This window comes from Bradyrhizobium genosp. A (assembly GCF_049949275.1).
Classification (GTDB): domain Bacteria; phylum Pseudomonadota; class Alphaproteobacteria; order Rhizobiales; family Xanthobacteraceae; genus Bradyrhizobium.
In genome coordinates this window covers 3,789,779-3,847,449 of the sequence record NZ_CP188196.1, presented here as the reverse complement: position 1 = coordinate 3,847,449, position 57,671 = coordinate 3,789,779, and the positions used below count along the sequence as shown (strand labels likewise).

The following is a 57,671-nucleotide window of genomic DNA, read 5'->3' as shown; positions in this document are numbered from 1 at the left end:
GGCGCCAGTCGCTGACGGTGAGCCATACGGCCGAAACCAGGAAGTAGATCGCACCGACCCCGGCATAGCCCGCGACATTCGCGATCGACGGCACCGCGGGCGTCAAGGCCTGCGCAATGAAGAAGCCGCCCGCGAGCGCCGACTGACCACCGCTGAGCACCATGGCCCATTGCGCGCCAAAACTTTTCCAGCGCCGGATGGCCGTTCCCAACTGCAGTAAGCCGGACAGAATCGCCCATGCGCCGAAGACGCCGAGCACCCAGTTCATGCTCGTTTGCAACGCGAGAAGGACCGCGATGGTCGTCGCCAGGCTGACCACAACGTTCAGCGCTTGCGTGCCGTTTTGAGTGAGCCCGCCGCTGCGCACGGCGTCGACGACATTGGCTGCGGCGTCCCATGCCGGATAGAGCAGGAGCAAGGCGCCGGCAATTGCCGGAGACGACGGCGCGACGGCAAATGCGGCAACAACCCAGGCAACGGAGAACGCCGCGCGGAGGAAGTAGTATTGTTTGAGCCATTGTTCGCGGTCGTCACGCACGAGATCCATTTGACTTCTCCTTTACCTACTAGTTGGTAGCCTGAACGCGCAACAACATGGCTTCACGGCGATGCCTGCGGGGTTGCCGTTGTCGTCTCGCCGGTGTCTCTCAGTGTTTCGTTGACAGCCGATCCAGCAGCGGAGCGGTGATCACACCGAACATCTTTGGATCGCCATAGGCGCGCGCCGACAGCATCGCACCGTGAATCGTCGCCATGAATCCTTCCGCCTCAACCCGGGCCGAACCGGAGAGCTTGAGCTGCCCCTTCCGCTTGCCGCGCTCCATCACCGAGGTCAGCCAGGACGCCAGCGAGCGGAAGTGTGAGCGGACTTCAAGCGCCACCTCCTCCGGCAAGATCGGAAGCTCGCTGGCAAGCAGCGCACAGACGCAGAAGGGAGCCGTCGCATCGGTGATGCACGCCTCCCAATACCCGACATAGTTTTTGAGCTGCTCGCGCGGGTCCGGAATGTTGCGCTCGAGCGCTGCCAGTCCCGCCTCGGCCTCTTCGCGATAGCGCGACACCAGGGTGCGGACCAGGTCGACCTTGCTGGCGAAATGGTGGTGAATGCTCGGCTTGCGGATGCCGACGACTTCGGCGACGTCCGCATAGCTGAAACCGTTGTAGCCGCCCGCGATGATCAGCGTGCGGGCGCACGCCAGAATGTCGTCGGCGGTCGAGGAAACGTTGGTCATGGACGTTAACTACCTTCCAGTTGGTAGGAAGTCAACAACCGGATGCTTCACTCCCCCGTGAGTGGTAGGAGCCTGCATGACCATACGTCCGATCGTCCGCTATCCCGACCGCCGGCTCGCCATGCCGGCCCGCCCCGTCACCGCCTTCGACGACGGCTTGCGCGAGCTGGCAGCCGACCTTCTGGAGACGATGCGCGCCGCGCCCGGCATCGGCATCACCGCGCCGCATATCGGCGTGCCCTTGCGGCTCGTCGTGCTCGAGCTCGACGCCAAGGCGGGTGCGCAGACCTATGTCAATCCGCAAGTTGAATGGGCCTCGCCCGAGATGATCCTGCACAAGGAAGGCAGCGTCTCGATGCCCGGCGTCAATGACGAGGTGCAGCGCCACGCGCGGGTGCGGATCAGCTATTGGGATCTCGATGGCATGATGCGAGCTGAGGAATCGGGCGGCTTGCGCGCCGTCTGCCATCAGCACGAGATCGACCAGCTCGACGGCCTGTTCTGGATCCAGCGGCTGTCGCGGCTCAAGCGCGAGCGGCTGATCAAGCGGTTCGAGAAGGTGGCGCGGAGGTGAAGCACCGACGAGAGAAGGGGTGGCGCCCGCGTCGCAAACCCTTCAATCACATCTCCGAACGATGATAGCGTGACGACACCTCCGCCATTTGCGCCAGGATGGCATCGCGCCCATCCAAGTGGCCGGTGACGTGCAGCGCCGTGGCCGTCCCGGCCAAGCGGCGCACGGCCGCAAGCAGCGCGCGTTCCGTGATAAGCGCCGCCGCGCCGCTTCCGCCCGGCATCTGGTGCAGTGTCTGCTCGGCCGTGGTGCTCGTGAGCCCAGCGCGTTGCCTGGCCGCGTCAACCGCCCTGCTGTCCGGGCCGGGCGAGATCACGGCTTCGGCGAAGTGGAGATTGGCTTCAACCGCTTCGGCCAGCTGTTCCGCAAAGCGGATGGAGCGGCGTTCCGGCCAGAGCACCATGCACCCGACAAGCGCCAGCACACTGCCAAGCACGTTGTCCATCGCTCGCGCCGTCGCGGCCACTTGCCCGAGGCCTGGCGTGACCAGCTCCGCGACCACGATGAACACCGGCGTCAGGAACAGCACAAACAACGTGTAGTTCACCGATCGCAGCGCCAACGCTGCAGCCCCGAGCGGCAGCACGACAGCAACCTGCTCCCATGACTGGACCAGAAGTGAACCAAGAGCCGCCGCAGCCAGTCCGCCCGCCAGGCTGCCCAGTACGCGTTCAATCATGCGCGGTGCAGAGATTTGCGCATCCGGATGCGTGACCACCACCGCCGCCATCGTCGCCCATTGCACCTCGGGCAACGCGATCGCATGGCTGAGGACATAGGTGATCAGGACCACGGTGGCGCGACGTAGCGCGTTTGCGGCGATCGCGCGACCGGGTGCCGCCGCCGGAACAGGAGGTTGCACGGGAGCGACCGAGGCTGATGCCTCGCACGCAAGCTTGGGCTTTGCGAGATCTTCGATCCCATCCGCAACCGCGGCGATTGCGCGCGCCGTCAGATCGTCTTCGATCTGCCCATTGGCTCGAATCCGCGCGGCTACGATCTGGAGCGCGACAGGATCGGCCGGGCCGCTGCTCACCTGTCGGGCCGCCAGGGCCAGTGCCGCCCCGATCTCGGCGACTGCGCTCAGCCACTCCCGAGGCCGGCTCCGCCAGCCCTGCTCGTCCTTGGCGAGCGCGATCAGGCCCGCAAAGATTCCGTCGCAACACGCCAGCAAACGTCTCAGCTCTCGCGCATGGCCGTCGTCCTCTCCGGCGGCCGCACGTTCGATCGCGACGCGTGAACGCTGGATCGCCTCGCGCACCGACCTGCGATGCTCGGCCTCAAGGCGCAGGCGGCCTTGCTCCGCATCGGATCCATCGTCTCCGGACGCCGCGATCTCGGCCGTCATCTCCCGTAATTCGCCAAGGACTCCCGCGATGCCCCGGCGCGCCGCATCATAGGGATCGGCGGGGCGGAATCCCAAGACGAGGATGATCACCAGCGCCCCACCGCCCAGGAACAGGAGCGAGACGAGCGGCGCTTCCGCAAGCCGCACCGGCTGCTCGATCGCGACCACCGCGACCACGCTGGCGAGCGTGCCGACCGTTGCCAGGCGCGGCGTGCGCACCCCGATCAGGGTGCAAAGCGCAACCATGCCGAACACCGTCGCATCGACCACCGGCGCGCCAAGCATCGGGACCGCTGAAAATACCCCTGCGGTCGCGCTGCCGCACAGCACGAAGACGCTCATCACCCAGAGCCGTGCACGCCGTGCGCCCCCGGGGTCCGCAAGGCACGTCCAGAAGGCCGCGAACGCGCTCCAAGCAAGCTCGGGTCGGTGAAATACAAGCGCGGCGCAAACCATCAACGCCACCGCCGATGCGCCCTTCAGTCCGTCGCTGAGGCCGATCTGTTCCGGATGGACGCTGAATGCGCGCGTGTGCAGCCAGCGCCTGGCGCGGCCGATCCGTGTCGGACGGCGGATCGGGACGGCTGGAGTCGTGGGGGTGGCCATAGGCGTCTCAGGCTTGTGATACGCCTAGGTACGCCCGCGGGGTCCATCGCGAAAACGACATTTCCGACTGGATTCTATTCTGCTATGGAATAGTCATGGATTTCCGTAACTTGCGAGCGTTCGTCGAAGTAGTGCGCCAGGGCGGTTTCTCGCAGGCGGGCAGGACGGTGTTCGCGACGCAATCGACCGTCAGCAAGGCGGTGAAGCAGCTGGAAGACGAGATCGGCGCGCGGCTGCTGGACCGGACCGGACACAAGGTGCGACTCACCGATGTGGGCGAGGCCCTCTATCCACGTGCGGTCCAGCTCCTGGCCGACCGCAGCGACCTGCTCGCTGCGCTCGACGAGATACGCGGGCTGAAGCGCGGCACCTTGCGGATCGGCTTGCCGCCGGTTGCGAGCAGCAGCATCTTCGCGCCCTTGCTGGCCCGTTTCCAGCAACGCTATCCCGGCGTCGACGTGCGCCTCACCGAGCACGGCGGCGACGAGCTCATCGAGATGGTCCACGCTGGCGATCTCGATCTCGCCGCAGCGCTGAAACCCGACACCGATACCCTGGAATGGCTGGATGTGGAACGCGAGCCGCTGATCGCCGTGATGGCCGCGGACCATCCGCTCGCGCGCGCCAGTTCGACCGACATCGCAGCGTTGCGGGATCTCCCCTTCCTCCTGTTTGCAGAAGGGTACGCGATCAACCGCCTGATCAGCACCGCCTGCCGGCGCCATGGCTTCGAGCCCGCCGTCGCGGTGCGGAGTAGCCAGGTCGACTTTCTTGTCGCGCTGGCTGCCTCGGGCCTCGGCGTCGCTTTCCTGCCCCGCATTCTTGCCGATCAGGCCAAAGGGCCGCGCGTCAAGGCCCTGCTCCTTACCGAGCCGGACACCGAGTGGCGACTGACCATGATCTGGCGCCGAGGCGCCTACCTCTCGCACGCCGCGCGTGCCTGGCTGGAGATGACGGGAAATAAGGGGAACTACCCGCCAAATCCGGATATATATTCCTAAATCGACTAGATTAAAGGAAAACGTTTCATTTTCAGAATGACGCTTTCTCCCTTATCGAAGCTGCCAACATCAGCCGCAACGATAGGAGAAACGACATGATCATCTCAGCACCCACGGACTATCGCGAGGCTGCGCTTCGCGCGCTGCCGCGCTTCCTGTTCGATTACATCGATGGTGGCGCCGTCACCGAGTCCACCATGCGGAGCAACACCGCAGCGCTGCAGCAGATCGCGCCGCGCCAGCGCGTGCTCCAGGGCGCAGGCGCCCCAAGGCTTGAAACCAAAATCCTTGGCACGACATGGGCGATGCCCATCGCGCTCGGGCCGGTCGGCGCTACCGGCATGTATGCGCGGCGCGGTGAGGTCCAGGCTGCTCGGGCCGCCGAGGCCGCGGGAATTCCCTATACCCTCTCGACCGTGTCCGTCTGCCCGATCGAGGAGGTCGCCGCAGGTGCCGACGGCGAACTCTGGTCGCAGCTCTATGTGCTGAAGGACCGCGGCTACATGCGCAACGCGCTGGAGCGATCCTGGGCGGCCGGCATGAAGACGCTGGTCTTCACCGTCGACATGCCGACCCCCGGCTCGCGCTACCGCGATCGCCATTCCGGAATGTCCGGACCGGGTGCGACGCTGCGCCAGTACATGCAGGCTGTCACCCACCCGCGCTGGGCCGTGGCGGTGGGCTTGCTCGGGCGGCCGCTCTCGTTCGGGAACATCGAGGCGTATACCCGGCGGCACATGAGCATGACCGACTACATGAGTTTCCTCGATGCCAATTTCGATCCGTCGATCGGCTGGCATGATCTCGAATGGCTGCGCGACAGCTGGAAGGGCAAGCTCATCATCAAGGGGGTGCTCGACCCGCAGGACGCACGCGATGCAGTCCGGCTCGGCGCGGACGGGATCGTGATTTCGAACCATGGCGGCCGGCAACTGGACGGGGCCATGCCGACCGCGCGCGCCCTGCCCGGCATGGTCGATGCCGTCGGCGACGAACTGACTGTGCTGGTCGATTCCGGAATCCGCTCCGGCCTCGATGTCGTGCGCATGCTCGCGCTAGGGGCCAAGGGCGTCCTGCTCGGCCGTGCCTACATCTACGCGCTCGCCGCCGGCGGCCAGCGCGGCGTGGCGCATCTGCTAAAACTGTTTGCCGCGGACATGAAGGTGACGATGACCCTGATCGGCGCGAAATCGCCGGGCGAGATCACCCGAGCCAGCCTCGAGGCAGCAGCGAAGGATATCGAAGCGCAGCAGCAGCCGAGAGCTGTGTTCGTGCCGAAATCGGCTGCGTAGCCAATATCGGGCATAAATCTCTTGAACATAGGCGACACAATGGATGCGACGGCCTTAGGCGGTGCTTCGATCGGCGGAGCGACCTCCTTTCTCGGCTCTTGGATCGTTCAGCGGCGCGGCGTTCGCGCCACATGGCTGGTGCAGGACAGACTGCGGCGCCAGGACCTCTATAAGGAATTCATTGAAATCGCCTCAAAGTGCTTCGCGGATGCGCTGCAGCACGATAAGCCCGATGTCGGCGCATTGGCCGTTCTCTATGAGAAGATAAGCCGCATGCGCGTCATGTCTTCGCCCAAAGTTCTTTCCGCTGCCGAACAAGTCTTCGCTCGGGTGGTCGATACGCTCTTCGAACCGGCGGTTGAGGTTACGAACATCAAGATTCGGGAGCTGTTTGAGACTGGGAAGGGCGATATTCTTCGGAACTTCAGCGAGTCCTGTCGCGCCGAATTCGAGGCGCTCCGGAATGAGCAGCTTTAATTTGGATTACGCCTGCCGACTGCTTCGCGCCACCGGAGGCTAATCCGCGCGACGCGCTACTTCAGCGGCAGGAAAACGTCCGCGACCGCCTCGTGCTCCGGCACTTCCGGGAACAGGCTCAGCCGCTGGCAATAGATCGGGAAGTCGCGTGCTTCCTCGCCGCTGGCCGGAAGCCAGTTGCGATAGAGATAGAGCGCGGCGGGCTCCAGATTGTCGGTGAAGCCGACGACGCGCAGCACCGCGCAGCGTCCGCCGGGGATCTCGCCGGCCTTGATCTCCTCGCCATTCGGCTCGATCGGTTGGTCGGTGCCAACACAGAGGTCGATGCTGTAGTCGGCGGGCGACGCAGGCCGCCGCTCGGAGCGCCAGACATTGAAGGTGGGATTTGTGCTGGGGTGCAGGTTAGCCGCCTTGCGCCAGGCGATGAACCGCTGGATGGTGGCGGAAAGCGTTGCAGGGTCGCCCCGATGCTCGATGATGGCTACCTTCGTGGGCATCACATCGCGGATCGTCACGTCGTCAGTGGTAAAGTTCTTCTGCATGAGCTTGCTCCTCGCATTGTCGAGAGGCCCGAAGGCCGCAAGCCACGGCTCCCAGTCCGGCGATTTCCGGAACGACGACGGTGATTGCCCGAACCGTTGCCGAAAGGCGCGGGCGAAGGCGTCGGGTGCGTCGTAACCAGCATCCATCGCGATGTCGGTGACGCCCAGGGCGTCATTGTAGGCCAGCTGATGCGACGCGCGCTTCAGACGGGCGAGCTGGACATAACGATGCACTGACAGCCCAAAGGTCGCCGTGAACTGCCGGTGGAAGTGAAATTTCGAGAAGGCCGCAACGGCGCTCAAGCTATCCAGGTCCAGATCCGCGTCGAGGTGCCGGTCGATATGGTCCAGCACCCGCCGCATCCGGGCCTGATAGTTTTGCAGTGCCGCCGTCATCGTCCCTCCTCCGTGGCGGCTTGAGTTAGGCCGGGATGGCCGTGATGCGCTCGACCGATCTTGCGGTTTGGTCGGGAGCGAGGTGAAATTTCCGACGAGCGCTTACAGTTCGAAGGATGGCGGAGCGGAAGCGATACCCATCAATCTCGTCTGCAACCGCGATGGATTTCGCTCGCTCTAGCCATCCTACGCGCTGGCCTTATGGCCGAGCCTGATGGTCCAATTGGGTGCACTGTCGCCGTAACCCGAAGATCACGACGGCGGCAAGTCCCTAAAGGGATCGAGCACAGATACTCCGAGGGGCGCAAAGTGCCTGGAGTTGCGCGACAGGATCGTCAACCCGTGCTGACGTGCAGTGGCGGCAATGATGATATCGGCAAGTCCCGGCGCATGCCCTTGACCGCGTGCCCTGTCTGATAGCTGGCCCGCAATCCGCGCGGTCGGTGTATCGACCCCTAAGACCTGATCTCCATAAAGGTGCAGCACAGCTTCCAGCCATTGAGAGAGGTCCCTGCTCCTGCGTGTGGCCTTCTCGCGTCGCAGCTTAGCTATTCCGTCCTCGACCTCCGCGATCGTCACGACCGACAGAAACAAGGAGGCCGATTGTGTATCCATCCACTCGGCGAGCGCCAGGAGCACCGGCCGGTTTGGCGAGGCGGCCGACAGCACGTTGGTATCGACAAGGTACATGACGTTAGAAATTTGTCGTGCGCAGCTTGCCGCGATTGCGCGCGGGCAGATCGCCCACTTTCGCTGGGGCCGCCATCAGCAGGCGTCCGAAGCTAGGCACCTGTGATAATCGCCGCCACTCATCGTAACTCAAGACTACCACCTGCTTCTTCCCGTGACGCGTGATCACGGCAGGCTTGCCGTCCACGGCTTCATCGACAACCGCAGAGAGATTGGCTTTTGCATCTCGAAGTTGGATTTCGCGCATGTTGCACCTATATATGACCATTGTAGTCATATAGATAAATGAACGATATTTCAAGGCCTCAACCGATCCTGCGCGCTATTGCTTGAAGCAATTATCGCGGTGCCATCTCAGGAAATGTGGATGTGGACGATCTGATGTCCGCCGTGGCTCAAGCGCGTGACCAGTTTTGTTGATAATCGATCTTACGCTTTCCAAATCGTTGGTCTGACGCGAGATCAATATCTCCAAATTGTCCGCTAGGCTAATGAGGCCGCGATCGAACATCCAATGCGCCGTGCCAGAAAGAGCGATGCCGTTGCTAATGATGTCAGGCCCATGCGCCTCGACAGGTCGTATGTGAGCGGCTGCGACTTCCGCACGCCCCATTCCATTGATGAGCTTCAGCCCTGTAATGGCGCACCGCTCATCATAGGCGCGGAGCACGACGCGGCGGAAGACTCGATCTCGCAAGATTCTCGACACGGTCAGGCTAACGCGATCGCGATGCTGTTCGAAGGTAAACGGCGCCTGCTCTTCGCTAAGATCGAGCGGTCGGACGTCATCATCGCGTCGAGGCAGTAGCGGCGTATTCTCCGCCAGACCAATTTCGCATATTCTATTGAAATCGTCAGGAGAGATTGGGCGGACTGCCGACTGAGCACGTCCCGAAATTCGTCCCTGCTCATTCAGGACGCCGCGTTCCACCGGACCGGCCGGTCCGTTGAAAGGGACCGGATTGGCAAAATCCAGATAACTTCCGGGCTCGATCAGCGCGAGATACATCCCCGAGATACTAGGGTCGGCAATAAGTTGCTGAACCCGAGCCATCGCAAAGTAGCCGCGCGTCTCAGCGACCTTACTTGGTTCGTAATAAATTATCCAATCGCCGATGCAGGCTTCAACGCGACGCAAATATTGGCTGGGAAACTGATATCGTTCAGCCGGGCTGTCATCGTAGATCGAGTCGGATCGATGGATGAATACCCCAAATCCCATGGTTTATGCGACGTCGCCTCTCCAGCAAGTGACCACCCAATCGAGCCGTAGTGAGCCGTGAATGAGGCCCCTACTCCCACTCAATCGTTGAGTGGCGACGTTTCGTCGTTGATTTGCAAGCACAAATCTTCAAGTCTGACGGACAAATCCCGACGGTATACCCGCCGTATTTTTTCGGTCTTGAATTCACAGATTAATTTGTGCCGCTCGGAATACTGGCGATTCCGCTACCTATCGGAGTCAATCGACTGAATAGCTCTATATGCGTACCGGAAATCGCCACTGCTCGTACTGGCATGGCGTAGCTTCATATACCGTCAGAGATCAGGAAAGCGCTGTTTGGTCGTCCGATGGTCCCCTACACCGTTCACACCACTACTGTGTGCTATCGAAGCAGCCCCGCTTTACGCCAAGACCTGCCGAGGCCGCTTCCGCGGATTGAAGCGCCGGTGCTTTGCAACCACGCGGTGAAGGTGTGACGCAGGTGGCGTTGCTCCTCGGAGGTACAAGATGCCAACCAGAGGCGCCCGCTCCGGATCATAACACCTGTTTCCCGCAGCTCTGATGGGATGTTTCTCTCGCTCTCCCCGGTGCACACGTCGCGTACACGCCCTTTCTAGCCAATTGAAACACTTGAGCTTTCGCTCCAATCCATCATGGGCAAATTTGAGAAACCTCGAGCCAAGCGGCGCAAATTAGAGCAAGCTTCAGAAACTGTCGGCGCGCGCTGCCGACCGACAGCCTCGCATCGACTCCCTGAACACTTATCGGAGGCAGGTCAGGGGCAAGGAAAATTTCGTCACTGACGCGGCTTGACTCACATGTATTGATATCACTACAACTGTACAACAAGACGACAGAGATGAAAACATGGGCTTGCAGGCGATTTCAAGCGGACCACCGCTCGTCGATGAGGCCAGCAGTGAGCCGCTGATTCGTTTCGAGCGTTTCGGCAAGAGTTTTGCCGTCAGCGGGCGGGTCGTGACGGCCACCCGCAACATCGATCTCGACATCGCCGCCGGTGAATTCGTGACAGTGGTCGGCCCGTCCGGGTGCGGCAAATCCACCCTGCTCAACGCCGTTGCCGGAATCTTTCCGGCAACGGATGGCTGTGTCCGCTATGGCGCGGCGCCGGTCGATCCCTACAACCAGCGCGTCGGCTACATGACACAGACCGACCATCTTCTGCCCTGGCGGAAGGTTGCCGCCAACGTCGCTTTGCCGCTCGAAATCCAGGGCAAGGCAAAAGCGGAGATCAACCGTCGGGTCGCGGAGTTGATCGAGTTAGTCGGCCTCACCGGCTTCGCGGGCTCCTATATTTCTCAGCTCTCCGGCGGCATGCGCAAACGCTGCGCGCTTGCCCGCGTGCTCGCTTACGACCCCGAGACTTTGCTGATGGATGAGCCCTTCAGCGCACTCGATGCTCAACTTCGTCTGAGCATGCAGGTCGAGGTCCGCAAGCTGTGCCTGGGGCTTGGCAAGACCGTCATGTTCGTCACCCACGACATCGACGAGGCGATCGCGCTCGGCGATAGGTGCGTTGTGCTCACAGGCCGGCCTGGCACGGTGCGCGACATCATCACTATCGACCTACCGCGGGACCGCGACCTTCAGCGCATCCGGTCGAACCCACGCTATATCGCGGCGACAGAACACCTCTGGCAGATACTCGCTCCAACGCAGCAGGAGAACAGGCGATGAAGATCTGGATGATTCGCCTCGCCATCATTGGCGGCCTGTTCGCGCTCTGGCAGCTCGGCTCGGGCACTCTGTTCGACAGCTATTTTGTAAGCCGGCCGAGCGCGATCGCCGAGGAGTTCTGGGGGCTACTCGTTTCCGGACGGCTGTTCTATCACGCCGTCATCACCATCACTGAAGCGCTCGCCGGCTTCGTCTGCGGTGGGTTCATCGGCGCCACAACGGGCATCCTGCTCGGCCGTAACGAAACCATCGGCAAGGCGTTCGATCCGATCATCCTCGTCTTCTACAGCCTGCCGAAGATCGCGCTCACGCCGCTGTTCGTGATCTGGTTCGGCATCGATATGAAAATGAAGATCATCCTGACCGCGACGATCGTTTTCTTCCTGGTCTTTCTCAACACATACACCGGCGTACGCGGCGTCAGTCGCGAACTGATCGCGATCATGAAGTTGATGGGGGCGCGGGAGAACCACATCCTTGGCAAGGTGGTGCTGCCTTCGGTCGTGACCTGGATTTTCGCCGGCTTGAAGCTGTCGGTACCCTACGCGCTGATCGGCGCGATCGTGGGCGAGCTTATCGCCGCCAACCGCGGCCTCGGATACCTGCTGTCAAACGCCGCCGGCCAATTCAACACCGCCGGCGTTTTTGCTGCGATTGCCGCCATCGTCCTTCTGACCGCTGCGTTGAATCTCGCCGTCAGGCTGTTTGAAAGATGGGTGATGCCGTGGCAGGCCGAGCAGCAGACGCGTGAGATTTCAATCTGATCTGGAGGGAGCAACGCAGATGTTGGTTAGATTTCTGCTGGCTGCAGCGTACGCGACTGCCCTGCTCGTCGGCCAGCCGGCCAAGGCCGAAGATAAAGCTCCAGACAAAGTCGTCTTCACCAGCTCGTCGGTGAGCATGCTCAATCTGCCCGTCTACACGGCTGATGTCATGGGTTACTTCGCGGCGCAAAGGATCGCACCCGAAATCATCGTCCTGAAAAACGGCGGTGCAACGGCGCTCGCGGCCGTGCTCAGCGGCAGCGCCAACGTCTATATCGGCGCGCCGTCGAGCGCGCTCGGCGCGGCCAACAAGGGCGCCGACGCGATCGTGTTCGGCGCCATCATGACCGAAGTCGCGCTCAACATCGTGGTGCAGAAGGCGATCGCCGACCAGCACAAGCTCACGACGGAGAGCTCGATCGCCGATCGCTTTGGCGCCCTCAAGGGCCTGAAGATCGGGGTTACCGGCGCCGGCAGCGCGACGCACCAGGTCGCGCAATACGCGCTAAGGGCCGCGGGCCTCGATCCTGAGCGCGACGCGACCATCGTGTTCGTCAACAGCAACGAGGATATGCTAGCCGCCTATTCGTCGAAGCGAGTCGACGCGGTGGTAACTGCAAATCCGGCCAGCGACCAGATGGTCAAGGACGGTTCTTTCCTCCTGGTCGATGGCGCGGCTGGCGCTTATCCGGCACTGAAAGGCATGGCGCATATCGTGCTGGTCGGCAAGAAATCGTCGATTTCCCCCGACGCCGGACGCACGACGCGGCTGCTTGCGGCGATCAACGAGGCCGAGATTGCGATTCACGATGAAACGACGACGACTAGGGCGCGCGATCTCGTTCGCGAAAAATACTTTCCGCAACTCGACAAAGCAGTGTTCGATCATGCCTGGCAAAGCGTGAGGCCGGCGATCGCGAAAAGTTCAGAAATCGCGCCCGACGCGATGCAACGCAACATCGATTTCCTGAAGGAATTCTCGGACCAGAAGTACACCATCGCGCCCGACGCGGTTTACACCAACGCATACCTGCCGAAACAGCAGACCACCGGAGTTAAAAGATGACGACGACCTCACCGGCCAGGTTCAGGCACATGTTGCGCACCAACCGGCTGCTGGCGCTGCCCGGCGTCTATGACGGCATCACCGCGCGCCTGTCGGAACAGCGCGGCTTCAACGCAATCTACATGACCGGCGCCGGCACGGCGATGTCGTTCGGCTTCCCGGATTTCGGTCTCCTGACGATGAACGAAATGGCGGGCCGCGCCAGCGTCATCGCCCAATCGGTCGCCATTCCGCTGATCGCAGACGCTGACACTGGCTACGGCAACGAGCTCAACGTCACCCGCACGGTCCGCGACTACGAGCGTGGCGGCGTCGCCGGCCTGCATATCGAAGACCAGGTATCGCCAAAACGCTGCGGCCATCTCGACGGCAAGGAGATCGTGCCGCGCGACGAATTTGTCTCCAAGATCCGCGCCGCCGTCGCCGCCCGCCGCGACAAAGACTTCTTCATCATCGCCCGGACCGACGCGCGCGCGGTGGCGGGTTTCGATGAAGCCATCGACCGCGCCAATGCCGCGCTTGCCGCAGGCGCCGACATGGCGTTCGTCGAAGCGACTGAAAGCCTGGACGAGATGGCAGCGGTGCCGCAACGCGTCAACGGACCGTGCCTTCTCAACATCGTACGCGGCGGCAAGACACCCGACGTCAACCTCCGGGATGTCGAGGATATGGGTTATCGCGTGGCGATCCTGCCGAGCCTGTTGCTGGGCGCCGCGATCGAAGCGTTTGATCGCGCTCTGGCGGCTCTCCTGGAGACCAACACACCGCCCGAATCGGTCAACGGCGCTTCGCTGGTGCGCGACCGTTTTCGCCGCTTTGGCGCAGACGAGTGGGACGCGTTGCGCACGCGCTTCCGCGAGCAGCAACGCCAGGACGCCGAGAGCTGACACGCCATGCCGCAAACCCTGTTCGACAAAATCTGGCAGGCCCACGTTGTCCGTGATCTCGGTGACGGGTGGGCGCTGCTCCACATCGACCGGCATCTTCTCCATGACCTTTCGGGCTCCGCAGCTTTGCGGGACGTCAAGCAACGAGGCCTCAAGGTTCGCAATCCGGAGCTGGTATTCGCGACCCCCGACCACGCGGTCTCGAGCGCGCCCGGCCGAACCGGACAGACCTATCCGGTCGGCGCCAGGCTATGGAGCGATCTGAGGACCCTGTCGGCGGAGGCGGGTATCCGCTTGTTCGATCTCGGCGAGGACGGCCAGGGCATCGTTCACGTGATGGGACCCGAGCTTGGGCTGGTGCTGCCGGGCATTACGCTCGTCTGTGGCGACAGCCACACCTGCACCAACGGCGGGCTGGGCGCGCTGGCCTTCGGGATCGGTTCGTCGGAAAGCAGCCATGTCCTCGCAACCCAGACATTGCGCCAGCGCAAGCCGAAGCGCATGCGCATCCATCTCGACGGCAAGCTTGGACAAGGCGTCGTCGCCAAGGATCTGATCCTGCATTTGATCGGGCGGCTCGGCGCCGCCGCCGGCGTCGAGCACGCGATCGAATATGCCGGAGCCACGATCCGCGGCCTGAGCATCGAGGAACGCCTCACCATCTGCAATCTCTCGGTCGAAATGGGCGCCAAGTCCGGCATGGTTGCTCCGGATGACGTTACGTTCGCTTACATCGCAGGCAAGCCGTTCGCGCCCAAGGATGAGACGTTCGACCGAGCTGTCGCGCGCTGGCGCACATTAACGACGGATGACGATGCGGTGTTCGAGCGCGACGAATCGTTTGACGTGTCGAGCGTTGCGCCGACGATCACCTGGGGCACCAGTCCGCAGCACGCGATCGCGATCGACCAGGCGATCCCGGATCCCGCGCGCGAACCCGACACCGCGGCCCGCGACAACATTCGAGCCGCGCTTGACTATATGGGACTGCAAGGCGGACGCCCCATTGCCGGTACCAAGATCGACCGCGTATTCATCGGCTCGTGCACCAACTCGCGTCTCTCCGACCTGCGCGCTGCCGCGACCATCGCGCGCAACCGCCGGGTCGCTGATGGCGTAACCGCGTGGGTCGTGCCCGGCTCGCTGCGCGTCAAGCGTGCTGCGGAGGCCGAAGGGCTCGATCGCATTTTCCGCGATGCCGGCTTTCAATGGCGCGAGCCGGGGTGCAGCATGTGTGTCGGCGCCAATGGCGAACTGGTGCCGCCTGGCTCGCGCTGCGTCTCGACCACCAACCGCAACTTCGTCGGCCGCCAGGGGCCCGGCGCGCGCACGCATCTGGCAAGCCCGGCGATGGCCGTCGCCGCTGCGCTCACCGGCGCGATCAGCGACGTGAGGCAGCTCCCATGACCCCGTTCACCACTGTGTCGGGGCGCGCTGCACCCCTGATGAAGACCAACATCGACACCGACGTCATTATCCGCATCGAGCGCCTGACATCGGGCGAGCGCGGTGAGCTCGGCACCTACGCGCTCGAAGCGCTGCGCTACAAGCCAGACGGCAGCGAAAACCCCGATTTCGTTCTCAACCAGCCCAAATACTGGCAGGCGCCGATCTTGATTGCCGGGAGCAATTTCGGTTGCGGCTCGTCGCGCGAAGGTGCGGTGTGGGCGTTGATGGCGATGGGTCTGCGCTGCATAATCGCCGAAAGCTTTGGCGATATCTTCCTTGGCAATTGCTTCCAGAACGGCCTGCTGCCGATCCGGTTTCCCGCCACCGCCGTGCAGAGCCTCGTCGACGAGTCGCTTGCGAGGGACGAGCCGTTCGCCGTCGATCTCACGCGTTGCCTGCTGACGACGCCGACGGGCCGGCAGTTCGTGTTCACCGTCGACGCATTGCGGCGGGAATCCCTGCTCACCGGTCTCGACGACGTCGGGCTCACGCTGAGATGCGATGATGAGATTGCACAATGGCAAACCGTCGATCGCGTCGCCCGGCCATGGATCTGGACGGTGAATGCAAATCCTCTGAGCTGAACCGAATGGAACTCAAACCAATGGCTGATCTCCGCTTCAAAGGCGCGCCGCAAGCGCCGACCGATCCAAAGGGGCCGACCGGGCAACTGGCCGAATGGCTGCAACAGCTCCGGCTCGACGCCATTCCCGTGGACGTGAAGACGCGCGCCAAACATCTGATTCTCGACGGCCTCGCCTGCGCGCTGGTCGGCGCGCGGCTGCCCTGGTCGGATACGGCGGTCGAGACGATCACACGCTTCGAAGGAAGCGGCGACAAGACCATCATCGGCTGGGGGCGGACGGCCAGTGGCCCGGTGGCCTGCCTGCTTAACGGCACCTTCATTCAGGGCTTTGAACTCGACGATTTCCATCCGCTTGGGCCGCTGCATAGCGCGGCGGTCGTTATCCCCGCTTTGCTCGCCTGTGCCGAAGAGCTCGGGCACGTCAGCGGACAACAATTCCTGCTCGGCGCGATCGCGGGCTTCGAGGTCGGCCCGCGGGTGGGTATGGCACTGCACGGGGCGCAGATGCTGTCGCGCGGCTGGCACTCGGGATCAGTGTTTGGCACCCACGCCGGTGCGGCGGCCGCCGGCGTATTGCTGGAACTCGATGCGGCCCGCTTCGAGGATGCGTTCGGGCTTGCGGGCACGCAGTCCGCTGGACTGATGGCGGCGCAGTTCGAGGCGATGTGCAAGCGCATGCATCACGGCTTCTCCGCCCGCAACGGCCTCTACTCCGCGCTGCTCGCGGCCGGTGGCTACACCGGAATCAAACGCGTGTTCGAACGCGAGTATGGCGGGTTCCTTTCGGTGTTTGGCGAGGGCCATTCGCCTGATGCCAGCCAGATCATCGCCAGATTGGGGGATCGCTGGGAGACGATGCGCATTGCAGTCAAGCCTTATGCCGCGATGGGCGCGCTGCATGCGCCGCTGGATGCGATCTTCGGCATCATGGCGCAGCGGGCGTTGCAGAGCAACGAGATCGAACGCATCGACATCGACATGTCGCACGCGGCCTATCACCACGGCTGGTGGCAGCTGGAGCGGCCGCTTACGCCGATCGCAGCGCAGATGAATGTGGCTTATGCCATCGCCGTAGCCATCCTGGACGGGGCGGCAATGGTGCAGCAGTTCACGCCGGAGCGCATTAACCGTGATGACGTGTGGGCGCTGATTCCGAGGATCACCGCGCATCACGATCCGGAATTCGACAAGAGCGGGAGCGCTGCGCGCACCACCCGCATGACGGTGCTGCTCAAAGATGGAACGAAGCTGCAGCATCTTGTCGAGGTCGCGCGCACGATCGGCAAGCCTTTGACAAACGGGGAGATCGTCGGAAAGTACCACACGCTAACCGACGGCATCGTCGCACCGCAGCGTCAGGCCGATATCGTCGATGCGGTGCTCAAGCTGGAAACGGCTGAGGATACCTCGCACCTGACGCGACTGCTGGCGCCCGCGGTTGGCGCCGCGTTCAAGCAATGACCGCCTCGGTTCTCGGCAGGCTGTTGCGCGGCATCCGCGCCGGCGACCGACACCTCGCGCGCAACCACCCTGCCCTCAAGGCGGCGCCCGACACCATCCGGCTGCGGAGTGAGACCTTTGTCGCGGATGGTCCAATCCCGGTGCGCTGTGCGGGCCATGGCGTCGGACAAAATATCTCGCCACAGCTGGCCTGGTCAGGTTTGCCTGATGCAACCGGGGAGCTCCTTCTTATCATGGAGGACGCGGACGCGCCTTTGCCACGGCCGGTGGTGCATCTGATCGCGTTGGGCATCAGCCCCTCGCAGACCGGCTTTGCCGAAGGCGCACTGTCACAGGGTGCCAGCGGGAGTGTCCGATTTGGCGTGGGGTCGTTTGGGCGGCAGGGTTATCAGGGTCCTCGTCCGGTGCCCGGCCATGGCCCGCACCGCTACCGCTTCCAGGTGACCGCCCTCAAAACACCCCTGCGCCTGGACAAGCCGCCGAAGCTTGAAGCGGTTCTTGCGCAGGCAAACGGAAATGTTCTGGCCTGGGGACAGCTTGTCGGATTATTTGAGCGATAGCGATTTGCGCATTCAAAATCTGGAAGCAGGTCTCAGACCATGAACTTGGGAACATCCCGCCATCGCAAGGTCTCGCTGGTGTTGAGCGATGGCATCGCCAGCGGCCGCTATCGGCTGGGCGATTCGTTGCCCGGCGAAGAAGCGCTCGCGAAAATGTTCCAGGTGTCGCGGGTCACGATCCGCCGCGCGCTGGCCGATCTCGACGCGGCCGGCCTGATCGAGCGCAAACATGGGCTCGGCACCTTCGTGAAGAAGAAGCCAGATCCGCGCGACGCCAGTCCGATGCATCGCCTGGTGAGCCAGATTGCGCAGGCCGGCAAGCTCGCCGTCGAAGTGACCGAGTTCGAGTATTGCGTGCCGCCCGACGGCGTACGCCAGCTGTTAAAGCTGAAGGTCGGCGATGAAGCACAGCGGGTCGTGCGCGTCCGGCGCAACAAGCACCGGCCGATCATGCATCTCACGACTTACGTTCCTGGCGCGATCGGCCGAACCTACTCGCGCAAGGACCTTGAGCGCATTCCGCTGTACCGGCTGTTGGCGCGCGCCGGAAAGGTCTACCGCAAGGCGCAAGAGGCGGTCGGCGCCTGTCTTGCCGATCCCATCATTGCGCCGCTGCTCGAAGTCGAGGTCGGGGCGGCCCTGCTGTTCGTGCAACGCATCCTGTCCACCGCAGACGATGAGCCTGTCGAGTATCTCGAAGTGCGCGCCTCGCCGGACGCCTATATGCTGACCCGGTCCTGGGATTCCGCCGCTGAGCCCGCGGGTTTGGACGACAGATTCAATCACTACACCAACGGTCTGTAGGCGAGACGCGCGATCATTACCGGCCACCGCCATGGTCACATCGAGGCGACATCGGCTGCGGCGTTCCCGGATCAAGACCAACGTCTTGACAGCCGCCGGCAGCAACAGGCGTTACGGCACCTTCGATATCCCCAACGTTCCAGCCGCCCCCCAGCGCCTTCATCAGGGCCACCGTAGCGACGAATCGGGCCTCCTGAACCTGCAACGCGCTCTCCTCGTTCAACAGCGCCGTCGCTTGGGCTGTAACCACTGCGGTAAAAGCTTGGCCTCCTGCCTGATACTCGTGCAGAGCGATCTCGACGGCTTTCCGGGATGACGCGACCGCCGCGGCCAGAGCCTTTGCCTGCTGTGCAAGGGTCCTGAGGGTAGACAAAGCGTCCTCGACGTCCCTGAACGCGCTCAAAACGGTTTGCCGGTAGTTTGCAACGCTCTGATCGTAAGTGGCCCGTGCCGCTCTGATGGCGGCTGAGCGACCGCCTCCATCAACCAGCAATTGGCTGCCGTTTGCGGCCAACGTCCAAACTTGGTTAGTGGTCGTGATCAAACTGCGCAATGGTGTGCCGGCATAGCCGAAAGCGGCCGAAAGGCTGACATCGGGGTAGTAGGCAGCGACTGCCACTCCGATCAGCGCGTTTTGCTGTTGCATGGTCCGCTCGGCCTGGGCCACGTCCGGACGGCGCTCCAGCAGCGTGGATGGCAAGGCGGCAGGGACAAGAGGAACGGTCGGCCTCAACGCTGCCGCTGGGATCGCGAATCCGGCGGGCGGCTGCCCTGTCAGCAAGGCAATCGCGTGCTCGAATTGCGCGCGGCTGACGCCGACGGCAACAAGCTGGGCTTGCGCGGTCTGCAGTTGGGTCTCGGCTGTCACCACGTCGGATCGCGCGGCCGTTCCGGCGTTGTACTGATTGGTGGCGATCTCCAGGCTCCGCTGATAGGCAGAGACGGTATCGCTCAGCAATCGCCGCAACGAGTCCTGGTAACGGAGCTCGAAATAGTCCTTGGCCAGCTCCGCGTGGGCAGACAATCGAATCGAGGCCAGGTCGGCAGCGCTCGCTTGCGCCGCCGCGCTGTCGCTCTCCACTTGCCTGCGTACCTTGCCCCAGACATCCAGATCCCAATTCGCGCTCGCCTCCAGCGAATAAGTGGTTTTGGTGACATTGCTGGCGCGGGACCTGCTTCCTGACGGTACCAGGAACAGCGCCGGAAACAGGCCTGACCGCGCCTCGTCGACGACGGCCCGCGCTCTTCGATAGGCGGCCTCATATGCCTTCAGATTCTGGTTACCGATATCGACCGCGGCCTCGAGTCGATCGAGCAGCGGATCGTGATAGACGGACCACCATTTTCCGCGGTCCGCATCGTCTTTCGGCGCTGCAACCTTCCATCCGGCAGGAGCGCGTGGCGCCTCCTTGAAGGCAGCAGGAATCACGGTATCCGGGCGATGATAGTCGGGGCCGACGGCGCATCCCCCCAGCAGCACGACCGCACCCAATGCGGCCGTGGCGCCAAGCCCGCGCGCCGGGTTCATATCGGCGCTCCTGATCTCTGGCCGGCGCCTCCGCGGCGCGTCCACGGGGACGCTGACCAGAGGCGAAGGCGATCGAGATACAAATACACAATGGGGGTCGTATAGAGCGTCAATATCTGACTGACGATCAACCCTCCCGCGATCGAAATACCGAGGGGTCTTCTGAGCTCCGACCCCGCGCCATGGTCGACGATCATCGGCACCGCGCTCAGGAGTGCGGCCAGCGTCGTCATCAGGATAGGACGAAACCTGATCAGACATGCTTGATGGATGGCCTCGGCGGACGACAACCCCCGGCTCCGCTCGGCATCGAGCGCGAAGTCGACCATCATGATCGCGTTCTTCTTGACGATACCGATCAGCAGGATGACGCCGATCAATGCGATGATCGTAAGCTCCATGCCGGACAGCATCAGCGCCGACACCGCGCCGACGCCGGCCGATGGCAGCGTTGAAAGGATTGTCAGTGGATGCAAATAGCTTTCGTAAAGCATGCCCAGCACCACGTAGATGGTGAGGAGCGCCGCTGCGATCAGCAGCAACGGGCTTGCGCCTCCTGAATCGGAGGCGGCGGCTGACCCCGTGAATTCGCCCCGAATGGAGGCCGGCATATCGAGCGACAAGATTGCCTGCCTGATCGCCGCGGAAGCTTCCGCGAGGGTGTGATTGGCCGCAAGATTGAACGAGATCACGGTCGCGACGCCAAGGCCCTGATGGTTGACCTGAATGGGCGACATGCTAACCATTGACGTCCCGAGCGCAGACAGAGGCGTCATCGTCTCGCGCATGGTGCTCACCGACACGGGCACGGATGATGGGGCGACGTAAAGCGTTGCGAGGCTGTCCGGGGCCTGCAGGTACCGCGGCGCCACCTCCATGACGACATGGTATTGGGTCTGCGGGCCGTAGATCGTCGATATCTGCCGCTGGCCCAACGAGTCATAGAGAACGGCGTCGACATTGGCCGGGGTCAGCCCGTAGCGCGCAAGGTCCAGCCGGTTGGCGACGAACGTCGCTTTCAGTCCGTCCTGCTGCTCCCTGGTTACATCGGCCAGATTGGGATCGCGCATCAGCGCTTGCGCGAGCTTCGCTGTTGATTCATAGAGCTCAGCCGTGTTGTCGCCCCGAAGCGCGAACTGGAACTGGCCCTGAGTCTGGCCTCCCTGGGCGAACAGGTCCTGAATGGAAAACATGCTGTATTGGGTTCCTGCCAAATGGCTCAGCGCCGCCTTCGTCCGCCCCATGAACGCCACGGACGACACCCGCTGGTTCAGCGGCTTCAGCCTGACGAATACGGTCGCGGTGGTGGTGCTCTGTCCTCCGGCGAAGGTCGCAACGCTTTCGACAGCGGGATCATTGCGAATGACGGTCTCCACCTCGGCCATCTTTCGCTTCAAGCCGTCGAAGGTAATGCTCTGGTCGGCGCGGATCTTGCCGAGAATCAACCCGCTATCCTGCTCTGGGAAAAAACCCTTACGGACAATTACCAACAGCCCGACATTGACAGCGATGACCAACGTGAGCGTCAGCATCACGATGACCGGATGGCGCAGTGCGACGCGCAGCGAGCTGGCATAAGCGCGCTGGGTCACTTCAAACGCCGCGCCTGCTGCTTGCGATAGCCGGCCATGCTGCGCGTCTGTCCCGACATCGAGGAACTGCCCGCACATCATCGGCGTCAGTGTCAGGGACAACACGAGAGAGACGCCGATCGAGAGCGACAGCGTCATCGCGAACTCACGAAATAGCCGCCCGGCCAATCCGTCCAACAGCAGCAGCGGCAGAAACGTGGCAACCAGCGAGGCGCTCATCGAGACGACGGTGAACGCGACTTCGCTCGCGCCCAGCAGCGCGGCCTGCAATTGCGGCCTGCCCGCCTCCATGTGGCGTGTCACGTTCTCCAGCACGACGATGGCGTCGTCGATGACGAAGCCGGCGGCGATGGTCAGCGCCATCAGCGTGAGGTTGTTCAAGCTGTAGCCGAGGATATACATCGCCGCCAACGTGCCGAGCATCGAGATCACCAACGCAGCTCCCGGGATCAGAACCGCATGCCAGCTGCGCAGGAACGCGAAGACGACCAGCACGACGAGAATGACGCCGAGCACCAGCGTGCGCTCGGTATCCGCCAGCGACGCACGTATCGTCGCGCTGCGGTCGCCGGCGAACGTCAGAGCGACGTCGCCGGGCAGCGCCGCCTGCAAGGCCGGAAGTGCTGCTTTCACACGGTCGATGGTATCGACGATATTGGCACCGGCCTGCTTGTAGACGAGGAGTACCAGCGCCGGCTGGCCGTTGGCGATAGCGTAGGCATGAACATCCTCGATCGAGTCGACGACATCGGCCACGTCGGCCAGGTGGACCGCCGCGCCGTTGCGATATGCGATGACGATGTCACGGTAGTCCGCCGCCCGACGTCCTTGATCGTTGGCAAGGATTTCGTAGCGCAACTCGTCGCCCTCGATCGCGCCCTTCGGCCGGTTGACATTCGCGTCCGAGATCGCCGCGCGAACGCTTTCGAGCCCGATGCCGGCGGCAGCCAGCAAATGCGGGTTGAGCTCGACCCGAACCGCGGGCAGCGTGCTGCCGCGCAGATTGACCAGCCCGACGCCAGAGATTTGCGAGATTCTCGGCAACAGGATGGAATTGACCGCGTCGTAGAGCTGCACCTGCGTGAGCGTCGTCGATGTCAGAGCGATGATGAGGATGGGTGCCTCGGTGGGATTGGCTTTGTTGTAAGTTGGCCGCGAGGTCAGGTGGACCGGAAGATCGCTCCGCGCGGCGCTGATCGCCGCCTGAACGTCCCGTGCCGCGCCGTCGATGTTACGGTCGAGCGCGAACTCGAGGTTCACCTCGCTCGATCCGCTTTGGTTGATGGAATGCATATCGGTCAACCCAGCGATCGCACCAAGCTGCCGTTCCAGCGGCGCGGCGACCGTTGCCGCCATCGTCTCGGCGCTGGCGCCCGCGATGCTCGCCTGCACCTCGATGACCGGAAAGTCGACCTGCGGCAGCGGCGAGACCTGCAGACGCAGGAAGGCAACAATGCCGGCCAGCGCGAGAGCCAGCGACAGCAGAGCCGTTGCCACCGGACGTCGGATCGCGAGTACGATCATGACCTGGATGCGCTCTCACGCGCATCAGGCCGCATGATCCATCGCAACCGACGCGACAACGCGTCGAAGGCGAGGTAAACGACCGGCGTCGTGAACAAGGTGAGGAGCTGGCTGGCCATCAGGCCGCCGACGATGGCGACGCCCAGCGGACGGCGCAGCTCCGAGCCCATACCGGTCCCGAGCATCAGCGGCAGCGCGGCGAGCAGAGCGGCCATCGTCGTCATCAGGATGGGCCGGAATCGAAGGACGCAGGCGCGTTGCACCGCCTGGCGCGGTGACAACCCTTCCTCGCGCTCAGCCGCCAGCGCAAAGTCGACCACCATGATCGCGTTCTTCTTGACCAGCCCAATCAGCAGGACGATACCGATGATGGCGATCACGTCGAGGTCGTTGCCACGCAGATCGAGCGCCAGCAGCGCGCCAACGCTGGCGCAAGGAAGCGTGGACAGGATGGTCAGCGGATGGACGAAACTTTCGTAGAGAACACCCAGCACGATGTACATCGTAACGATCGAGGCGAGGACCAGGTAAAATTCGTTGTCGACAGACGCCTCGAACGCCGCGGCGGTGCCCTGGAAGGCCAACTGAAAACTTGCGGGCAAACCGACGTCGGCTCGTGCCTGCCGAACCAAAGCTGTCGCATCTCCGAGCGAGGTACCGGGCGCAATGTTGAATGAGACGGTCGTCGCCGGAAACAGGCCAAGATGGGCGATCTGCACCGGCGCGCTACGCTCTTCCATCCGGACGACGGCGCCTAGCGGCACCTGGCCCGAGCTTGCGGCCGCAGTCGGCAGGTAGATCGAATCGAGCGCTGCGAGCGTTCCCGTCATGGAGGAGCTCGCCTCCAGGATCACCCGGTACTGGCTCGACTGGGTGAATACCGTCGAGACGATACGCTGGCCGAACGCGTTATAGAGCGCGTTGTCGATCGTGGCTGGGGAAATCCCGTACCGTCCAGCCGTCTTTCGGTCGATCGTAAGATAGGCTGCGAGGCCGTTGCTTTGCAGGTTACCGGTCACGTCGCGCAGCCGCTGCTCTTGCGTCAGCCGCGTCACGAGCCTTTCCGTCCAGTGCTCGAGTTCGCTGCGATTCGGAGTGGCCAGGATGAACTGGTATTGTCCGGGGCTGACGCACGTATCGATGGTCAGGTCCTGGACCGGCTGCATGATCGCGCCGATGCCAGGGACCGTGGCCGCCCGCTCCTGCAAGCGGCGCGCAATGACGGTGGCACTGGGCCGGCCGGTATCGCGGGAGCGCAAGCTGATCAGCATGCGTCCGGAATTGCCGGCCGCGTTCGAACCGTCGACGCCGACATGGGACGTCAGGGTCTCGACATCCGGATCCTGCAGCAGCGCCTCGGCGAGCGCCTGCTGCCGAGCTGACATAGCCGCAAACGAGATGGATTGCGGCGCCTCGGTCACTGCCTGGACCAGGCCGGTATCCTGAAGGGGGAAAAACCCTTTCGGAAGCTGGACCGCCAGAAGGACGGTGGCGACCAACGCGGTCAACGTCACCAGCAGCATCGCTGCCTGGTTATCAAGGACTCGGTCGAGCAGCCGGCCATACCCCGCAATCACCCGATCCATCACCGGCACGCGGACGCTTCTCGGCGTTGAGTTTGCGCCGGACGCCGGGGGCCGCAGCAGCTTGGCGCAAAGCATCGGGACCAGCGTCAGCGACACGAAGGCCGAGATCACGATCGTCATGGCGAGCGTCAGCGCAAACTCATGGAACAGGCGGCCGACCACATCAGCCATGAACAAAAGCGGGATCAGAACCGCCAGAAGCGATACCGTCAGCGAAATGATGGTGAAGCCGATCTCCCGCGAACCGCGCAACGCTGCCTCGACCGGTGAGACCCCGGCCTCCAGATGTCGACTGATGTTTTCGATCACCACGATCGCGTCGTCGACGACGAAGCCGGCTGCGATGGTCAGGGCCATCAGCGACAGATTGTCGAGGCTGAAACCGTACAGATACATTCCGGAGAGCGCGCCGACCAGCGAGATTGGCACCGACAGGCTCGGGATCAGCGCCGCGGAGGGATGGCGCAGGAAAGCGAAGATCACCAGAACGACCAACAAGATCGCCAGCGCGAGTTCGAACTCCACGTTCTGCACGGAAGCACGGATGGTCGTGGTGCGATCGATCAGCGGTGTGACCGTGACGGCGGCGGGAAGCGCCGCCTGAAGTGCCGGCAGCGCGGCCTTGATGCGATCGACGACCTGGATCACGTTGGCGCCAGGCTGCCGCTGCACGCTCAGGATCAGTGCGGGGGTGGTATTCATCCACGCCCCAAGACGGACGTTCTCCGGCCCCTCCACCACCGTCGCCACGTCGGAGAGCCGCACCGGTCTGCCGGCCCGGTAGGCGATGATCGCATCGGCGTAACCGCCGGCGCTCTGCAGCTGATCGTTCGAATCGATGCTGTAAGCCTGGCTAGGGCCCTCGAGGATGCCCTTCGGCGCGTTGACGTTGAGATTGCCGAGCGTAGTCCTGAGATCGTCGCTGCTCAGTCCATAGCCGGCGAGCAAGCGGGAGTTGAAGCGGACGCGGATGGAGGGTCGCTGCCCGCCTCCTATCGTGACCAGGCCAACGCCGGGCACTTGCGAGAGCTTCTGAGCCAAACGGACGTTGATGAGATCTTGCACCTCGGGGAGACTTACGGTCTTCGAGCTTATGCCCAACGTAAGGACGGGGACATCGGCAGGATTGACCTTGGCATAGGTGGGGGGCGTCGGCAGATCGGTCGGGAGGTAACTGTTCGCCGCGTTGATCGCTGCCTGGACCTCCTGCTCCGCGACATCGAGCGGTTGCGCAAGATCAAATTGCAGCGTGACGACCGAGGCGCCCGCCGTGCTGCGCGACGACATCTGGGTCAGGTTCGCCATCTGCCCGAACTGCGCCTCGAGCGGTGCGGTGACCGACGAGGTCATCACCTCCGCGCTGGCGCCGGGGTAGAGCGTCGTCACTTCGATGGTGGGATAGTCGACAACCGGTAACGCCGAGAGCGGGACAAAGCGATAGGCTGTCACGCCGAGCAAGACGATCGCCAACATCAACAAGGTCGTCGCCACCGGCCGCAGGATGAAAGGACCGGAGAAATTCACGGCTTGGCAACTGAAGCCGGAAGGCTACCGGCCCGGATCGCGACCCTCATGCCGTCGTTCAGCCGGTCGATGCCGTCCACCACGACGCGATCGCGCGAAGACAGCCCTGAAAGCACCGAAGTCTGGCCACCATGACTGGCGCCGACCGAAATCGGCTGGACAACAACAGTGTCGTCGGCACGAACCAGGTAAACATAGGCGCCGGGCTGTCCGTGGCGGATGGCGGCAGTGGGGATCAAAAGCGCATCGTGCCTTGTATCGACGAGAAGGTGCACGTTGACGAACTGGTTCGGAAACAGGTCGCCACCTCGATTATCGAAGATGGCGCGGAGCCTCACGGTGCCCGTCGATGTGTCGATCTGGTTGTCGACAGTGTCCAGCATTCCGGTAGCGAGAAGCGCCGCGCCGTCGCCGTCATAGACGCTGACTGACAGCGAGGCGCCCGCGTGCAGTCTCTTCAAGACCGGGCCAAGTTGGACCTGCGGTATGGCGAAGATCACAGAGATGGGCTGGATTTGCGCGATGACGACGAGACCGTTGGCGTCCGTTGCCTGCACGTAATTGCCGGGATCAACCTGCCGCAACCCGACTCTGCCGCCGGCCGGAGCGACAATATGGCAGTACTCGATGTTCAATTTTTGCCCGTCAATCTGCGCTTGATCCGACTGCACCGTGCCTTCGTATTGGCGCACCGTCGCGGTGGCGGTGTCGAAGTTCTGCCGCGACGTCGAGTCCAGCGCCAGCAGCCGCTGGAATCGCGCGAGATCGAGCTGCGCATTGCGCAGAAGCGCCTGGTCCTTGACGAGTTGGCCTTGGTATTCCGCCAGGCTCGCCTCGTAGGGTCGAGGATCGATCTGCGCCAGAAAGTCCCCCTTCTGCACCATCTGGCCTTCCTTGAAGGCAATGGCGGTAAGATAGCCGCTGATCCGCGACTTCACGGTGACCGTGGACAGCGGCGTCACCGTGCCCACAGCTTGCAGCTCGACGGGAAGATCAGCCCTGGCCGCTTCGACGGCGGCTACCGCAAGCACGGACGCCGCTGGCGCCACAGTCATTGCGCGGGGCGATCGGGGCCACGATAGTTCATACACGACGCCCAGCGCGCCAATCACGACAACAAGAAATGTCGCCTTGCGTCCGAGGCGACGCGCCCCTCGGCTCGGCCGGATTACTTCGCGGGCATGAACGGGGAAGGGTTGCGGATTCATGTAGTGTCCGGATTACAAACGAAGACGATCGTGCGTCAGCACGGTTGAGGATGTACTGCGAACTTCCGTAGCCAGCAGCGGGTCGGGTGCGATGGCCATCCATGCTGCCCCTCCGCCAGGGGGCCTGCGCCAGATTGCCTCAACATTGCAGAATCTGAATCGGGCGGACCGTCGCAAGAACTTTATTCGACTGCTTCTTGCTCAAGACCATTCGCCTGGCTTTGCGTCTCCGGCCGCCTTGAAAACGGGCGGAGAAACCAGGTTCGTCCCGACAGTGATCGCTCAGTGAGCTCAGGCTCAACGACGCGGGAGGGGGAACGCGCTTCATCCGTCGACGTGCGCCGTTGTGGTTCGTGTTCGCGATCGACCAGCGATGACGGTTCCAACAGCAGCAATGCGGTGCGGATGATAGGTTTCAGAACCCTCCTGCCGAGATGCGAGCTTTCCAACTCGGGATCAAGCGGCGGCGAGCGGTCATTTTCTCGCTCGACTTCCTGGGGATACGGCGGTACGTCGACAGATGAATTGGCACTCAGGCTCAACATTCGCGCGGTGGTCGTGCGAGCCGGTTCCGGTGCGGCGCCGATCTTCGAAGGAATCTGGTGGGTGGCGGCCGCACTGGTCTTCGAGACGCGCTTGTCGTGCGGCGCGGACGGATGCCGCGCCGGCATGCGCGTCGGCTCGGCCAGTTTGGTGGTAGGCGGTACAGCCTTCTCGTCATTGGCATGCTCGCCGGTGCGAGCACTGGTGGACGCCACCGGACCGATTGCGTTAACGACGTCCAGCGAACCTTCGGTCGCAGTTGCTGCCATTTGAGCTACCTCGCGAGGCACGGTATTGCCAGCTCCTTTTGGATCGACTGCCGTGTCGGCAACCGGAACCGGCGCCTCCGCAATAGACGTGCTGGCGACGTAGTGGTTCACCAGGTAAGCGCCGACGACCGTGGCCAGAACAGAGAGAAAAATGTCGAGCAAGAGCTTTGACGCGTATTTCAGCATTGTCGGCCTCTCCTCCTGCTCAACGAGCCCCGCGGGCGTTACCGGACTCGTGTCCAATTCGCCGACTTGCAGATCAATCCGCCAATGATGCAGCCGGAGGTACTGAGGGTGGATCCTTCAATCGACATTTTGCCTGAATAGACGGATCCGTTGTCAGGACTGATGGCTTTGCCGGTCCAGGAATTCGGGCCATCGCGACGCATGTCGTAGAACAGGCGCTGCCCGACCGTGGCTTTCGTATCCGAGCCGGGCTTTAGCCACACGATGTTCCCGCAGATGGCCTCGCCACACGGGTCGAACTTGACATGCACCGCGCCATTGTCACGTGTCCAGGTACCCAAGACCTCGTCGGCAAGGCCGGGACGCGTGGTCAGCAGCAATGCCGTCAGGGCCAGGAAGAGACGCACGGCGTTCATCACATTTCTCCTACGTTACCGCTTCCAATTACCGAGTATCTGCGAGGTACATGTCGCTCAACGTTGACGAGAGGCTGCGTGCGACGAGGTCCGCTATCGCGGCGTGCAGCTTCTCGTTCTGCGCGGGATTGCCGGGGTTCGGCGTGAACGTTTCGTCGACCAGCCGACTAGGGCCCGTGAGCTTCATCGTCTCTGAGCTATCCAGAGGTGGAGCAACCCGCTTTTCGATAACCTTGAACGTCTTGCCGTCGAACACCCTGACTTCGTAAAGGACATGGATTTGGTTGTAGGACGCAAGCAGCGTGTCGTATGTGATGAAACCGATGCCTTCGACCTTTCGGTTGCTGCCGCCGAAATTCGACTTGGCCTTGGTGATAACGATGTAGGCGTCCAACCCCTGAGGCGACACTTCAGCCTGAACGAGCTTCTTGAAGGGGTCGCCACGAAAGAGGTTGACGGGTGCAACCGGCGAATCCTTGATCGCCGCAAAGGCGGCCCGCTGGTAATTGACCGGTTGCACTTGAAAGCGCTTGCTCAAGGCCGTGGTTGCCTGCTGGACGATCAGGTCGTCCAGCCCCCACGCGCGGATCGACAAGCTTTGACCGGGGTTGCTTAGCCCCGTGAGCCCCGCCTTTGCGAAGCTCATCTCGTCGCCGACCGCCGAGATGATGCCGACGGTCTTGACCGCCTGCAGTTTCGTCTGGCCGGTCTCGAACATCGCGCAAGCGCCGACGTTGACGGCAAGAAGAAGCGTCGCGAAGCTCGCGCATCGACTGCTGAGGTGCATGGGGTTCTATCGAATTTTGAAGTCGAATGAATAGGACGCGCCGATTCCGACGGTGGTCTGGTTCGACGAACCTCGAAGGGACACGAGGGGGCTCGACGCGGCGTCCCCGAGCAGCTTCTGATATTCGACATAGGAATGAACTTCCCATTGCGGATTGATCCGATACGACGCTTGGGCGCCAACGCCGACCGAGTGCGCGCCGCCTTTCGCGTTGAACATGGGCAGCCCTGAATTCAGCGCCTGCACGGCATCGACCCCGAAATAGGGCGTGGTCGCCTTGGTGCTTTCCCATGTGAAGCGTGGGCCGGCCGATATCGTGAGCCGCTGAATCAGCGGCACGATGAAGTCCGCCGAAAAGTCGGCAACGGTGCCGTGGTGGCCGGTCACGCCCTGGCGCAGCTCGACGCGCCCGCGAAACCAGTCGACCGGATAGTATTCGACGAAGCCGCCGAGTTCGACCGCGGTCTTGACGTCGCCGAGACCATGCAGCTCGGTATAGTTGAAGCTCTTCCGTCCCTGCACGAACTTGGCGGCGGGACCGGCACGAAGATCGCCGAAGTCGATCAGCGCGATGCTTGCGCTGTCGCGCGGGCCGCGAAATTGCTCCGTGGAGCCGGCCCGTCGGATGGCGAAGATCGGGACCGGGCTAAACATGGCGTGCTTCGCGCCCTCGAAATCCGGTTTGTATTCGCCTCCGACCCCGACCATGACGGTCCAGTTGCCGGACACGGACGGCAGAACCGGCAATTCAAAAGGGGGAGCCGGCAACGTAAATGCAGGTTGGGCCGATGCGGTACCGGCGAAGGTCGCGATGGCCCCGAGTGCGGTAAGCAACACCGCCAAAATCCTTCGGGGCGCGCCGCTCGCAAATGAGCGGAGAGCGGCTTGTAAGGCATGCTGCATTGGAGGCCTCTGACCCCCGAATGTTTGGCAGGGTCGGCTGGTGTGGTTTAGAGCGGCAAGATGTTTCGCCAACATTGCCTCAACATTGCCTCCGGCGAGACTAATCGGCGCTTGCGAAATCTCTCCTGCTGCCGTGGTGATGATCTCCGCATTTTTCTCAAACCCTTCTCAGCTCAACGGCTTACGAAGCGGTCTCGCGATCGATGCCGGGGCTTCGCCGCTGCGATCCGCGATCGGGCGCTTTGGTTTGGAGCAAGAATCTCGGCAATTCGTTGCTCGACGCCTATCGTCGATGGCGCGCCCGACCAGAGCCGGCGATCAACATTGCCCCAACATTGCCTGCGGGCTCGCGAGCTGCAATCTTTACGGGAGCCGGAATGATGTCCGATCCTGCGCGACTTGCGTTCGCAGGGCCGATTGCCGTAAGGGGAAGCGTCCGGTCGGACCATGCGTCAAAATCCGGCCATGCGAGGCGTGTCACGATCCTGCAGGATCCATCGACCAGCGATAGCAAGGAGAATCGATGCGCTCTCTCGTGATCGAAGACGAACCGCGGATCGGCGCTTATCTCGGCCGATTGCTCGGGCAGTTGCACGGGATCGTCGACATCGTTGGATCGATTTTGGATGCCCGGCAGGCGCTAAACAATTTCAAGTATGATTTGGCGATCGTCGACCGCATGCTGCCCGACGGCGATGCGCTCGAGATAGTCACGGCGTTGAGCCAATTGCCGGAAAGGCCGGCTATCATCATGCTGACGGCCAAGGATGCCAAGGAGGACGTGATCGATGGCTTGAACAGCGGAGCGGACGATTATCTCGGCAAGCCATTCGAGCCGCAGGAGTTCATCGCCAGGGTGCGCGCCGTGCTGCGGCGGCCCCGCCTCCTGGCCCCGCCGGTGTTGTCGTTTGGAAACGTCGAACTGCACGTCGGGACCAATGAGGCCATCGTCGCCAACAACAAGGTCCTGTTGCGGCGGCGCGAAGCCTTGATCCTCGGAGCGCTGCTGATGCGGCGGGACCGCGTTATCACGCGCGCCGCCTTGATTGAGGAGATATATGGGTTCGATGACGAGATCGAATCCAACACGCTCGAGGCGCAGGTGTCCCGGCTCCGCAAAAAGCTGGCCGAGCTTGGCGGCGACGTCGAGATCCACGGCATGCGGGGCATCGGATACATTCTCAGGATGACGCAGACCCGATGACGTCGATCACCAGGACGCTGGCGATTTCGCTCGGCCTAACCGCAGCAGCAATCTTCCTGGTTTTGCTCGGGATCGTCATCTGGCTGGATCAAGCGCGCGAACGCGAGCAAACCTTTTGCCAGGTAGCGGCGGGCATTCTCAATCGCGCCACGATCGTCGATCCCGGCCGGGCGCTGACGATTCGTCCTGAGGAGGGCCTCGACGAATTGAAGTCCAATAGCCCGAACCTGTGGTACGTCGTGTCCTACGACAATCTGATTGATGAGTTCGGAAGCGAACGCAGACCGGCTCTGCCCTTCTCGCTTCCCTATCGAGGGCCGATCGGTTACTCGGTCCTCAATGTGCTCGACCAAGAGAGTACTTTCTGCCTCGCCGTCGTGCGACGAGGTCCTTCCGATCTGGCGATGATGATCGGAAATGCGCAAGTCCGCCTCGGGCAAGTCGCGAGGTCATTCGTCTCTCGCAATCTCTCTTCTATCTCTCTTCTTGCTCTCGCCTTCGCGTCGACCGTAGCGGCGGGCGCGTTTTTGTCGGCGCGATTTGTGGCCCGAAGCATCGAACGCGTAACGAAGCTGGCGCTCGCAATCGAGCCGACGGCACCGCAGGGATCGATTTCGCTTGATGAAGTCCCGGTCGAACTGAAGCCGCTGGTCAAGGCGCTTAACCGCGCTTTTGACGAGATCGACGCCTACATCCGAAGCCAACGTCGGTTCCTCGGCAATGCGGCCCATCAGCTCCGAACACCATTGACGCTGTTGCGCGCCAAGATCGAAGATGTCACCGAACCCACCTTGAAGGTCGAATTGGTGCGCGATGTTCGCCGCCTCACGTCGCTGGTCGCAGCGATGCTGGACCTGGCGCGATTGCAAAATCATGCGATCGAAAAGCGGCCCTTCGATCTGGCGGTTGTGACGCGGGACGTACTGGCGGATTTTAGCCCTTCCGCGCTGGACGCCGGGATCGAGCTCTCGCTCGAGCAGCTCGAGGAAGGCGCCGTCGTGGTGCACGGCGTTGAAGCCGCGGTTCGCAGTGGCTTGGCTAACCTGGTCGGCAACGCGTTAGTCCATGCGCACGGCGCTGGACGCATAGTTGCTCATCTAAGTCGCGGGAGCGTGGCAATCGTCGACGACGGGTCCGGAATCTCTCCCTGCTTCGAGCGAAAGCTCGTCGAGCCATTCCAAACCGGCAACCCCGCGGAGGAAGGTGCCGGGCTCGGCCTATCGATCGTTCAGGAGATCATGGCGGCCCATGGCGGGACGCTGACCATCACATCGACGCCCGGACGCGGAACGTCGGCGACCCTTCGCTTTCCCGAGGCTCCCAAGGCAACGCAAGGAGAACGTAGCTAGGCCCCGCAACGTTCAGGTATGTAGTGGCAACTTCCCGCCGGCAGCGCGCTGGATATCCGGCTGGCACCCGCCATTGTCAAGCCTCACTCGAGAGCTTCACGGCACGCGGACGCGGGCGGCCTTGGCGAAGTTGAGCCATCAACCCTGCCCGCGAGGCCGCGAGATGCGCGCGCATCAAACGTTCTGCGGCGTCGGGGTCGCGTTGCTCGATCGCGGCAATGATCGCGTCATGCTCCCGATGGACGGCCTTCGCGCGGTCCTTGGCGCGCGCGGTTACGGTCATGGTGGTCTGGAGCCGGCAAATCCGCAGAAGCGGGTAGAGCTCACGGCAGATGATGTTCGAAAGCCAGCGGTTTCGGCTGCCTTGCGCGATCTGGACGTGAAGGTCGTTGTCCGCCGTGCCATCGCGGAAGACGCCGCCGGGGCCTTCCTCGCGAAACCTTTTCTCCAGCTCGGCGAGGCTGGCGCGAAGCCGCCGGGTCTCATGCAGCGTCATGTTCTCTGCGGCCTGCCGACAGGCCATGCCTTCCAGCGCTTCGCGCGTGAACAACAGTTGCTCGATGTCGTCGACCGAGAGATCGACGACCCGGGCACCTGAAAACGGCGTACGCTCGACGAGACGGCGCCCCTCCAGCGTCCGGATGGCCTCGCGCAGCGGACCCCGGCTGATGCCAAACTGCGACGACAATGCCTGCTCGGAGAGCTTCTCGCCCGGGCCGAGCTTGCCAGTGAGGATGGCCTGCTCGAGCAGCGTTACGGTTTCATCGACGAGCGCGCGTGAGGCTGGTTGCAAGGTCACTGTTCGAATCCGAAACACCGGTTCGGGCAACATAGCCTGCCAGTTGGCAGAATACAACGATTGTTGTAGATCTACAAGATTGTTGACAATCCATATAATTGTCATCATAAGATCGCGGCGTCGGAAAAACAGACCGCGGGGGAGGCATGTCAGCGCTATCTGAGACGGCGGAGACCGTGAGAGTGACGGGGTCGCTGACCGCGCATTCTTCTCTGAACGCGGGGGCCGCCATCACCGCCCGCATCGACCGGCTGCCGGAGAATCGGCAGACCTGGTGGCTGGTCGGACTGCTCTCCTTGGCCGGGATGTTCGAGGTCTTTGACCTCTACCAGACCGCCTACATCCCGGCCGGACTCGTGCGCGCAGGGATCTTCAGTGGCGGCGCCCAGGGCTTGTTTGGCCTGCCGGATCAGGCGGCGTTCGCGGCATCGACGTTCCTCGGCCTGTTTATCGGGGCGATCGGGTTTGCTTCCGTTGCCGACCGTTTTGGCCGGCGGCCGATTTTTGTCTGGGCGCTGGTGGCCTATAGTCTCGCTACGCTCGCGATGGCGTTGCAATCGACGGCAAACGGCATTTTCCTGTGCCGCCTTCTGGCCGGAATTGGGCTCGGCGTCGAACTCGTTACGCTGGATGCCTATCTCGTTGAAATCGTTCCGAAGCACATGCGCGGCAAGGCGGCGGCGATCACACATGCTGTGTCGTATCTCGCGATTCCGCTGGTCGCGCTCATCTCCTATTGGCTGATCCCGAGCGATCCCTTCGGAGTCGCGGGCTGGCGCTGGGTCGTCCTGATCGGAAGTTCGGGCGCCATCGCGGTCTGGTGGCTGCGCATGGGCTTGCCGGAATCGCCGCGCTGGCTTGCCCAGCAGGGACAGACCGGAGCCGCAGAGCGCATCGTCACCAGCATTGAGGCCAGCGTCGAGGCCGAACTCGGCCACAAGCTGCCGCCGCCCGAGCCGACCGTGCCGGAGACGCATCACATCGCGCGGTTTGCCGAAATCTGGCAGCCACCCTACCGCCGGCGGACGATCATGCTGATGGTGTTCAACTTTTTTCAGACCGTTGGAGTTTACGGCTTTACCAACTGGCTGCCGTCGCTGCTGGCGGCGCAGGGACACTCGGTGACGAAGAGCCTGATGTACTCCGCGATCATCGCATTGGTCTATCCGCTGTGGCCGCTGCTATGGGGTTTTACCGTCGCCGAGAGGTATGAGCGGAAATGGCAGATCGTCGTCGCTTCCGGCGTGGCCGCGGTTCTGGGGCTGGTCTTCGCGTTGTTGACAGATCCGGCGTTGCTGATTGCCTGCGGCGTGCTCATCGTCGGCGCCAACACGCTGATGTCCTACGCCTATCATCCCTATCAGGCCGAACTCTATCCGACCCGGGTGCGGGCCCGCGCAATCGGCTTCGTCTATTCCTTCAGTCGCTTGTCGACGATCTTCACGAGCTTCATGATCGCCTTCTTCCTCAGGGAATTTGGCGCAGCCGGCGTGTTCGTCTTCATCTCGCTGAGCATGTTGGTCGTGACGGCGTCGATTGGGATTTTTGGACCACGCACCCGCGGCCTCGCGCTGGAAGAAATCGCGCACTAACCAACCAGGCTTCAAGGACAGATGACAGCAATGGCCAAGACCGTCACAGTGCTCATCCCGACCGGCGCCCTCGGCGCGGGTGTTTCCCCCGATCTCGTGGCACGGGGGATTACGATGGGAATCGATGCGATTGCGTGCGACGCCGGATCCACCGATAGCGGTCCCTCATATCTCGGGCGTGGCGTATCCAAAGTCAGCCGGCAGAGCATCAAGCACGACCTGACGATCCTGATGGCGGCCGCACGCAAGGCCTGTGTGCCGCTTCTGGTCGGCAGCTGCGGCACGGCGGGTACCGACGCAGGCGTCGACTGGACGGCCGACATTGCGCTTGAGATCGCCCGGGAACAACAAGCGACGCCACGCATCGCGCTGCTGTATAGCGAACAGAATTCCGCAACGATCAAGCGCAAGCTGGCGGAGGGAAAGACCAGGCCGCTCGCGCCTGCCGGCGCCCTCACCGAAGCGGACCTCGATGGCTGCAACCACATCGTGGCGCTGATGGGTGCCGAACCCTATATCGAGGCTGTCCGGGGCGGCGCCGACATCGTCTTGGGCGGCAGAACCACTGACACCGCCATACTGGCCGCCGTTCCGCTGATGCAGGGGGCGCCTCCTGGCCCGACTTGGCACGCCGCGAAGATCACCGAGTGCGGCGGTCTCTGCACGGTCAATCCGCGCGGCGGCGGCGTGCTGATGCGAATCGACCAGGACGGCTTCGAGATCGAGCCACTCGATCTCGACAACCGTGCGACGCCCTATACGGTTTCCTCGCACATGCTGTACGAGAACAGCGATCCATTTGAACTGACCGAGCCGGGCGGAATCCTGAACGTCCGTGACGCGACGTATCAAGCCATCGACGAACGCATCACGAGGGTCACCGGATCGCGCTGGATCGAGCAACCTTACACCATGAAGCTCGAGGGCGCCGGCGGCGGCGACTTCCAGTCGATCATGCTGATCGGCATCGAGGATCCCAAAGTGCTTGGGTCGCTGGACGTCTTTCAGGAACGGATGCTCCACACGCTGCACAAGCGAGTCGATACTGCGATCGGCAAGGAAGCCGGCGCCTACGACCTGTCGCTCAGGATCTATGGCTGGAACGGTGTTTCCGGTCGGCGCCCCCCGGAGGGTACGCCACCGCCCCGGGAGGTCGGAATCCTGTTCGTAGCCACCGCGGCGACGCAGGAGATGGCGACGCTGATCGCGAAGACCTGCAATCCGGTGTTCTTCCACTTCCCGCTCGAATGGGGGACGGAATTGCCGAGCTACGCCTTCCCGTTCACACCGGCGGAAACCGAGCGCGGCCAGGTCTTCGAGTTCAAGCTCAATCACGTCGTCGAGGTCGACGACGGCTTTGAATTCGTCAGGACCAAGTGGGTCCGGCCGGAGGCCACGACGATTTTGAGGAGCGCAGCCGATGCCTAAGCTTCGCGACGTCTGTCGTCATATCCGGTCGAAGAATGCAGGGCCCTTCTGGGTGACCGTGGATCTGTTCTTCAAGGACGATGAGGCCTATCGACTGTACAGCTCCGACCCTGCACTTTCGCCTGAGCTGTTCCAGCGCCTCTACGGCTCACGACCGTCCGACGTGAAGTTCTTCCGCATCGACCGCCTTAACACCGTCAAGATCTCCTACCCACGCCCCCATTCGCAAGGCTGGCGCGGCGAGCGCGATATGCATGCGGGACAGCAATGCTTTCCTCTGCTTGACGTTGACGTCGGCAGATCGAACGAGATCGGTTGAAATCCAACCTCGCGGCACTCGCCAAGACTTCATCGCGACGCGTGGCCGAAGTCACTGAAGAGGTCAGAACCAATAATCCACGCAAGCGTTTCGGTCATTCCGACAGGTTCGGTGCGACTTGCGCCTTCCTGGACTCGACACATGCCGGCTACCCGTCTGAGCAAGAAGCCGCTTGTGTCGCGCACTACGTGAGCAATCACTATGAGCGGATTGATCCTGTAGTTTCGCCACATAGCGCGCAGGCCCAAGCGCGAAGGAATGTTAGCGTGACATGGTTCTCCATATCCGCTCGAAAAGGTAGCGATCGGTTCGCTCACCCGACGCTCGCATCTCATCTAAGAGTCACGACCATTCTATTCGAGCACATCAGCAATCGCCGCCACGCCTGCAACGACCCAAGCTTGTCGAAGAGGCTCGTTATAAATAAATAAACAAACAAGAACGACCTTAGGTAGCGGCTGAAAACACTCGCAAATTTTGGTTAGGCATGTCGGTCCGGACGCTCTCTCGCATCTTCGCCCAAGACGGGACGACTCCCATCGCCTGGCTGCAGAAGCAGCGATTGGCGAAGGCCTATTCCCTGCTGACCGAAAAACGCTGCCGCTCCGTCACTGATGCTGCCTTCGACTGCGGCTTCAAGGATCTCTCGCACTTCGGACGCAGCTTCAAGAGAAGCTTTGGCATCACCCCGCGCCAGGCATTCGGCGATACTGCAGATTGACAATACGACATGGCGCAGCCGGCCATAAGCCTGGCTCCCCGTGCCCTTGTGATGTCCACGAGCGGCGCGAGCCGGGTACCGGCGCAAATCGGGCACAGCGCCAAACTTCTTGATGACCTGAGCGTCGCTGAATCGCCTGTAGCAGGATCTCCCGTGCGACCGAACGCAACGGCGCCGACGTGCCCTTCCTTGCGCGACAGCGCTTCCGCGCGCATCACAGCAGCATTCGGATTGAAGCAGTCTGTCGGTTCGCCGGCGGCCACGCCATCGTCACTCAAAACGAACGGCAGCGCGCCGTAGTACGTCACTTCGGCCACGTTCCTCGCCTCAGTTCAATCGTACCAATCTTTGCGGTCGCGCGGTACCGGTTCGAATTTGCCGCGCGCATAGCCTATCGAAACAGCCGCCCATAACTCTCGCACTTCCGCTTCAAAAAACCCGTTCGCGACGATCTCCGGCAGGTCCGGTTCACGCCGCTTCGCACGCTATAGTACGCCGCAATACTCCACCGACGACACTGGGACTGGAATGGCGACTTAGGTCGGGTTAAGTCGACGCCAACGACGGCCAGTCAGCCGCCAAGATAGGACGGAGTGAAAAGAGCCTTACGAAAACCCGCGCCAAGCCGCGCGACGGCCGCCGACCGCCCTACTCCCACTCAATCATTCGGGAAGATGTTTCCGCGTTGTTTTCCAAGCACAAATCCTTGGATCTGACGGACAACTGCCGACGGTACGGCCGTCCTAATTTTTCCGTTTTGAATTCACAGGAAAATTCGAGCCGCTCGCGATCCTTGCGATTTCGCTACCTATCGGAGTCAATAGACTGATCAGCACTGCCTGCATGAGACTGATCAGCACTGCCTGCATGGCCAAGGCTGCCACTACCGCACTGGTTCCGCGTAGCTTCAAATACCGTCAGAGATCAGGAGCGCGCTGGTCCGGTCATTCAATGCCCCTCACGTCCCTAGCCGCTGCGCTCCAACCATACTGGCCTGCTTTGCGCCAGAAGCGGCCTTCTCTGCCAGCTCGCGCTTTGTCCGACCGAAAGTTCGCTCTGCGCCCGGTGCCGCCAACGCGCGACCAGCTGGTACGGCCTACCTTCAAGTTCTCGGTTGAGGACCGCGAACCTCGGTTGCGATCGTACCTCTAGAATATTTGCCGAGTGCCGGAATTTGTCGACGAACTGAAGATCTTGGCTCTCGTTAGGAGGAGCCCTCTTGTCGGCGGATGGGGTGTCAGTCAATCCCCATTGAAAGATAGGGCATTTTCGACCTTGTCAGACAAACCCCACGGTGTGAGCTACGGCCGGAATGGGTTTCGCCTCCGATAGAGGCCTGTTCCGCCAATGGCCCGTGATCGAGAACAATGCCATCAAGCGTCTACGATAATCCTGATGCACAAGAAGCCGTGAGCAGACCAGCTGCGATCGGTGCCCTCCAACAAGCGGCCTTTGGATTTGTGCGGTTCATGTTGATCGCATGACGAGAAAGGTGCGCCCATCCCTCAAAGCAACGACTTCAGGGCCCGACTGGCCATGACGATTTCGAACAGCTGCTTGGAGGCGAGGCTGAGGCCGCCGCCGCCGTCGCCGCGGTCCTCAATGCCATGACCGGGCACCAGATTCCGAATGAGGCCAGTTCTGGCGAAGTGGGAAGGACGATGCGGCACGCCGTCCGTCTCGCTGGCCTCTGCGAAATCCGACCAGGTCGTGGTGTCTGGATAGGTTCCCGGCAAGCCGGTCGGAAGCGTTACCATCGACGGGGTATGGCTGAATTCGACGGCTGAGGCCAACCGCGTAAATGTTCCGAGCGGGGTGACCTGGTCGATCCCGTGGTCGATCATGTCTTGCACACTGACAGGTGCGTACTGCTCGGCATCGCGCGGTTCAACCATGGACGCCGCCGTCATGGAGTTACGCGAAAGCGACGCATTGACATACCAATAGCCGCCTTTTTCCTCGCGCTCAGCCAGAGCCGCCACCGCGCCGATTGCTGCGAGATATCCGGTCATGTAATCGTTGAGCAGAACCGAAATCAGCGTCGGAGCCGCCATGCCCTCGGAATTCGCGTGCATCAGACCCGCGACAGCCTGACCGATTTGCTCGAAGCCCTTTCGGTCTGCCCAAGGGGTGGCGGCCGAAGCATAGGAAGCGCCGGCGTAGATGAGGCCGGGATTGATCTCGTGAAGCTCGGCTTGGCCGAGGCCGAGACGTTCCAACGCTCCGGGCGAGTTACTGTTTACAAGCACATCCGCATCGGCAAGCAATTTGACCAGGCGCGCCTTCCCTGTTTGGCTCTTGATGTCGGTCAGGATACATTTCTTTCCCCAGTTGACATCAAGCCAGAGCGGTAGCACCCAATCCCCGACCGGCGGCTGAACCTTGATCACGTCTGCACCCTGCTCCGCCAGCAGACGTCCGACCGTCGGGCCGGCGACAAGATGCGCCAATTCGACGACACGCACACCCTCAAGCGGCCGACGCCTCGCCTTGCAGAGCTTGCGGCCTCCTCCATTGCCGCGCTGCTCGATTTCGATCAAAGGACGCTTCGCGGTTGCTTCGCCCTGCGGGTGAGCCAGCCATTCGTCCAGGCTACGTACCATTCCCGCGGGAAGACGTAGCGTGGACATCTCATCCTCGATTTGCTGCGCCGGCTTTTTTTCGATCGCGGCCTGCAGCCCATGCGCCGAGTTCGAGCACTGGAAATATTCCAGGATCGCGTCGCGCAAATGTGGATGCAATCCGATGATCGTGATGTAGCGGCCGTCCTTGGCGCGGTAGGTGCCGTTGTCTGGCCCGATCGGCCATGTGTCCATCAAGCAACCATAGCCGTTCAAGAATTGAAGCTGGCCCGAATTGAGGAGGAGGCCGCATCGCCGTCGGTTGAGCGTCATCGTTTGCGCCGGCAACCCACGGAGCCTACCAATATGTTCGACGACCGACCCAAACGCGCCCATGACTCCGGCGGCATAATCGTGCGCTTTGACCGGGCTGATCGTGTAGGACAATCCGGGCGCGACCGTGATTTTCGCCGGATCGATCGCAAACGGTAGGGCCGCACTCACCGCATCGAATGCCTTCTTCTGCAGCGTGTTGGTAATCATTGGATTTTCTCCCGAGGTCGGTGTGCAGCTACTCTCGTGCGCGGTGTTGCTCCGGCAGTCCCGCCTTGCGCAGGCCGGCGAGAAATCGCTCGCGGTCGGCTTCGCAGCGGAATGGCCGGACCAGTCGCGGGTCGTCTAAGGACAATTGCGGCAGCAGCCGCACGAAGCCATCGAGCCCAACCTTCGCCTCCGCCATGCGCCCGAGATGCGCTGCAGCCGCGGTCAGGGTGCCATGCGCGTCGGGGAAGAACGGATTGACGTCGATCGCCTGTTTGGCGCTATCCACTGCCTCGGCAAAGCGCTCCGCGTGCAAATGCGACCATGCGCAGCAGGTATGCCAGATCACCATCAGATAATCGCGTGGGCTCAACCGCATAGCCTGCTGTAGCGCTACCAACGCGCGGTCAGGCTCACCACCAAAGCTGTAGGCGGTACCAAGAATCCCCCGCGCGAAACTCGAATTCGGATCAAGCTCGATCGCGCGATGGAGACGCCTGATAGCAATGTCGTGTTGATTGGTGAAAAGCTCATGGACAGCGAGCGAAGTTTGCGCCGCAGCGTCCCGGTCGTCGGCGGCGACCGCACGGCGGGCGGCCTCGCCCCTCCGTTCCGACGCAACGGACGGCAGCTCTTTGGTCCAGCCGAAGAGACCGCCCATATGCCAGTTAAAGGAAAGGTCGGCGAGCGCCATCGCATTGTTCGGATCGTACCGCAGGACGTCTTCGATCAAGCTAATTGCCTGATTGCAATCCTCGCAGGTAAATCGCTGGACATGCCAGTGCGCCCGCATCACCCGTTCCCATTGATCGAGTTCGGCAGCTTCCCTGCCATGGATGCGCTGTACTTCCGCAGCGATTATTCCCGGCGCGATAGCGCCGATGATACTGTGGGTGATCTCGTCCTGAACCGCGAAGATATCTTCGAGCGCACGATCGTATCGTTCCGCCCAGACGTGCTGGCCTCCGCTTGCATCGATCAGCTGGGCGGTGATCCGCACTCTATTGCCGGCCTTGCGTACGCTCCCTTCGAGCACGTAGCGCACCCCGAGTTCGCGGCCAACAAGACGGATATCAGTGGATTTGCCCTTATAGGTGAACGAAGAGTTCCGAGCGATGACGAATAGCCAGCTCGCTCTGGATAACGCCGTGATGATGTCTTCGGCGATTCCGTCCGCGAAGAACTCCTGCTCGACGTCGTCGCTCATATTTTGAAACGCCAGGACGGCAATCGAAGGCTTGTCTGGAAGCGCCAGGGGTGCCGAAGACCTTTCGGGCACGCCGCCTTGCGCCCGCGGCTTCTCCTCCGCGGCGCCCCCGACTTGAAGCGAATAGACCCGGATCGGATCGGCAATGTTCTTGAGTTGAGTCGTACCGAGATCACTGACCGCCAGATCGAGCCGCGCCTTGACTTGTCGATACGCATCTTCAGAAAGGCAAATCGCACCGGGCATGGCTATTCCCTCCAGCCGTGCCGCGATATTGACGCCGTCGCCCATCAAGTCGCCGTCGCTCTCTTCGACGATATCCCCGAGATGTATACCGATGCGAAAGTCGATGCGCCGATCAGCCGGCAGACCCGCATTGCGCTCGACCATGCCGTTCTGCACTTCGATCGCGCAGCGCACCGCGTTGACCACGCTGCGGAACTCGACCAAAGCACCGTCGCCCGTGCGCTTTACAACGCGCCCATGATGGACGTCGATCGCCGGATCGAACAAGTCGCTCCAGAGCGTCCGAAGACGAGCCAGCGTACGATCCTCATCCGTGCCGGTGAGCCGGCTGTATCCGACCATATCCGCCGCCAGAATCGCTGCGATCTTTCGCGTATCGGTCATGCCGTGTCTCCCCTTCGAAATAGCGTTACGAACCCTTTCGTGAAGTGCGGCCTATATGGCCAGAGGACCTTTCAGCTACTGCAGAACAGGTCCGTCTCTCAGAATTGGATCCTGAGCGATCGTTCGGCCGCCCGCCTCGATCAAAAGATCCACATCTTCAACCGGCAGTCTGAAGCGCGTGGGAACGGCAGATAGTTTTGCCGCGGTCTCTTGATCGAGCCGATCGAACGATACCTCCGTGATCTCAAACTTGATGTTGTCGCAGCGCCAGTCTGCGTTCGCACCGAGCGCACGCGCATCGCGAACCGATAGCTCGCAGCGCCATTTTCGTATGGCCGTTTCCCATTCTCGAATGAGTCAGGCGAAAGGCGTCGAATCCGCTTCGAACAGCCGAATCGATTGCCGTATCGGTCACGGCATCAAGCAACGCGGCACCGGTCGGTCCCTCCAGCGTGCGAGACCATTCTCCTGCTGGTGGCCGGCCAGCGTTGACAACGATGAACACCATACGCCGCAGACGAACGGCCTTGTCCGCTGTCAGAGGCATATAAGGTTTCGAGGCTGCGGCGCGCGCGATCACCAGGCCCGATAGTCCGAAATTGTCGGTGAGGCCTCCGTCGGCAAGTTTCAAGTATCGCATTTGGGCAGGATCGCGATAGCTGGCCAACGCTTCCGCAAAAGCGCGCAATTGCGCGCCAGATTCCCGAGTGGCGATTGCGTGATCGATCCAGATTGGCAGTGCCGGCGCGCAGGCTCGCGGAAAACTCTCCAGCACGATCGGCACGAACGCGACAGGCACCGCGGCAGAGGCCGCCACCGCCTGCGAGAGCGGAAAGTTTCTCACATTGCTGCAAAGCGCTTCGAACGTCACGGCGGAGAACAGGAACGGAGTTCTACGAAACAGGTCGGATGCGTTAAGCCAGACGATCGGTCTGCCCGGCCGAGACAGATCGTCCATCGTGGCATGATCGAACAGATTGCGGTCGAGCCAGGCGGGAAACTTGCTGGCATCGTTGACCCCTCCGTTGAAGCCCCGCACCACATTGCCGAGCCCAAACGCCGTATCCAGATCTTCCTCAGCATTTCGGATCAAGAAGCGTTCGCGAAAATCGTCAAGCGCGGCAGGCCCCTTGAGCCCGAAATAGGCAGCAGTGACGGATCCGCCGGATACGCCGGATACAAAGACGATCCGGTCCAGATTGGTCCTCCCGCCGCTGACGCCGGTCTTCTGGAGACCTCGAAGTACGCCGAACGCAAAGGCTGCGGCGCGCGTACCGCCGCCTGAAAACGCCAGGCCGATGGCGGTGTCACCCTCGAAATCAGGTATGCTCCGCAGAGCTGAAGGTCTGGCATCCGACGGCAACGGTGTATTTGCGGGCTGGTTGAATGAAGTACAGCCGGAGAGAAACACGGTCAGAAGCCCCGCGATCAAATGTCTGAGTTCGGTCCTCACGGCTCTCTGCCGCGCGGGTCGCGACCCTTCCCGGGAACGGCCGTGATCTTCATTTCCGATGCGCCGGTTCTGCGGATGGAGCGACGTCCCGGGCGAATTCTCGTCCGGCCATAGCGGCCATCACAATGGCCCAGCCCGATGAAATCAGATTGATCCCCGCGAGCAGACCGAGCACCCAGACCGCGCTGGCCGGCCAGTTCGCGATGATGATTCCGGCCATCGCCAAATCGGCGAGACCACTGACCAGCATCCATACCCATGAGGCGGCAATTACATTGCGATAAGCGATCGAGGTCGCGACCTGGAAAACGCCTTCGGCGGTAAAGAACGCCGTCAGCACCAGCGTCAACGACAACGCGCCCTCCAACGGCTGGGCGATCGACATGATGCCGGCCACAATCGACAACGCGGCGGTGAGCAGGCTCCAGAGAAACGCCGGGACATCATGCGTGGAAACGATCGCAACGAGCCCGATGACTCCACCCAACGCAAACAGCCACCCGACATAGAGATCGACGGCGACGGTTGCCGTCACCGGCGCCGCTATCGCGAGACAGCCGAGAATGACCATCGATACGCCCTGAAACATCAGAAGGCGCCAGTGGCTACCGAGCGCATCCTTTACTGCACGCTGCATGCTGGTCAGAAGTGGCCTGGCAAAGGACATCGATATCTCCTGCTGTTGAAGGACCGTGGCGTTATTTCGGAGCTGTTGGGCAGCACCTCGAACATGGTCCGCCGGGAGCTAGTTGGCGGAATATTCAAACGGCGGACTGGCTTTCAGCGCCTCCCGTGAAGCACCTTCCAGAACGAGTTTGCCGTTGGCCAGCTTCAGCTGCTCGACCGGAATGGCGACATCGTGCTTGGTCACGCCGATGAAGCCGCCCGCGTTGACGATGGCGTAGGACACCGCCTTTTCGGGCGAGATCACCACGTCATCGATGGTTCCGATCTTCTCTTCCTTTTCGTTGAAGACAGCCTGGCCGAGTACCTGCCGCTTGGCGCTCCAACCAACTGCAACCGTGCGCAGCTCTGCGGCCGCAACCCCGATCAGCGTTGAGCCCGCGACCTGCGCAAGGGCGGCAGACGAAGCCGACGATAGCAGAACCATGGCAATCAAGACGTGGCGAGTTTTCATGATCGTCTCCTTCTCCAGTTTACGCGGTCGCGACCTCGCTCGCATCCGTCTGCTGTTTCAGCCCCGCGAGACTCCTAGCGTCAGAGCTCCCTTTTGGGCCACGGCGAAAATACCGCCCGGCACGCGGGGCTCAGATTTGGCCTGTTGCCTTCCAGGCAGTTTCTGATGGCGACCCGATCCGGGATAAAATCCCGACACAGGCGGAACACGTCTGGCCTGCAGGCATTTTGCTGGGCAATCATTCCCTCCTCCGCTTGGACCGACGTGCCAAGGGCGAGTGTCAAACCGGCGACATTAGCGGCAAGCAAGACCACCGACAGGAATCGCTCGAGCTCATTTCGTGTTTGGACTTTCGCGCCCTTCATGCGATCGCTGAGCTGAGGCGCCCCCGCGGCATTGGCGATCGCTTTGGCGACTGTCATTGACGAAAGCATGTGACGTTTCCCCCGGCGCAAAATCCAACTAGACGACTGCCAAAACAGTAGATCGGCTTCACCAAATCAACGAGTAAAGTGCGGAAAATCTCGGTTAAGGATCGTAAAGCGGATCAAACTTGGTCAAGGCTGTCGTAGTTGCGCTCTGGCATCCTAACCAGGATCCGCTTCTGATTGTCGAAGCGTCTCTTTACGAATGGAAAGTAGAGCAAGGCGCGAACGAGGCCTTCCTCGTACTCGCGTTGCCCGTGCGCTCGTCCACGAAGGATCTATGTTTGGAAAAAGGTCAGAAGATCTGCGTTGATGACGTCGGAATTCGTCGTCGGCATGCCGTGCGGGAAGCCAGGATAGGTCTTCAGGGTCGCGTTTTTCAACAGTTTGGCCGATAGCGGCGCGGAATCCGCATAGGGCACGATCTGGTCGTCATCTCCATGCATCACTAGAACCGGCTTATCGATCTTCTTGAGATCTTCAGTGAAGTCGGTCTCGGAAAAGGCTTTGACGCAATCGTATTGAGCTTTGACGCCACCCATCATCCCCTGACGCCACCAATTCTGACGAATGCCTTCCGATATCTTCGCACCTGGTCTGTTATAGCCGTAGAATGCGAGCGTGGTCGCCAGGTAACTCTCGGATCGATTTCCAGCAACACCGGCACGGATCGCGTCGAATACCTCAATGGGTGTACCGATCGGATTGCTGGCCGACCTGAGCATTATCGGCGGGACGGCACTCATCAGAACAGCTTTAGACGTCCGATGCGAGCCGTAGCGACAGATGTATCGCGCGACTTCTCCACCACCCGTCGAATGACCAACATGATAGGTACCCACCAGATCGAGGGCCTCAACCACTGTTGCGACGTCGGCAGCATAAGTGTCCATGTCGTTGCCCGTTGACGTTTGGGTCGATCGTCCGTGCCCTCGGCGATCATGCGCTATCACGCGAAATCCGCGGGCCAGAAAAAACAGCATCTGCGGATCCCAATCGTCGGCGGATAGTGGCCAGCCGTGATGGAAGAAAACCACCTGCGCCAGTTTTGGTCCCCAATCCTTGTAGTAAATCTGCGTGCCATCGGTCATCGTGACGAAGCCGTCTTCAGCCCTGCTCTTCATTGGATTCGCCCTTGTAAATAGCTTCCACCGATCTTCCCGATGTATGCAAGATCACCATGCCATCGTGAGGCGCGCCTGGAACACATCCGCACTTTGATGGCCTGTGGCAACCTCCGCGCTCAGCGGGTGCCAGATGTGTTGATAGCTCGGGATCAGGCGGACCGCCGGCGTAATCGCGACATCGTAGAATACCTCCAACCCGCTCTCGTCATGCGCTGATGCTGCACCGCGCGTCAGCAGCGAGACGTCCGTCTTGAACTTGCTGCTGATCTGATTGTAGTAATATCCGATGCCGAAACTGTCGTTCTCGCGGCGATCGAGCAAGCCGCGGGCAAACAAGCCGATACTCGCATCGCGCGTGATCGTGTTGGTGTCCTCCGGCGCATAGCCGACGCGACCGAACACTCCGATGCCGCGAAGCGGCTCACCGCTTTTCAGCTTTTGTGCGACCGCTGCGGGATCGTCGGCGACAAACAGATATTGCGAGACGTTGGCAATTGCGAACCAGCTCTCATTCTTGAAATTGGCGGGAAGACCGTTCGTGGAATTGGCGCCGAGCAAGCCACCGACCGCCTGCGTCACCGCCGCGACGGATGTGAGGGGGCCAAAAGGCGCGCCGAGATCGATCTTTGGCTTGTTGGTCCAATTGTAGGCTGGCGAGAACTGGCCGGGCAAACCCGCGATATCGTAAGAGGCGATTGACGTCAGATAGAGGTTAACCCGGTCGAACGCGTTGACCGCCAGGTTGTCGGACTTGCTGTTGGGATCCAGCACACCGCCGGCGACCACGAATTTCGGGCTAAAGGCCCAGACCCCCAACGCAGCCAGCGCGGTCGGATTGTAGAAGTTCGTGGTCATGGGATTTTTGTTGAGGTTGAAGTTGGCAAAGTAGTATTTGAAGCTGTTGCCGAACTCGGTTTGATCGGGGATGAACACGTCGCTGATCTTGCCGATCACGACGCTGGCCTGCTTGCTCAGCGCCTGTACCAGGAAGTATTCCGAAGGCAGGAAGTTGTTGGGCTGCAGCGGGTCCGGCAGTACCAATCCTGTATATTGCGGGACGACGGATCCCACGGTGAACGTGTTCGGCGGATTGTCGCCGTAGCGCGACTGCGCCGTGAAATGAATGAGGCCACCCGACCACCAACCGGCACGCCCAGTGTCGACATTGATCGAGAGCTGGGTGTTCTGCACAAAGGCTGAGCCGGTCTTCAGGCCGCCCGAGGTCACGTCCTGATAGTAGCTCGTGGTGTAGAGATCGAAGAAGAAACCTTTTCTTGCCAGTTCTGTGCGGGTTCCGCCCCAATCGCCAAGAAGTTGGGTACGATGCAGAATGTCGCCCGTGACCGTTCCGGGAAGTCCAAAAACCGGCGCGTTATTGAAAAATGCCAGCAAGCCGGGCGCGGCATTGACCAACGAGACCTTGTCAACTGCGACCGGCCCCCATGGATCTACGGGTGGCGGAGCCGCCTTCTCCAGCTTTGCGGCTTTGCCTTTGCCTTTGATTGCTCGACGCGGCGCGAGGGGCGCCGCATGCGGCGACTCTTCACGAGCTGCGTTGCCGAATTCGACAAAGCCTTCATCGGCAATCGCAACGTTCCCAGTCAGTAGAAGGCCGACGAGGCTACCGTAACCGAGGAATCGTACACGCATTGTAGGCCAGCCTTTCCACCGCTTCGTCGAGCTTCTCGTTGTGCACGACACGCCATCAATTCCCTGCACATGGTTGTTCATGACGCGTCCGCGGGCCATTCCGGCTTGCACGATCCTCGCACCGTCACGATCGGGTCGTTCCAGTAACCTGCAGTTTCAGAGAAGGTCACGGGCGGTGCCAACCGGTGCAACTCGCCGTAGGGTGTCGGTCGCGTCACCGTGTCCGGCTGCAGTAGTTGATTTTGCTCGCCTCGCAGTTCGCGATCGCTGCGGCTCAGCAGCCCTAGCCTCGGGTACCACATGGCGTTTCGCGTCAGGCATATCTTGACGTGATAGCTACCGCCCTCGCGGGCACGCCGGATCAGGGCCGCGGTCACACCGGCGGCGCCCATATAGCCGGCGATGTAATCGTTCATGACGGTCGTCGGCGGCAAGCGTGGTCGGTCAGGCGTTCCTTCGTTGAAGGTAAACCCGCTGACACAGAGCGCCTCCATGTCGAAGCCAGCGCGATTGGCCCAAGGCCCGTCGTAGCCATAGCAGCGCACGGAACAGTAGATGATACCTGGCCGTCGCGATGCCAATTCTTGCGGTGAAAATCCCAGATTGCTCAAGCTCCTGCCGCGGTAGCTCTCGACAAACACGTCGGCGCCGGCGACGAGCTCGTGTCCAAGCCTGTTACCCTCGGCCGATTTGAGATCAAGCCATGCAGAGCGGTGTCCGGCAGTGGGATCAATCGCAAGTAGCTCGTGCTCGAATTCCTGCGGATGGGCTATCTGCAGGACGTCCGCGCCTTGCTCGGCCAGCGTACGTGAGGCGACGTTGCCTGCGATGACGTGAGTTACCGACATCACGCGGATGCCGGACAACGGTCGTTCGGCCGGGCCAAACGGCTCGGGTTCGCTGTCTGCAATCTTCTCGATTTCGATCAGCGGCTTCGAAGCCAATAGCTCGCCTTGCGGATGTCGCGCCCACTCGTCCTCGGAACGACACATGGCGAAGACCATGTTGCGCTCCGCGGCGGCATCATCGAGGTCCTGCGCATCCCACCTGAGTATCGCATTCGCGATGCTCGCCTTCTCCGTAGAGCACCGCAGCAAGGAGAGCCACTCGTTCGTCATGTGGGGATAGACACCGGTGGGAAGCACCCAGCGGCCGTCCTTGGTCAGGTAAAGATCGAATGCCAGATGGTTGCCCACTGCATAAGGCACCTGGTAGGCATGGCCGTTTATCGTCGGCTTGAACCTGTACATTGGATTGACGCCGTGAATGGCCTTGCGCAGGTCAATCGCAAGGTCCTGGCCGCGTCCGGTTCGCATCGCCCAGACAGTTGCGGCTCCGGCCGCCGCACCCATCATCGGGATGGCGACGCAGGCTCCGATACGGTGCGGGCTGTCGAAGATAGGATCAGCCCCCGTGAAGCTGATCTTCCCCCCGGTCTGTTCCGCAGACAGGCCAATTCCCGAAAGGAATTCACTAAATGTCGCATCGATGTTCAATTCGCTGGACGCCTCGGCAGGCGTGGTCCGATCCATTTTATTCACGTTCATTTCCTTTCGTTGAGCACGGGCTCACGACCTCTTGCCGTTCAAGATGAGGGAAACAGCAACTGGACCTGCATTTGCAGTATCCAGCTTGCGGCATTGATCGGTCGCACGACGTTGTCGAACAACTGCACTCGCGCATTGACGGCTTGTTCGCCGACCTTGAAGACGCGGCCGATGCCACCTCCAATCGGAACCGTCCAGCGCTGGCTCGTCGGCGCCAGCCAGTCCGCCGTAAGAACCGGGCTTGATGAGAGATACCAACCGCCAGCCATGTTGTAGTTGACGAACGGATTGAGGGTCAGCCTGTTGACGCGCTCTCCCTCGGTGCCGGCCCACATGTTGTTGGCGAGCACTCCGACCACCCATGGACCTTGGATGGTCAGCGCGGCCAATGCCGGGCCCGCGCCCCATTTATTGACGCCGAGCAGATTATCGGTCGCCGTCGGCAACTGGAATTGCGGACCAAACCCGATCACAGTGGACCCGGTGTGGGCGGGAACGAAATAGAACTGGGGCTGTACGTTTCCGACGCCGAACTCGGCGCCCTGGAATGGCGCCAGGCGAGGCTGGTAAATGACCGGAGTTATCCATCGCGTCACCAAATTCCAGTCTGCGTTCAGGTGTACAGGAACAACCGGCTCGACAAGCATGACGTTCTGCGCACGTCGATAGGGACCAGCATCAAAGTACGTGTTGTTCTGAAACGGGATGCTGATCATGTTGGAAATCGGGTTTTGTGCTGCTTGCGCATCGGCCTCGGGCTTCGCCGCCGCTGGCGTTCTCACCGGGGCAACCGGTTCATCGTTTGCCGGCTTCTTTTTTTGAGCGACCCACCTCTTGTCGGTACGATCGGCTGCCCCTTCGCCGGACGCGGAAGACTGAGCCATAGCCGAGACCTGCGCGCCAAGAATGCCGGCAACCAGCAACACCAATCCGGCCAACTGGCCAGCTTTCAACCTGAGCGTTGATATCGATCTGAGCGCCGTGCGCGCCGTTGGCTCAGCGTGCCGGGTGTTGAAAACGAAATGACCTTCGGCCGCGCGCGGGAGCATTTGAGCGAAGTCTCGTACGCGGAAATTTTGCAACTTCGCCTCTCAGGTTGGGCTTGCGGGAAGATGCCCGCTTGATGACTGCCCAAAGCCTAGATCGGCCCGAATTGGAGGCCGAGTGAAGTGCGGAAAAGCCTGGTAAAAAATGGTAAAGGACCACGGGCCATTGAGCCGACAAGCAATGCGCTACATTGGGTGTTGCAGACTCGGGCCGCTGGCAGCGAACGATGGGCTGGTGCCTTCATCGATCGTCACATCGACCGTTCTGAAAGGAGACCAACTCACGAAAGGCCATCATCATGGCGCCTTGCAAAGAGGTAAACCATCCGTTCGGCGTCCCATCAGGCGAGACTGATATGTCCTTGGAGCGGCAATGCAGCTCGTGCACGATGCGGGTCACTTTGACCGCAACTCAATCGTGGTTGACTTGCTCGCACTCAGTTCGAGGAGCCGTGTTGCCGGACCTGATCGACGGTCTAGAGTCCTTCGGAGTCACTTGATGGAGGGGATGCAGAAGCGGCTTGCCATGTTGGAAATGCGATAGCGGCGCGCGGCCGCAGGTCACCACCAGGGAGTGAGCATGAGCGTATTGCAGCATGGTCTCGTAGCGCGTGCCTCGTTGCGTTTCGTCGATTATTTCCATCCCGCGCGAGACCCAATCCCGAGCCTCGGTCATCAAACCAAGCTCAACAAAATAGACCCCGGCCCCGGCTGCGAGCCTCACGGCGAGTTCAGGGTCTTTCGCTTCCGAAAAGCTCCATTGCAGCGCCGCACGCACATTGCCGAGTTGATCTCTGAGACTTGAATATCCCCCCTCATCGGACGACGGGCTCGTTGCGGCCCAAGCGCGGTCCAGCAGATCGGCGAAGTACGCGGCATGACGCCGGGCTAGACGATCAAATTCGCCCTCCTCAAGCAGTTTTTCGAGGGCATACGCGCGCGTCGTTCCGAGTAGTCGGTAATGCGCGACCGCTCCTCCAACATCGGCGGAGACAAGTGACTTCGTGACCAGGCTAGCAAGGTGATCGACTACTTCCGAGGGGGGCATGCCATCGCCCACGGCGATCACGCTCGCGGCAGCCATGGTGAAATTCCCCACGAAGGCAGCGAGCCGACGCAGGATCATGCGCTCGGGGTCGTCAAGAAGAGCGTAACTCCAATCATGAGTCGCGCGCATGGTCTGATGGCGGGCGACAACCGCATGACGGCGCGAAGAGAGCAATCGAAATCGGCCGTCGAGACGCATCATCATCCCGCTTAGTCCCAGCGTTCCGACATGGGCTGCGGCGAACTCGATTGCCAACGGGATGCCGTCCAGCTTCTTGCATATCTCTGCAACAAGCGGAGCTTCCGCATCATTGATCTCGAACTCGGCCAGATTCGCCGCCGCCCGCTCGACGAAAAGCTGGATAGCTGGGTAAGCTTTCACCTCAGCCGCAGACAGCACCTGCGGTGAGTTGGGACACTCTAGGGGCTGCAGGTGATGCAGACGTTCGCTCTCGATGCGCAACGGTTCGCGACCGGTCGCGATGACCCGAACACGAGGCGCGCTGAGCATCAAATCGGCCGCCAGACGCGCCGCTTCCTGGACGACGTGCTCGCAATTGTCGAGCACGATGAGCATCTGCTTGTCGCCGAGAGCATTGATTAAGGCGGGTAGCAGATCGTCGTCGCGGGTCTCCAACCCCAAAACGGTCGCCAGCGCATTCGGCACCAGACGAGCCTCCGCGACCGGCGCAAGGTCCACGAGCCAGACGCCATGCTCGAAGCTGGAAATCAATTGTTCTGCTGCGGAAAGGGCGACCGAGGTCTTGCCGATCCCGCCGGGTCCGACGACGGTCACCATGCGATGGCGATCAATCTGCTGAACCAGTTGAGCTACGGCGGCGTCGCGCCCGATCAACCGCGTTAGCAGCGTCGGCACATTGTTCGCGGGCTTCATCGGAATTCCCGCTTCGGATCTTGCATCAACGCCATCAGAAGAGACAGGCGCTACAAAGGCGTAGCCTCGCCCTGGAACCGAAACGATATAACGTTTTGCTCCGCCTCCATCTCCAATCGCCCGTCGCAATGCCGATATATGGACTTTTAGGTTGTCTTCCTCAACGAACGTATTGGGCCAGACGCGCGCCATGATTTCGGTCTTGCCGACCACCTCACCATTGCGCTGGACAAGGAAAATAAGAATATCGAGTGCGCGGCCACCCACCCGCAGCAGCTTGCCGTCGTCCATGAGCATCCGCCGCGTCGGAAACAGCTGAAACGAGCCGAAAGAGACCACACGTTCGGAAGATAAGGAACTCAAAGCTTGGCCCCGCTGTGGAAACTTGCGGAAGCCCCAATCCGACATTCAGTTTTGGTAAGACCGAAAATCAAACTCCGCTCGTTTTCCATTTGTCCGCGCTCGCGCTCCGGCAGGCTCCTGTCACAAATTAGCAAAGGCCTCCGAAATGACGGTGATCGGATCGTTTTATTTTGGTGGAGATTTGGTTTTCGCGCCTCCTGACGGCGGGTACGTGCGCAAAATCCCAGATGATGGTCGAGGTTTTTGCTTCTTTAGGACGCCACATCGACCCGAATTGCGGGCAATCTGAACAGCAAGGCCTCGGCGTCCAATCGATGGGCGGCGACGCCACGCTGCTTGTCACCTGGCGGGCGATGCAGCAGCCGGCCAGTCGGCCCCCCGGGGTGCCAAAGGTTGAGCTGCTCTTAGTGTTGCCCGGCCGGCGTGACCGAGCGGCAAGCTCGCTGCGAGCGCATCCAACTCCTCAGCCTGTGCCTTGCGGTGGCGAGCCGCCACAAGTGATTCGCCGGTGAGATCCGATATTGTCGCCCCGACCGAATGCAATCGCCATCGGACAAGGCCGGCCTCGTAGCCCTCGATCTGTGACCAGGCTTGGGCGAGATATTTGGCAGCGCTTGAGGGCCTGCCCAGCGCCAGTTCGACGCGCGCGCACGACTCCGCTGCGAGACCTTGCCAACTTCGCTCCTCCATCGTGCAGGCACGCTCCAGAAAAGCCTTCGCACAAACCTCGGCCGCATCGAGCTCGCCTGCAACAAGGTGTGCATCGGTCATGCCCCATTTCGCCACGACCCGCCAATACCAACTCGTCAGCGTGTTGCGGGCGTCCATGTCGGCTCGGGCAGCCGTCAGGTTTTTAAAGGCGACCTCCAGCCGGCCAAGCCCAAGATTCGCCAAACCTCGAATAACCAATTCGACCTTGACTTCGTTCGTCGGAAATTCGAGCCCGTTGTTCGCAATCAGTGCGACGGCTTCATCCAAAACGGTCAGCGCCGTTTGGTGATCGTGCATCTGTTCGTACATGAAGGCACGATAGAGCCGCAAAGTTGCGCTCCGAATGATGTCGCCATTCGCCTCAATAGCGGCGCAGGCGGACTCAGACATGGAGATGGCCTCGCCGAATCTTCCCAATGACATCAGTCCCCAGGGTATCCCCAGCCGCGATGTCCAGAGTGGGAAACCAATGTCAACCTGCGCTTCCAGTGCATGTTCGGCCAAAATTGCCAAATTTCGGCTCACGGTTTCGATCGCGTCAGTGTATCGGGCAGCCGGGAGCAAAATCAAACCGCGGTCGAATTCGCTCGCTGCGAGGACCAAGGGATTGCCGAGCCTGCTGAGATCATTGATCGCTGCTTCAAATCCCGCCGCCTCCGCAGGGCTGCCGCCCAAAATCCAATTGCGCCACCCGTGGGCGACGCACCGGACACGCCCACGTTGAACGGGGTCCGCTATATCAGCGCTTCTGGCGAGCGCCTGGCTCATGATTTCCAGGCAACGATCACTGTTGATCGTGCTCGTTATATATCCCAACCCCAAGAGCGCGCGAACCTCGACATCTACACGCCCTACATCACGGGCAAGCTCATAAAGGCGGCCATACGCCTCGAAGGCCCGTTTATCGAACGCTCCCAGATAAACCTTTGTCAGTTCATCCAGCAGGTCGAGTTCTACGCCTTTGCATTCGGCCGCCGGAAGATTGCGGCTCAGCTCGGTTGCCTGTTCCAGCAAAGCGGCGGCCTCACGCATTGCGAAACGCCGCATCGCAGTCCTTGAGGCCAGGCGCAAAAAGTGAATTGCCTGGGGCCAACGCCAGGACTGGATATAATGACGCGCAATGCTTGGGGCCATCGGCGCTAGATCGGCGCTGAACAGCGTCTCGAGGCGGAACGCAACGGCGGCATGCTGGGCTGCCCGACGCACCGAGCCCTGGCGCTCGTAGACCACTTCCTGGAACAGGGCGTGACGGAAGGAGTAGGTCTGGACGAGTCCCCCATCCGGCATTTCCACAATGTCGCTGCGCTGAATAAGTTGGCCTCGGCGGGCCAGGGTTTCGCAAACGGTCTCATACGAACGTTCATCCACATCTGACGCAACGTGGTAAATGTGAGGTGCAAACGGCCCGTCCGACAGGCTCGCCGCCTCCAGCACGTTCTGGGCTTCCGCCGCCAGGCCGTGGATTTCCGCTTCAATCAGCTGCAGCAGATCAGGCGACACTTGGAAGCTCGCGGCCTCGAACTGCCCGTCCATCCGCCAGCCGTCTTCATCCCAGGCGATAAGATTTCGTTGCACCAGGTAATCAAGCATAGCCCGCATAAAAAGCGGATTGCCCTCGCTGCGCCGGTGCAAATGCCGCGTGAGCTCAGCCGGCGGGTTGGCGTGCACGAAACTGCTAAGGAAGGCCTCGACGTCGCTGAGCTCCAAGGGGAGGAGCTTGATTTCGCGGGCTAGGCGGTAGAGCGACAGCTTCTGCGCCAAGGTGCTGGCTGAGTAACCGGCCTCAGCGGGTGATCGCAGGGTCGCGATGATCAGCAGCTGCGTGCGCGGCCGACGGTTTGCGAGCGCCTGAATCAGATCAAGCGTCGCCTGGTCGGCCCACTGGACGTCCTCCAATAGCAGCAGCAGGAACTTGTTCTGAGTAAGAGCTTCGAGCGCGTCGCAGAGTTCGCGCGCCATCCGATGTGGCGTCGCACCGACTACCTCGTTGCGCAGTTCCGAGGCGTCGGCGGGCATGAGGTGCGGCAATTGCATAAGCCATGTTGGCGCCAATTCCCTGAGGACGGCCGCGAGATGCGCGTGCGCCGGGCTACGGCTCAGCCCAGCCAGAATTTCAAGGATAGGGTAGTAGGCGTCAGTTTCCCCACTTCCCGGAAGACAATGCGCAGTCACGACCGTGACATCGTCCTTCGCCGACTCAACGAAGACTCGCGCCAACGCTGTCTTGCCGATTCCGGCCTCTCCTGTCAGGAAGACGATCTGCATTTCGCTTAACCGGGTCCGCTGCATCGCGAGATCGAGTTCGGCGCGCGCCGTAGTGCGGCCCACCAGAAGTTCCGGCGCAGCCGGACCCTCTAATTGCACAGGCGGAGTAGGGCGTACTTCAGCGATAAAGCGATAGCCGCGCCCCCGCACCGTTTCGATGTACACGGCAGGGGTGGCACGATCACCAAGCGCAGTGCGAACGGCCAGGACATGACCCTTCAACACCTCGGGTTGGACATAAGTGTCCGGCCAAAGCGCGTTCAGAAACTCGTCCGGCGAGACGATGCGACCAGCGTGTTCAACGAGATAGCGCAGGACATCGAACGCTTTTCGCCGCAAGTCGACCCGGTGGTCTTGCCCGTCAGAACCGTTCCGGATCAAGCTGTAGCCTGCCCGATCCAGACGAAATTGGCCGAAGTGTAACATATCCATGCCCAAAGGATACGACGGCGTCGCCATAGTCGTCTATTGCGATCTCGGCTGGGTATCAGCTCCGAGTATTGCCCCCTTATTCCAGCTCACCTGGCTCGTAGCTCGCGACCGTAGCTAATCATTCCAGCTTTGGATTTTGAACCGAAATCCGGTGAACGGCCAATGTCTTGGCCAATCCGGTTTGGAGGAGCGGTGATCTGCAAACAGTCTGTCTGCTTTGCACTAGACCTGCAGCTGCTCGGAGCAGGAGCTTTGGACGTCCAGCCCTTCTGTACGATTAAGCACGCTGCAGTGCTCCGTCAGCCTAAACGCGGTGGATTCCCGACCTCGACCGGGATTAAGTCAAGCTCACGACTTCAGTCAGAACTCTAACGCCAAAGGGACAACACGTCCAAGCCTACGCTAGACTGCGCGATAGCCGCCCGCGCTACTCCCACTCGATCGTCCCCGGCGGCTTGCTGGTCACATCGTACACCACCCGGTTCACGCCCTTCACCT

48 protein-coding genes and 1 pseudogene (2 of these 49 running past the window's edge) are annotated in these 57,671 nt (G+C 61.6%); 19 read left to right on the top strand and 30 right to left on the bottom strand.

The annotated features are described in order from the left end of the window. Positions 1-547 carry the 5' portion of a DUF308 domain-containing protein gene (locus tag ACP2YP_RS17640; RefSeq protein ID WP_426425632.1) on the bottom strand. Its footprint begins 29 nt before the window's first position, so the window shows 547 of its 576 coding nt (coding positions 1-547); its start codon is at positions 545-547; the stop codon falls past the left edge of the window. A 100-nt stretch (positions 548-647) separates the two neighbouring features. After that, positions 648-1,232 carry a TetR/AcrR family transcriptional regulator gene (locus ACP2YP_RS17635; RefSeq protein WP_426425630.1) on the bottom strand — a complete coding sequence of 195 codons (585 nt, stop codon included), beginning with the start codon at positions 1,230-1,232 and terminating at the stop codon, positions 648-650. Positions 1,233-1,308: 76 nt separating this feature from the next. Between ACP2YP_RS17635 and ACP2YP_RS17630 the strand changes: the two genes are divergently transcribed. Beyond that, positions 1,309-1,806, top strand: a complete 498-nt coding sequence (locus tag ACP2YP_RS17630) for a peptide deformylase (RefSeq protein ID WP_426425629.1) — start codon at positions 1,309-1,311, stop codon at positions 1,804-1,806. A gap of 46 nt (positions 1,807-1,852) precedes the next feature. Here ACP2YP_RS17630 and ACP2YP_RS17625 read toward each other — a convergent pair whose 3' ends face one another. Further along, on the bottom strand, positions 1,853-3,496 hold the full coding sequence (locus ACP2YP_RS17625) for an FUSC family protein (RefSeq protein WP_426425628.1): 1,644 nt from the start codon (positions 3,494-3,496) through the stop codon (positions 1,853-1,855). 359 nt (positions 3,497-3,855) lie between these two features. Here ACP2YP_RS17625 and ACP2YP_RS17620 point away from each other — a divergent pair, with 359 nt between their 5' ends. The 3 genes from ACP2YP_RS17620 (at position 3,856) to ACP2YP_RS17610 (ending at position 6,530) form a co-directional block, all read left to right on the top strand. After that, complete coding sequence (locus ACP2YP_RS17620; protein WP_426425626.1) at positions 3,856-4,761, top strand: LysR family transcriptional regulator; 906 nt, start codon at positions 3,856-3,858, stop codon at positions 4,759-4,761. 95 nt (positions 4,762-4,856) lie between these two features. Further along, the gene (lldD, locus tag ACP2YP_RS17615) at positions 4,857-6,053 is read left to right on the top strand and encodes an FMN-dependent L-lactate dehydrogenase LldD (RefSeq protein WP_426425625.1); all 1,197 of its coding nucleotides are present in this window, start codon (positions 4,857-4,859) and stop codon (positions 6,051-6,053) included. A 39-nt stretch (positions 6,054-6,092) separates the two neighbouring features. Next, a complete protein-coding gene (locus ACP2YP_RS17610; protein ID WP_426425623.1) occupies positions 6,093-6,530 on the top strand; it encodes a hypothetical protein in 438 nt (145 codons plus the stop codon). Positions 6,531-6,586: 56 nt separating this feature from the next. Here the strand turns inward: ACP2YP_RS17610 and ACP2YP_RS17605 are convergent, their stop codons facing one another. The 4 genes from ACP2YP_RS17605 to ACP2YP_RS17590 form a co-directional block, all read right to left on the bottom strand. Further along, entirely contained in the window at positions 6,587-7,468 is an 882-nt protein-coding gene (locus ACP2YP_RS17605; RefSeq protein ID WP_426425621.1) for an AraC family transcriptional regulator, read from the bottom strand. A 252-nt stretch (positions 7,469-7,720) separates the two neighbouring features. Beyond that, positions 7,721-8,158 (bottom strand): type II toxin-antitoxin system VapC family toxin, encoded by a 438-nt coding sequence (locus ACP2YP_RS17600; RefSeq protein WP_426425619.1) that lies wholly within the window; start codon positions 8,156-8,158, stop codon positions 7,721-7,723. Positions 8,159-8,162: 4 nt separating this feature from the next. Beyond that, positions 8,163-8,405: a type II toxin-antitoxin system Phd/YefM family antitoxin gene (locus ACP2YP_RS17595; protein ID WP_426425618.1), complete on the bottom strand. Its 243-nt coding sequence runs from the start codon at positions 8,403-8,405 to the stop codon at positions 8,163-8,165. A 75-nt stretch (positions 8,406-8,480) separates the two neighbouring features. Further along, positions 8,481-9,380, bottom strand: a complete 900-nt coding sequence (locus ACP2YP_RS17590; RefSeq protein ID WP_426425616.1) for an HNH endonuclease — start codon at positions 9,378-9,380, stop codon at positions 8,481-8,483. Positions 9,381-10,250: 870 nt separating this feature from the next. On the opposite strand from ACP2YP_RS17590, the gene ACP2YP_RS17585 reads away from it, so the two are divergent. From ACP2YP_RS17585 to ACP2YP_RS17545, 9 genes are read left to right on the top strand one after another with little or no spacing between them, the layout of a single operon-like run. Then, a complete protein-coding gene (locus ACP2YP_RS17585; RefSeq protein WP_426425615.1) occupies positions 10,251-11,081 on the top strand; it encodes an ABC transporter ATP-binding protein in 831 nt (276 codons plus the stop codon). Then, positions 11,078-11,845: an ABC transporter permease gene (locus tag ACP2YP_RS17580; RefSeq protein WP_426425614.1), complete on the top strand. Its 768-nt coding sequence runs from the start codon at positions 11,078-11,080 to the stop codon at positions 11,843-11,845. The genes ACP2YP_RS17585 and ACP2YP_RS17580 overlap by 4 nt, the downstream gene beginning before the upstream one ends. A 19-nt stretch (positions 11,846-11,864) precedes the next feature. Beyond that, positions 11,865-12,911 carry an ABC transporter substrate-binding protein gene (locus tag ACP2YP_RS17575; protein WP_426425613.1) on the top strand — a complete coding sequence of 349 codons (1,047 nt, stop codon included), beginning with the start codon at positions 11,865-11,867 and terminating at the stop codon, positions 12,909-12,911. Next, complete coding sequence (locus tag ACP2YP_RS17570; RefSeq protein WP_426425612.1) at positions 12,908-13,798, top strand: isocitrate lyase/PEP mutase family protein; 891 nt, start codon at positions 12,908-12,910, stop codon at positions 13,796-13,798. The genes ACP2YP_RS17575 and ACP2YP_RS17570 overlap by 4 nt, the downstream gene beginning before the upstream one ends. Before the next feature lie 6 nt (positions 13,799-13,804). Continuing rightward, complete coding sequence (leuC, locus tag ACP2YP_RS17565; RefSeq protein WP_426425611.1) at positions 13,805-15,205, top strand: 3-isopropylmalate dehydratase large subunit; 1,401 nt, start codon at positions 13,805-13,807, stop codon at positions 15,203-15,205. After that, entirely contained in the window at positions 15,202-15,831 is a 630-nt protein-coding gene (gene leuD / locus ACP2YP_RS17560) for a 3-isopropylmalate dehydratase small subunit (RefSeq protein ID WP_426425610.1), read from the top strand. The genes leuC and leuD overlap by 4 nt, the downstream gene beginning before the upstream one ends. Further along, positions 15,765-17,294, top strand: coding sequence for an MmgE/PrpD family protein (locus tag ACP2YP_RS17555; protein ID WP_426425609.1), 1,530 nt, complete (start codon positions 15,765-15,767; stop codon positions 17,292-17,294). Before leuD ends, ACP2YP_RS17555 begins: the two co-directional genes overlap by 67 nt. Then, on the top strand, positions 17,291-17,854 hold the full coding sequence (locus ACP2YP_RS17550; protein ID WP_426425607.1) for a YbhB/YbcL family Raf kinase inhibitor-like protein: 564 nt from the start codon (positions 17,291-17,293) through the stop codon (positions 17,852-17,854). The genes ACP2YP_RS17555 and ACP2YP_RS17550 overlap by 4 nt, the downstream gene beginning before the upstream one ends. 39 nt (positions 17,855-17,893) lie before the next feature. Continuing rightward, positions 17,894-18,658 (top strand): GntR family transcriptional regulator, encoded by a 765-nt coding sequence (locus ACP2YP_RS17545; protein WP_426425606.1) that lies wholly within the window; start codon positions 17,894-17,896, stop codon positions 18,656-18,658. A 16-nt stretch (positions 18,659-18,674) separates the two neighbouring features. Here the strand turns inward: ACP2YP_RS17545 and ACP2YP_RS17540 are convergent, their stop codons facing one another. From ACP2YP_RS17540 to ACP2YP_RS17505, 8 genes are all read right to left on the bottom strand, one after another. Continuing rightward, the gene (locus ACP2YP_RS17540; protein WP_426425604.1) at positions 18,675-20,186 is read right to left on the bottom strand and encodes an efflux transporter outer membrane subunit; all 1,512 of its coding nucleotides are present in this window, start codon (positions 20,184-20,186) and stop codon (positions 18,675-18,677) included. After that, entirely contained in the window at positions 20,183-23,302 is a 3,120-nt protein-coding gene (locus ACP2YP_RS17535) for an efflux RND transporter permease subunit (RefSeq protein WP_426425603.1), read from the bottom strand. The genes ACP2YP_RS17540 and ACP2YP_RS17535 overlap by 4 nt, the downstream gene beginning before the upstream one ends. Then, positions 23,299-26,412, bottom strand: coding sequence for an efflux RND transporter permease subunit (locus tag ACP2YP_RS17530; RefSeq protein WP_426425602.1), 3,114 nt, complete (start codon positions 26,410-26,412; stop codon positions 23,299-23,301). Before ACP2YP_RS17530 ends, ACP2YP_RS17535 begins: the two co-directional genes overlap by 4 nt. After that, positions 26,409-27,620, bottom strand: a complete 1,212-nt coding sequence (locus ACP2YP_RS17525; protein WP_426425601.1) for an efflux RND transporter periplasmic adaptor subunit — start codon at positions 27,618-27,620, stop codon at positions 26,409-26,411. Before ACP2YP_RS17525 ends, ACP2YP_RS17530 begins: the two co-directional genes overlap by 4 nt. 182 nt (positions 27,621-27,802) lie before the next feature. Next, entirely contained in the window at positions 27,803-28,618 is an 816-nt protein-coding gene (locus tag ACP2YP_RS17520) for a hypothetical protein (protein ID WP_426425600.1), read from the bottom strand. 38 nt (positions 28,619-28,656) lie between these two features. After that, entirely contained in the window at positions 28,657-29,034 is a 378-nt protein-coding gene (locus ACP2YP_RS17515) for a DUF2147 domain-containing protein (protein ID WP_426425598.1), read from the bottom strand. A 28-nt stretch (positions 29,035-29,062) separates the two neighbouring features. Further along, entirely contained in the window at positions 29,063-29,752 is a 690-nt protein-coding gene (locus ACP2YP_RS17510; RefSeq protein WP_426425596.1) for a hypothetical protein, read from the bottom strand. A 75-nt stretch (positions 29,753-29,827) separates the two neighbouring features. Continuing rightward, a complete protein-coding gene (locus tag ACP2YP_RS17505) occupies positions 29,828-30,658 on the bottom strand; it encodes a MipA/OmpV family protein (protein ID WP_426425594.1) in 831 nt (276 codons plus the stop codon). Positions 30,659-31,247: 589 nt separating this feature from the next. Between ACP2YP_RS17505 and ACP2YP_RS17500 the strand changes: the two genes are divergently transcribed. Further along, positions 31,248-31,928 (top strand): response regulator transcription factor, encoded by a 681-nt coding sequence (locus ACP2YP_RS17500; RefSeq protein WP_426425592.1) that lies wholly within the window; start codon positions 31,248-31,250, stop codon positions 31,926-31,928. Continuing rightward, on the top strand, positions 31,925-33,277 hold the full coding sequence (locus ACP2YP_RS17495) for a sensor histidine kinase (protein ID WP_426425590.1): 1,353 nt from the start codon (positions 31,925-31,927) through the stop codon (positions 33,275-33,277). The genes ACP2YP_RS17500 and ACP2YP_RS17495 overlap by 4 nt, the downstream gene beginning before the upstream one ends. A 76-nt stretch (positions 33,278-33,353) precedes the next feature. Here ACP2YP_RS17495 and ACP2YP_RS17490 read toward each other — a convergent pair whose 3' ends face one another. Beyond that, positions 33,354-34,076: a GntR family transcriptional regulator gene (locus tag ACP2YP_RS17490; protein ID WP_426425588.1), complete on the bottom strand. Its 723-nt coding sequence runs from the start codon at positions 34,074-34,076 to the stop codon at positions 33,354-33,356. A gap of 146 nt (positions 34,077-34,222) precedes the next feature. On the opposite strand from ACP2YP_RS17490, the gene ACP2YP_RS17485 reads away from it, so the two are divergent. The 4 genes from ACP2YP_RS17485 (at position 34,223) to ACP2YP_RS17470 (ending at position 38,136) form a co-directional block, all read left to right on the top strand. Beyond that, positions 34,223-35,668: an MFS transporter gene (locus ACP2YP_RS17485; RefSeq protein WP_426425587.1), complete on the top strand. Its 1,446-nt coding sequence runs from the start codon at positions 34,223-34,225 to the stop codon at positions 35,666-35,668. 30 nt (positions 35,669-35,698) lie between these two features. Beyond that, positions 35,699-37,096: an acyclic terpene utilization AtuA family protein gene (locus ACP2YP_RS17480; RefSeq protein WP_426425586.1), complete on the top strand. Its 1,398-nt coding sequence runs from the start codon at positions 35,699-35,701 to the stop codon at positions 37,094-37,096. Beyond that, a complete protein-coding gene (locus ACP2YP_RS17475) occupies positions 37,089-37,415 on the top strand; it encodes a DUF4387 domain-containing protein (protein ID WP_426425585.1) in 327 nt (108 codons plus the stop codon). Before ACP2YP_RS17480 ends, ACP2YP_RS17475 begins: the two co-directional genes overlap by 8 nt. A 487-nt stretch (positions 37,416-37,902) precedes the next feature. Further along, positions 37,903-38,136 (top strand): helix-turn-helix domain-containing protein, encoded by a 234-nt coding sequence (locus tag ACP2YP_RS17470; RefSeq protein ID WP_426426187.1) that lies wholly within the window; start codon positions 37,903-37,905, stop codon positions 38,134-38,136. An 87-nt stretch (positions 38,137-38,223) separates the two neighbouring features. On the opposite strand, the pseudogene ACP2YP_RS17465 reads toward ACP2YP_RS17470, so the two are convergent. The 14 genes and pseudogenes from ACP2YP_RS17465 to guaA all read right to left on the bottom strand — a co-directional run. Next, positions 38,224-38,453: pseudogene (locus tag ACP2YP_RS17465) on the bottom strand (hypothetical protein); the annotation flags it as partial. 1,188 nt (positions 38,454-39,641) lie between these two features. Next, positions 39,642-41,240 carry a CoA transferase gene (locus tag ACP2YP_RS17460; protein ID WP_426425584.1) on the bottom strand — a complete coding sequence of 533 codons (1,599 nt, stop codon included), beginning with the start codon at positions 41,238-41,240 and terminating at the stop codon, positions 39,642-39,644. A 28-nt stretch (positions 41,241-41,268) separates the two neighbouring features. Then, positions 41,269-43,074, bottom strand: coding sequence for an adenylate/guanylate cyclase domain-containing protein (locus ACP2YP_RS17455; RefSeq protein WP_426425582.1), 1,806 nt, complete (start codon positions 43,072-43,074; stop codon positions 41,269-41,271). 244 nt (positions 43,075-43,318) lie between these two features. Continuing rightward, positions 43,319-44,527, bottom strand: a complete 1,209-nt coding sequence (locus ACP2YP_RS17450; RefSeq protein ID WP_426425580.1) for a patatin-like phospholipase family protein — start codon at positions 44,525-44,527, stop codon at positions 43,319-43,321. Positions 44,528-44,576: 49 nt separating this feature from the next. Then, the gene (locus tag ACP2YP_RS17445; RefSeq protein ID WP_426425579.1) at positions 44,577-45,194 is read right to left on the bottom strand and encodes an HdeD family acid-resistance protein; all 618 of its coding nucleotides are present in this window, start codon (positions 45,192-45,194) and stop codon (positions 44,577-44,579) included. A gap of 78 nt (positions 45,195-45,272) precedes the next feature. Further along, positions 45,273-45,665, bottom strand: coding sequence for a PRC-barrel domain-containing protein (locus ACP2YP_RS17440; RefSeq protein WP_426425578.1), 393 nt, complete (start codon positions 45,663-45,665; stop codon positions 45,273-45,275). Between the two features lie 80 nt (positions 45,666-45,745). Continuing rightward, the gene (locus ACP2YP_RS17435) at positions 45,746-46,099 is read right to left on the bottom strand and encodes a hypothetical protein (RefSeq protein ID WP_426425577.1); all 354 of its coding nucleotides are present in this window, start codon (positions 46,097-46,099) and stop codon (positions 45,746-45,748) included. Between the two features lie 269 nt (positions 46,100-46,368). Then, complete coding sequence (locus ACP2YP_RS17430) at positions 46,369-47,214, bottom strand: alpha/beta fold hydrolase (protein WP_426425576.1); 846 nt, start codon at positions 47,212-47,214, stop codon at positions 46,369-46,371. Positions 47,215-47,265: 51 nt separating this feature from the next. Further along, on the bottom strand, positions 47,266-48,867 hold the full coding sequence (locus ACP2YP_RS17425) for a carbohydrate porin (RefSeq protein ID WP_426425575.1): 1,602 nt from the start codon (positions 48,865-48,867) through the stop codon (positions 47,266-47,268). A 77-nt stretch (positions 48,868-48,944) separates the two neighbouring features. Continuing rightward, the gene (locus ACP2YP_RS17420; RefSeq protein WP_426425574.1) at positions 48,945-50,414 is read right to left on the bottom strand and encodes a CoA transferase; all 1,470 of its coding nucleotides are present in this window, start codon (positions 50,412-50,414) and stop codon (positions 48,945-48,947) included. Between the two features lie 38 nt (positions 50,415-50,452). Then, positions 50,453-51,463, bottom strand: coding sequence for a hypothetical protein (locus tag ACP2YP_RS17415; RefSeq protein ID WP_426425573.1), 1,011 nt, complete (start codon positions 51,461-51,463; stop codon positions 50,453-50,455). A 409-nt stretch (positions 51,464-51,872) separates the two neighbouring features. After that, positions 51,873-53,693 carry an ATP-binding protein gene (locus tag ACP2YP_RS17410; RefSeq protein ID WP_426425572.1) on the bottom strand — a complete coding sequence of 607 codons (1,821 nt, stop codon included), beginning with the start codon at positions 53,691-53,693 and terminating at the stop codon, positions 51,873-51,875. A gap of 411 nt (positions 53,694-54,104) precedes the next feature. Continuing rightward, positions 54,105-57,200 carry an AAA family ATPase gene (locus tag ACP2YP_RS17405; protein ID WP_426425571.1) on the bottom strand — a complete coding sequence of 1,032 codons (3,096 nt, stop codon included), beginning with the start codon at positions 57,198-57,200 and terminating at the stop codon, positions 54,105-54,107. Between the two features lie 400 nt (positions 57,201-57,600). Continuing rightward, positions 57,601-57,671, bottom strand: the end of a protein-coding gene (gene guaA / locus ACP2YP_RS17400) for a glutamine-hydrolyzing GMP synthase (protein WP_426425570.1). The gene runs 1,528 nt beyond the window's last position; only the last 71 of its 1,599 coding nucleotides appear in the window; its start codon lies beyond the right edge, outside the window; it ends in the stop codon at positions 57,601-57,603.

Coding starts and splice junctions, on each gene's coding strand:
- ACP2YP_RS17635 (WP_426425630.1), bottom strand. CDS start 1,232: ATGACCAACGTTTCCTCGACCGCCGACGACATTCTGGCGTGCGCCCGC.
- ACP2YP_RS17630 (WP_426425629.1), top strand. CDS start 1,309: ATGACCATACGTCCGATCGTCCGCTATCCCGACCGCCGGCTCGCCATG.
- ACP2YP_RS17625 (WP_426425628.1), bottom strand. CDS start 3,496: ATGAGCGTCTTCGTGCTGTGCGGCAGCGCGACCGCAGGGGTATTTTCA.
- ACP2YP_RS17620 (WP_426425626.1), top strand. CDS start 3,856: ATGGATTTCCGTAACTTGCGAGCGTTCGTCGAAGTAGTGCGCCAGGGC.
- lldD (WP_426425625.1), top strand. CDS start 4,857: ATGATCATCTCAGCACCCACGGACTATCGCGAGGCTGCGCTTCGCGCG.
- ACP2YP_RS17610 (WP_426425623.1), top strand. CDS start 6,093: ATGGATGCGACGGCCTTAGGCGGTGCTTCGATCGGCGGAGCGACCTCC.
- ACP2YP_RS17605 (WP_426425621.1), bottom strand. CDS start 7,468: ATGACGGCGGCACTGCAAAACTATCAGGCCCGGATGCGGCGGGTGCTG.
- ACP2YP_RS17600 (WP_426425619.1), bottom strand. CDS start 8,158: ATGTACCTTGTCGATACCAACGTGCTGTCGGCCGCCTCGCCAAACCGG.
- ACP2YP_RS17595 (WP_426425618.1), bottom strand. CDS start 8,405: ATGCGCGAAATCCAACTTCGAGATGCAAAAGCCAATCTCTCTGCGGTT.
- ACP2YP_RS17590 (WP_426425616.1), bottom strand. CDS start 9,380: ATGGGATTTGGGGTATTCATCCATCGATCCGACTCGATCTACGATGAC.
- ACP2YP_RS17585 (WP_426425615.1), top strand. CDS start 10,251: ATGGGCTTGCAGGCGATTTCAAGCGGACCACCGCTCGTCGATGAGGCC.
- ACP2YP_RS17580 (WP_426425614.1), top strand. CDS start 11,078: ATGAAGATCTGGATGATTCGCCTCGCCATCATTGGCGGCCTGTTCGCG.
- ACP2YP_RS17575 (WP_426425613.1), top strand. CDS start 11,865: ATGTTGGTTAGATTTCTGCTGGCTGCAGCGTACGCGACTGCCCTGCTC.
- ACP2YP_RS17570 (WP_426425612.1), top strand. CDS start 12,908: ATGACGACGACCTCACCGGCCAGGTTCAGGCACATGTTGCGCACCAAC.
- leuC (WP_426425611.1), top strand. CDS start 13,805: ATGCCGCAAACCCTGTTCGACAAAATCTGGCAGGCCCACGTTGTCCGT.
- leuD (WP_426425610.1), top strand. CDS start 15,202: ATGACCCCGTTCACCACTGTGTCGGGGCGCGCTGCACCCCTGATGAAG.
- ACP2YP_RS17555 (WP_426425609.1), top strand. CDS start 15,765: ATGGCAAACCGTCGATCGCGTCGCCCGGCCATGGATCTGGACGGTGAA.
- ACP2YP_RS17550 (WP_426425607.1), top strand. CDS start 17,291: ATGACCGCCTCGGTTCTCGGCAGGCTGTTGCGCGGCATCCGCGCCGGC.
- ACP2YP_RS17545 (WP_426425606.1), top strand. CDS start 17,894: ATGAACTTGGGAACATCCCGCCATCGCAAGGTCTCGCTGGTGTTGAGC.
- ACP2YP_RS17540 (WP_426425604.1), bottom strand. CDS start 20,186: ATGAACCCGGCGCGCGGGCTTGGCGCCACGGCCGCATTGGGTGCGGTC.
- ACP2YP_RS17535 (WP_426425603.1), bottom strand. CDS start 23,302: ATGATCGTACTCGCGATCCGACGTCCGGTGGCAACGGCTCTGCTGTCG.
- ACP2YP_RS17525 (WP_426425601.1), bottom strand. CDS start 27,620: ATGAATCCGCAACCCTTCCCCGTTCATGCCCGCGAAGTAATCCGGCCG.
- ACP2YP_RS17520 (WP_426425600.1), bottom strand. CDS start 28,618: ATGCTGAAATACGCGTCAAAGCTCTTGCTCGACATTTTTCTCTCTGTT.
- ACP2YP_RS17515 (WP_426425598.1), bottom strand. CDS start 29,034: ATGAACGCCGTGCGTCTCTTCCTGGCCCTGACGGCATTGCTGCTGACC.
- ACP2YP_RS17510 (WP_426425596.1), bottom strand. CDS start 29,752: ATGTTCGAGACCGGCCAGACGAAACTGCAGGCGGTCAAGACCGTCGGC.
- ACP2YP_RS17500 (WP_426425592.1), top strand. CDS start 31,248: ATGCGCTCTCTCGTGATCGAAGACGAACCGCGGATCGGCGCTTATCTC.
- ACP2YP_RS17495 (WP_426425590.1), top strand. CDS start 31,925: ATGACGTCGATCACCAGGACGCTGGCGATTTCGCTCGGCCTAACCGCA.
- ACP2YP_RS17485 (WP_426425587.1), top strand. CDS start 34,223: ATGTCAGCGCTATCTGAGACGGCGGAGACCGTGAGAGTGACGGGGTCG.
- ACP2YP_RS17480 (WP_426425586.1), top strand. CDS start 35,699: ATGGCCAAGACCGTCACAGTGCTCATCCCGACCGGCGCCCTCGGCGCG.
- ACP2YP_RS17475 (WP_426425585.1), top strand. CDS start 37,089: ATGCCTAAGCTTCGCGACGTCTGTCGTCATATCCGGTCGAAGAATGCA.
- ACP2YP_RS17470 (WP_426426187.1), top strand. CDS start 37,903: ATGTCGGTCCGGACGCTCTCTCGCATCTTCGCCCAAGACGGGACGACT.
- ACP2YP_RS17460 (WP_426425584.1), bottom strand. CDS start 41,240: ATGATTACCAACACGCTGCAGAAGAAGGCATTCGATGCGGTGAGTGCG.
- ACP2YP_RS17455 (WP_426425582.1), bottom strand. CDS start 43,074: ATGACCGATACGCGAAAGATCGCAGCGATTCTGGCGGCGGATATGGTC.
- ACP2YP_RS17445 (WP_426425579.1), bottom strand. CDS start 45,194: ATGTCCTTTGCCAGGCCACTTCTGACCAGCATGCAGCGTGCAGTAAAG.
- ACP2YP_RS17440 (WP_426425578.1), bottom strand. CDS start 45,665: ATGAAAACTCGCCACGTCTTGATTGCCATGGTTCTGCTATCGTCGGCT.
- ACP2YP_RS17435 (WP_426425577.1), bottom strand. CDS start 46,099: ATGCTTTCGTCAATGACAGTCGCCAAAGCGATCGCCAATGCCGCGGGG.
- ACP2YP_RS17430 (WP_426425576.1), bottom strand. CDS start 47,214: ATGAAGAGCAGGGCTGAAGACGGCTTCGTCACGATGACCGATGGCACG.
- ACP2YP_RS17425 (WP_426425575.1), bottom strand. CDS start 48,867: ATGCGTGTACGATTCCTCGGTTACGGTAGCCTCGTCGGCCTTCTACTG.
- ACP2YP_RS17420 (WP_426425574.1), bottom strand. CDS start 50,414: ATGAACGTGAATAAAATGGATCGGACCACGCCTGCCGAGGCGTCCAGC.
- ACP2YP_RS17415 (WP_426425573.1), bottom strand. CDS start 51,463: ATGCTCCCGCGCGCGGCCGAAGGTCATTTCGTTTTCAACACCCGGCAC.
- ACP2YP_RS17410 (WP_426425572.1), bottom strand. CDS start 53,693: ATGGACGACGGCAAGCTGCTGCGGGTGGGTGGCCGCGCACTCGATATT.
- ACP2YP_RS17405 (WP_426425571.1), bottom strand. CDS start 57,200: ATGGCGACGCCGTCGTATCCTTTGGGCATGGATATGTTACACTTCGGC.